Source organism: Mesorhizobium sp. WSM4813 (assembly GCF_055811555.1).
This window is the reverse complement of sequence record NZ_JBVVQU010000049.1, coordinates 1-51,429: the sequence shown is the minus strand read 5'-3', so window position 1 is coordinate 51,429 and position 51,429 is coordinate 1. Positions and strand designations below refer to the sequence as shown.

Sequence of the window (51,429 nt, the reverse complement as noted above, 5' to 3'; positions counted from 1 at the left end):
GCTTCACCCCAGCCGAATGCGCCAACTACTTCAAGGCAGCTGGATACGACCCAGATTAAACAGGACGCGCTCTAGTCGCCGTGCCATTTGCAGCCGAACGAATGGCAGGTCTTGGGAGTGCCTACCACGCCATTGAACGGCGAGAACTGGGCGCAAAGCGGACGCCAAAGCCAGCGCTTGGAATGTCGACTAAGGGGCAAACATCGAACAGCACGGTATGTCAGCAACGCATCAAGTAAAGTCCAGTCTCATCCGAGCTCGTGGATCGTTACGCCCGGCACAACAGTCTTGGCGATCTCGCATAGGTGCTGGTGATGCGTAAGGTAAATGACCTGGCCGGCACTTGCCATTTCGCCAAACAATCGGAAAACCTCCTCTGACCGGACATGGTCGAAGGTTTCCATGATGTCGTCAGCGATGAATGGCACCGAGGGTCGAAACTGTGCGAACTCGTAGTACCCAGCAAGCCTGAGCGCCAGGTAGAGCTGAAAACGCGCGCCCTTTGACAGCGCGTCGGCGACCTTGGATTGCCCGTCGCGCTGCAACGCGATGAGCACTTCCCCACCCTTGACCGGTTGAGTTGTCAGGCCAGAGTACTGGCCGCGCGTCATGAGGGCGAATGCGTCTGATGCACGCTCCATCATCCCGGATCGATGACGCTCGCGGTAGACGCGCAGAGCATTCGCCGCCGACATTATTCCCAGTTTCAGCTCGATATAGCGGACGGCCTTTTCCTCGATTTCCAAAAGGACGGTGCGCCGTTCGGCATCTATGCGAGCAACAGCGCTGTCGCCGCCAATGGCGTCAAGCTTGTCGGTCGCGCGCGTCTGCCGGATGAGCTGGTGCTGTATCGCCTCGTCGAGGTCGCGAAGCCGTTGCTCGGCTTCAGCCTTCTCGACTGCGAGGCTCTCGAGATCGACAGCATCCACTATCGAACGCGCCTGCTCGAACCCTTCCACCGCAAGCTCGGACGACACCTGCTCCTCGAGTTCGGCCACGGCTGTGCGCAAGCGATCCCTGTCGCGCAGCAGTTCGTCGCGTTGCACGACGTCCGCTAGCGTGGCCACGCCAAAGACGCCCAGGACCTCGTTCTTGCGGCGCTCATGTGCCGAAATCTCAGCATCGAGGATCTCACGCCCATCCTGCAGGCGCTGCAGGTCATTGACGAGGCTTGCCTTGGTATCGCGCGTGCGCTCGGCTCGCTCGAGGCGCTCGGCAAGCCAGATCGCCAGCTGTTCCGGGTCGTCGTCGTCGACCCCCTCGCCCGCTTCGGCTGCAACGGCGAAAACCTCAACCAGGAAATTGTCCCTGTCGGCCTCCATCTTCTCGATACGGAGTTGCATGGCGTCGCGGTCTTGCAGACATTTGGACAGTTCGGCCAATTGATCGAGGACACCGCCGACGCTGGGCGCCGAGATGCCGCTCTCGAGCCAGGTGCCCTTGAGCGCTTCGGCAACGCCGGCTAGCCATTCATCCTCACGCCGCTCCCCGACTTCGACAGCTCGGCGCCTGGCGGACAGATCCTCTTGCCTTGTGCTAACTGTCTTGAGCGCTTCGGTGCGTTCAGCGTCCACCTTGAATTGTCTCTCAAGGAACAGCTCCGCCACAGCCATGACCGTCTCCAGGCTGTCACCAGGATTCGAACCGACGCCGACGCTCGCCAGCGCACCGCTCAACTCCAGCCGCATTCGCCCTTCCTCATCAACCGCCTGCTCGGCCTTCTTGCGCGAAAGCTCGATCTCCTCCCAGGCCGCGAGCGCATCGATGCGGGCAGCAATCCGATCCTCGATCAGTTCGATCAGCCGTTCGGGGGATGTTTCCGGGATTACTCCAAGCAGGTCGCTTGCGGCTGTGCGTATTTCCAAGAGCACCGCGTTCCGATCTGAGCCGTTGCGTTCAAGTTGGTCGCGCGCATGCGAGACGGTGGCTGCGGTTTCTGCGAGGTTGCGGTTTGTGCTGCGGATCTCGACGAGCTCTCGGGCGTTGGCCAGACGGCCTGCTCCGGCTCTGTCGTCTCGAGCCAGTGCTGCCGCGAAGTCATCCGCGGTTTCGCCTGTCAGGGCATCGCGATGCCTTGCCCAGGCCTCGTGCCGGGCGCGCCGAATGGCGTCCGCTGTATCATCGTCGGTGACATCGACCGAGGCACGAAGGGCTTCCAGCCGCGCCGAAAGCAAGTCGTGATTGCCCTGGTGCTCGGCAAGGCGTTCGGAAAGGATGCCGCTGCTCTTCGCGAGCTCTGCTACATGCGCTTTCCATAGGCCAAGCTGTCCAGCATTCGGAATGGCGACCCTGGCCAGTGCCTGACCATCTCCCGACCAGGGATGCAAGCGCGCAACCGCGGCCTCCAATCGAATTGCACCTGTATCCGCCGCCTCGTGTGCCGCCTTGGCCTCCCTCATGTACCCGCTGGCCTTTGCCGTGGACAAAGCCGAAACCAGCCTCGCCCTGGCAGGCTCGGGGACGGCCCGTTCTTCGCCGACCCGCTCGCGTGCCGCCTGAAGCGCATCAGCAGCTGCCGCGGCCTCCTCGCGCGCAACGCGGACGCTGGTAACGATCCCGGAGCGCTGCTCGACCATGGTGCGCACAGCGCCAATGGCTGCAGCAGGCAAGAGCAGTTTGGCAGGGTGTGGCTCGGAGGACTTTCCAAGAGCCGCAAGACAGGTCGCCACGGCATTGTCGAGGATCTGCAACTCCGTCCTGCGGCTTGGCAGGTCGAGGCCGGCCGAGACATGGCGCACCTTGCGGTCGGCCAAGCCGCGAACCCGCTCGGAAATCGCAAGGATCACCGCGTCCACCTCGAACGAGGCGATTTTCGTCGTCACCCGTTCGAGCTCTTCCACACTCGCGGAAAGCCGCGTTCTCAAACTGGCGTCGGCCTCGATCATGTCGGCGACGCTGCCGGTCCAGGTCCGTGACGGTGAAGCGATCTCAGGCAACTCGGCTAGTTGGGCTTCCTTACGTCGGATATCGGCAAGGATCGGGATCGCGCGAAGATACTTCGCGATTGTATCGAGCCGAGCCGACAGGACCGACCGTTCGGCGATGCTGCGGTCGTATTTTTCGGTCGCCTCCAGGCGCTCGGCTTCAAGGCTCTCATAAGTCGACGCCAAGGTGTCGACCGCGTCCTTACCAGCCTTCAGTTCCGCAAGCCGTTTCTTGAGCAGCGCAAGTTCGGTTCCGTGTGCCTGCTTGCGATAGAGCCTGTCCGCCTCGGCCTCGAGCACGCTCAATGTATCGCTTGCGTGCCCGAGGCCGGCGCTGGCCGTGAACAGCAGCTTGCCCAGGTCGCCGCGGGATTCCAGGATTGATTTTCCACCTGCTTCCAGCGTCTCGTCGTCCAACGAGAACATGGTCTCGTATGCGTCGCGAGACAGGCCGGCCAGATGTGCTGATATCGCCATTTCGCTGACCGGTTGGCCAGTCTCATTCAACAATGAGTTGGTGCGCTGCTTCGTGCGTGTGAAAATGTGCTCCGCGCCGCCGAGTTCGAGCACGCCGCCGATACGCATGGCGCTGTATTCGTGCAGGAAATTGTAGCGGCTGCGTTCCTCGATGCCGAACAGCAGGTCCAGATAGCCGGAAAGCGCGGTCGACTTGCCGGCTTCGTTCAGGCCGAAAACGATATGCAGGTCGGGACCGGATTCCGGTTTTGGCCCGAAGTCGATCGTCCTGTCGGTGAACTTGCCATAGCGAATAAGATCAAGTCGCCGGAGCCTCATTATGGTCCACCGGCCTTGAGGCGAGCGGTGACCAAGTCGGCACCGTTGGCAAGCACCGTGTCGAGGAACAACTCCAGCTCAGCCTCGTCTTTGCCGGCGAAATCACGCCCGTCAGGCGGAAGATCCGCGATTATCTTCTGGACCAACGCCCTCGCCTCGGCACGGAACGCTTCTGAGCCGGCATCGGCGCGCATGGATTGAGCGAGTTCGAAAATCGGATCAGCGACGCCCCCGGATGCCTCGGCTGCGGATGGAGAGACGTCAAGTTCGAGCTTCTCCACCCAGGTTTCGCCGACCTGTTCGGCGACCTGCTCAGCTTCTGCGAGCAGCAGGTCGCGGTCACGGATCAGCGCCCAGGATAAAGGTGACGCCCCGGTCAGGCCGAGACGGATCACAACATGACGGGACCTGACGGAGGCGCGCGCATCTTCCAGCGCGGAGCGGACTCGTGCGACGACTTCGGACCATTCCACCGTTTCGGTCACGTCAACGTTCACCCGCTTGAATTGCGCGATACTGGTCAGCCTTTCCTCGATCTCGACGGTGCGGTCGTCTCGTATCGTCACCAGGGTGACGGATTTCTCTCCGGCCTCGTTGATGTCCCTGCCCTGCGGAATGCCCGGCATCACCACGGTGCTCGCCCCAGGATGGATTTGACGGACATGGATATGCCCAAGCGCCCAGTAGTTGAAGCCATGGCGGTGCAGGTCGGCGACGTTACAGGGCGCGTAGACGTCGTGGCCGGGCGATCCGGCCAGGCTCGTATGCATGATGCCGACATTGACCGCGCCTTCACGCGGGGCTGAATACTTGGGAAGCAAACTGTCCGGCGCCTTAGGGCTGGCAAAGCTCAGGCCATGGAACATGACGTCGAGCCCGCCGGCTGTCTGCAGCACGGGCTGGGGGCGGCCGCCGAAGATCGTAACGGTGTCCGGAAACACCAGCTGTTTCGATATCCGCGACATGGCATCGTGATTGCCGCGGATTTTAAAAACCTTGATGCCGGCCTGGTGCAGGCGCGTCATCTGTAACGCCAGGAACCGGGCCGTTTTCATCGATGTCTGATCGCCATCGTAGAGATCGCCGGCAATTACCAGCGCATCGACACGTTCCGCAAGGCAGAGATCCACGATCGAGACAAACGCTTGACGGCTGGCGTCTCCGACGAGTTCGGCAAGGTCGGGGTTTCGCATCGCCAGCGTACGCAGCGGCGAGTCGAGGTGGATGTCAGCGGTGTGGACGAATCGAAATGCCATTGAGCGGTCTCCGGCCACAAACATACCGGGGTTTGACTGCGGCTCGATAGGAACAATATCATGATAGCCGATGCTGGCGCCCGAGGTGGTTGGAATTGAGCAAACTGGGTGCGATGTGTCGGGGCATTCAATATCGCGTTGAGAAACCCAACACCGACCAAAAATGGGCCGTAAAGCGGACTGTCGGCTCCCAGCGTCCGAGCAGCCGATAGCTGACGCTCAGGTCGGCGAAAACGTCCTGAAACTGCACTTGAGGTAGATGACCGCGTTTCCCGCTATCGCGGCAGAGCGCAAGCCGGTGCGGATAGTCTTCGTGCTGCATGTAATGGACGTGCCGGATATCTACGGACTTGCACATCCGCAAGGTGCGACGGCTCCCGAGATCGTCGATGTCAATGCAGCTCCACCAACGGTGCGGCACGCCTGTTTCAGGCCATTTACACCTGTTGGCATGTATGAATGTCGACACTCATGGCCGGACTCACGCAATCTGATACTTCAGGCGGCGTTTCACGAATGCAGGCTGCGAACCTTCCAGGACCATCACGATTCGATTGTTGATGGCGGGGTCCTCGATTGATCCGCTTTCATATGAGAATTTGTAATTCCTCGCTTTGTCCAGCTTAACGTAGACGATCTGTTCAGCGTCGGCACCTACGGCTAGGTTTGGGTTGTGGGTTACCAATATGACCTGCCGGCTCTTCTTAGCATGCCGGATGCAATTCGCCAGTATCGAGAAAATGCTGTCGTTGTCTAGGTTGTCTTCCGGCTGGTCGATGATAAGGGGCGTATTGTCCGTGTCCAGTTGTAGATAGAACACCAAAAGCAGTAGGCCCTTCTCCCCTGGCGACAGCTCGTCGAGGTTCTTGCTGCCCAACCTTAACTCATACGACGCTGAGAAATAGTCCAAGGAGTATAAAAAGTCGTAGAGATCTTTGGGATCGACTTGCTCTTCGAGCGAATAGGCGCCGTTGTCGTCGTTGCCCTTCATGATCTCTACGATCTTGGCGGCGAAAGCATCAATGGTCGAGAATTCATTCCAGTTCACGTCGTTCAGCAAGGTGCGCAAGACACCCTCGGGGTTCTTGCTGCCATGGAATGGACCGCGTCTTGACTTGTTGATTTTGCCGAGGAGCTTATCAGCAAATTCCCGATCGGGAACGAACGCCGCGTCTATCTGGACAGAAAAGTCCTCTGTGCGCACCTCACTTAGTTTCGTTTCAACACTCGACTTAACGTCAGTATAGAACTTCAGGATTTTCTTTTTGCTTGAAAATATCAGGTCCGCAAGCTCGGTTCGCGCCTTGCGCACTTCGTCAATCTTATCACCCACGTCTTCTTCGATGTACTTGATTTGCTGATCAAGCGCGTTAATGGTGTCTGGCGCGGGATCGCTGTCAGCTCCGGTGATCGCAAGTTTGAGTCCGTTCCAAGCGGCGAGCTTGTCCAGATACGTCTGATATCGCCGTTGTGGCGCGCTTAGGAGGGTACGCAATTCCTCAATCCAACTTGCATGCAAATCAATCGCGGCGCGAATGTCCGGCAGACTGGCAAGGGTCGTGAAGTCTGTTTCCTTGTTGATCTCGGTTGTCGTGCGGCCTTCGAGCAATGAGATATCGGCTCTTACCGAAGTAATCGCTGTGTCAACCGCTGTAATGTCAATCCGCGTGTGGATAATGGCATTGATGTCCAGCCCTAACCCTTTCGCAGTCTCGTTCAACGTCTGCGTGCTAGTCGTGATGGATGTGCTGAGGTTTGACAGGCCGTCCTTAAATGATATCAACCGTTGATGTCGGTTCTTCTTCTGAGAAATTTGTTCAACAACCTTGCCTTCGGCCGCTTTCAAGGCCTCTAGTGCGCCCGTCCTGTCCTCGATTATTTTTGCCTGTTGCTGGTGTTCGGGAGTCTGTGCGGCTGGCTTCGGCACTTCCGCCGGAGCGGCAGCTTCCAAGGCCCGGAGTTCCTCCTTCTTGGAAGCCAGCTGCGCCCGCAAGCCCTTCATAAAGTGTGGAGCGGACTTGCCCTCAAGCTCAACAATGTCATTGTTGAGCTGCCGGACACGAGCCTTCAAAGCACTCGTTTCATCCTTGCTTTGGAGGGTCTTAAGGTCCTGGAGTTCCTTGAAGGATGCCATCTCCATTTTCTCGGTCTCCTCAACATGCGAGAAGACGACATCCTCAATTTCCTTACGGAATTTGTCTATTTCGATCTCGTTAGTTAGTTGCTCGAAATAGTTCTGGGGTAGGTACCGGACCGTTTCGGGCCTCGTCGTGTCGACGCTCTCGGCAAGGTTCTTTTTCGACGACGTATTGCTGTGCCAGGTCGCCTCGGCCTCGAAATTCTCGGCATACCCTTTTTGCTTGAATTTCTTGTTACGGGGGGAGTCGCTTAGGAACCCGAAGTGCGATTCAAGCCTGCTTTCACCGAGGAGGCCCAGAATGTCGACCAGCGCACTTTTGCCGCTGCCCTTGTTTCCGATGATTGCTGTCAACTCAGGATTGAGAGGGATGTCGACGTTTTTGAACCAAATGCCCTTTTCGCCTTTGTAGCCAGGTTTTTGCCGGATGCCGAGGCGCGAAAGAATCTTTGTTGGCTGCTCAGCCTTGCGGCGCTCGACAGGAGGCTCATCACCGATGAACACTCTCGCTTCCGGCTCGTAGCAGATCTGGCTTAGACCGCGAAACGTGAGATCCGCCTTGATCCATGTCGCGGGAAAATTCGCAACATTACCTTCCAAACGCTCGATGTCTGCAAATGAATGGGCGTCACTGCCGGCCATGACCGGTTTAGGAATTGACCCGTCATAGCGGTTCGTTTTTAGGAAATACTCGCCGCTCTTGGCATCCCCGAAGAACGCGTGACATCCCTTGTCGATCTCCTCGGTAATCGCCATTTTCCGAGGAGAACCCTGGTCGGCACTTTTGACACCGTCGTTCTTGGCGGGGAAGACCAATAGATATGGCTTATGCTTTCCGAAGACAGTCTCGAGCGCTTCGACAACCGCGCGGAACCCCACTGACGCAGCTTCGAAATCGCTCAGTGTTACCAGGTCGGCACATGTAACCGGTGCCCCGGCGCTGTTGGTACGGCTGGTGACGAGTTGCGACAGGAATTTGGAGACTTTGTCGGCAGTACAGTGTTCCTCGTCATTATCGAAAATGACATGGAGATGTGGGCTTTTCCCCTCAGCGCTGATCGCTTCGGAGAGCCTTAGTTCGACGTTGACGAAAAAAACCTTCGACGACTCCGGGAATCGCTTCTTGTACCGGGCGATAAGCTCAAATGAACTGTCGCAACTGAAGTAATCCGTAATCCCAAAAGCTGCAGTTGGTGCGGCTTCTAAGAAGTCGATGTAGCGGTCCCAGACATCGTCGGTCGTTCCGCCGAATGCGTTCGACATCTTCGTACCTGGCGTATGGATGTGAAGGTCCCACCGCCTCCAGAGAGATCCAGGCTTTGCTCCCATTGTACCCCCGTCTCAGCAGCTACCATTGTCCGGCGAGCTCTCGGCCTCCAGCTCGCCCACCTTGCGCATCCGCTAATTCTAAAGCAGGGATTTCCAACATCGATCGACCTGCGATTCTCTTGCAATCCTCTACATGCCAACCGTAGAGTAAACAACGCCCTGTATTTACGCTTCCCGCTTGGGCCAGAGCCGTACCGGTTCAAACTGTCGATCGGAAAGCGCGCCGCGAGCAGGTTTTCCTGCTCCATCGCTTCGCCCTGCAGCTCCTGAGATTCCTGCAGGTCCTCGATCTGGCGCGCTGTCGCCGCGCGTTCCTTTCCTAACAGAGCCGCCACCTAGTCAGCTATCGCTACCGAAGCGGGTAGGAAATCGTCGGCTCAATCACAGGTACATTTCCACGTTCGTGAATACTCTTACTCGAATCGGATCGGCATAGGAGTGAGAACGTCAGTTGCCGAATTGTACTCACTTACCGCAATCGTACTCGGCAATATTCACCCGGTGTCTTGTAACTCGGCGTCTGCCGAGCGATTTCGGCATTCAGCCACGTGCGGACGGCAGCTTACAGGATTGGCGACGATGCCGACGAATGGCCGACTTGCTGAACATACCAGACATTCAGTAGCGGATAGGCCGCGCCTCGGTCGCCTCATTCCCTCCACATCGTAGAGCGGAGAACGGCCTGCATATGCTCTGCCAGGTCGAGCTCACCGCGCGCCTCGATCTCTAATAGATACCGAGCCTTGGCTAGGCGGTCCGCTTCCCCCACCGCAGGGTAGTCGCAGATGGCGAGCAGCGCCCTCTCCTCCTCCCGGCTGGCTCTGTCGGATTCGCTGCTACCACCGCCCATGTAATGCAGGGCTTCACCGAACGCAGCATAACCTATCTTGTGCGCCTCAATCAGCGCTCGCAAACTATCGGACGGCCCTCGGTCTCCACCTGCCGGCTCAGCACCGAGCGCCGTTGCCGCAACTGTCGAGGCGACGACTGCGCTGCCAGAGTGGAGGAGCAAGGCGCGGCGGTTGATCCTGGACGTGGCGAACTCTCCCATTTGCTTTGATGGCGATCAGGCCAGTGACCTAAAACCATCAGACCGTAACACGACACTTTGCGCATTCGTGTCAGCATGGAGCGCCCCTGGCGGCGGCAGCTAGCACGGCAGGCGGTGCGCAGCGCGGGCGGATGCCGGGCCCGACCAGCCCTCCGGTGGACGCTTGGATTTGGTGGCGGACGTATCGCTACCGGCGCGCTTTCCATCGGGACCGTGAAGCCTATGCATCAGCAGTGCGGCTGGGAGTGGCCAGCCGACAGGCCTGCGTTCGGCCGCCATCCTACGGCCGACGCAGGCGACGTCGGCACTCGGCGCAGCGGCGAAGATCGCTGCGGCAGCCGTGCCGACCGCCCATCGCGCGTCACCGCAAGGCAGGTCGACGAGGTGCTGACGTCGACCATCCACCAGTTCGTTATCTGCCGACGAGAGGCTATCTCAGCGGGTCGTCTCTGACCACGGCCCCTTCCCGGCCCCACCCTCCTCAAGCGCTGGCCGAGCCCTCGCACATTGCACTAAGCCACGGAAACAGCTTAGAATTCGCGATACTTGCAATGTGCAGTAAACGTGCACACATTGCGAAATCACCGTCTAACCCATTGAAAAACAACAACCCAACCGACGCGCAATGTGCCCCATTTTATCCTGCCATCGGTCTTCGGTCGTATTTCGTGCCCTCGCTCGACAGCACCAAACTTCGCTCTGGCTCGCGGCAATGCCCGGCTGCCCCTTGTTGCGCGAGAAACTGCGAGAGGAAGCAGATGCTTCTAAGCGTTCAGCTGATGCTCACCGAGAACGCCGCTTCAGCTGCAGCCGATCTGCAGCCGCCTTGACGATGTAAGCGCATTCCTGACGCTATCGAGGGCACGTTGGAATAGCCAGATTTGACCTCAGATGGCACTGGCCAGCCTGTCATATCGACACTGCGAAGGCGTGCCAAAAGCAGCCTCGTTGAACAAAATGGAGGTAAGGCGACGTGTGGCAGAACGACATTCTTGTGTTGCCTGACGATCTGATTGCGTTCGCATGGTCTGCACCGATGCGGGACTTGGCGGCGAAGCTCGAACTGTCCGACGTCGGGCTGAAGAAGCTGCTGACGCGATGTGGAGTTGCGTCGCCGCCGCAAGGCTATTGGAACAAAATACGTGCCGGAAAGAAGGTGCCAGCACTACCCAAGGCGCCACCGCGGCGCCCCGGTGAAATGGGCCGAGCAAGTGTCGACGCGCGCTTCAAAAAGGTCCTGTCGATTGCAGCCCCTCTCGCATCCAATGGGCCATTTGCATCCGCTCTGTTTCCAGAAGACCTCGACGAACTCCACGCACAAGAGTTGAAGGCGATTGGCAAAGTTTTTGTCCCGCAGACGTTGGACAGGCCCCACAAAGGGCTCTTTCAAATACTCAAGCAGGAGCAGCGCCGCCGCGATAAAAATGCAGAACGCGAGTGGACCTTTGACGAACCCAGGTTCGACAAACCAATAGGCAAGCGACGACTGAGAATCTTAAATGCATTGTTCTTGGCGCTCAGCAAGAGGGGCCACGACGGTGGTGCCTACGAGCGCGATGGAGAAATTCACGCGGGAGCCGCCATCGGCGACACACATGTTGGTTTGGACATTGGAATAGTCGGTAGCCACCGCACCGTGCGTCAGCACGGGTACCTGCGGCCGGCGCCGGACTTGCCAGGATCAACGCCGCTTGCCGTGCGGATCGATCCGGGGTTCGACCGCAAGAGTACAGTTTCTTGGCAGGACGGCGGTGACGCCAAGCTTGAGTCAAAGATCGCTGAGATCGCGGCTGCAATCATCGTGGCTGGCGAGAGAAAATTTCGCCTTAGCCTGCGGGAAGCCGAAGAGCGTGCAGAGCGGGAGCGGGTTGAAAAGCAGAAACAGCGCCAGGAATGGCTGGTTCAACTCAACCAAAAGCGCCTGCAAAATCTGCGGAACAGCGGCGAGCTTCTACGTCAAGCCGAAGACATTCGCGCGCTTGTTGAGCGCGTCCGTCGCTCGATCGATGAAGGTTCGGCTGATATCGATCCCTCGGTGCTGGAAGCTTGGCAACGTTGGGCACTCCCAGAGGCTGAGAGGATCGATCCAGTGCGGTCTGGCCAAATTTTGACGCACCTCAACGAGCCGTCGCTATAGTAGCTTGGCCGAAGTCTGACCGACAAGTCTGCTGCGGGTAAACATCGCCGGAAGCGAAATGGAGTGGCGAAGTGGAAAGACGCGGAACGCGATGGATGCTACTTCACGAAGTTCGTACCTTGGCATTTTCAGATCGCTCAAATGACGATCGAAGACCGCAAATATCCCGGTGAGCTTGTTCCCCCCGCAGCAGCTTCAGGAGTTGCAGGAAGAATATCGCAAGGCAGCAAACTTGCTCCTCCAACAAGGCCGACGCGGCAAACCTTTGACACGCGCGCCCATCAGACTGCCGGCAAGCCAAGCGATCGAACGCTATCTGACCGCGCTGTTGCTACACTATGGGCGGTGATTTTACGACGTGCCATTGTGCTCTCCGAGCCAAAACTTGTTGCGCCTCAGAGGTTAGCTGCGCCGCCCGCCTCGCCGCTGGCGACAGCCCGCGCGAAGTGGCTGCCGTATTCGGCGTCAGCGAGAGCATGATCGGCAGGATTAGCCGCCCAATGCCTTGAACAGAAACGCGGTGACGCCAAGCCCAAAGGTCGTCACCAACACATTCTGGAGGGATGCCAGCAAGGGGCTAGGTGTTTAGTCCCGGCATTTGATGGGTAGGATTGAATCGGAACCGTTCAGGCTCTTTTGCCCAGATTTTGCAGATGAACTCGTGGGGTGTGAGGCCCTTGAGGGTCTTAAGCCGGCGCGCGAAATTGTAAGCTAAGATGAAGTCGGCGAGATGCCGGCGCAGTTGATCGTGATCGTCATAGTGGAAGCGCTTGACGGTGGCGTCCTTGATGGTCCGATTCATCCGCTCGACCTGGCCGTTCGTCCAGGGATGGTTGATCTTTGTGAGCCGGTGCTCGATGCCATGTTCGTCGCAGATGCCGTCGAAGATGTGCTGAAGGGCATGCCGGTCGCAGGTCCGGTTGGTGAACTGAATGCCGTTGTCGGTCAGAATGGTATGGATGGCATAGGGCACGGTCGCGATCAGGTTGCGAAGGAATTGGGCCACCGCCATCTTGCCCGCCGTCGGGTGCAATTCCGCATAGGCGAATTTCGATGTCCGATCGATGGCCACGAAAAGGCGCAGCTTGCCCTCGGCGGTCTGCACCTCGGCGAGGTCGATATGGAAATAGCCGAGCGGATAGGCGTTGAACTTCTTCCTGGCCGGCTTGTCGGCGTCCCGCGGCAGCCGCGAAATGCCATGGCGCTGAAGGCAGCGATGCAACGACGAGCGCGTCAGATGCGGGATCGAGGGCTGTAGGGCATAGAGGCAATCATCCAGCGCCAGCAACGTGTGCTTGCGAAAGGCGACGATCACCGCTTCCTCTTCGAGCGACAGCACCGTCGATCTTGGTTTCTTCGGGCCGGTGGGAAGATCGGCGGTCGAGGTCCGGTTCCTCCACTTTCTAACGGTCTTCTGATCGATGCCGTAGCGCTTGGCCAGCGCTCTCAGGCTCTCTTGACTATGCTGTATCGCTCGACGGACTGCCTCTGTCGTCGTGGCGCGGCGGTGTAGAACCTGTCCCATAGCGCATCCTTTGATTCGGACGGCAATGATGCGCCATTAAAGTCCGGGATCAAACAGCTAGGGTCCGCGGTGGGGCCGAACATCGCGATCGCGATGGCAGCCACGCCGCAAACATCGTTAACGCGACACATGCGAGGATAAGTTTCGGATTTTCGTTCATCAGACTCCTCTTTCTGGTCGGAGAAGCCTGATCGAGCAGGAACTTTCCCCGACCGCTTTTTAACGGTCGTTCGAAGTTCCTGGTCGCTCCCCTGTCGGCCATAATGCCGGTCAATCAACCGGTCCAATCATAGCGCCAGAAATGGGTCTAGAGTGATAGGGTAGTCTCGCCGCATTGCCTCGACGGGGGAAGTGGGAAACACGGTGCGGGCAGAACCCGAAACTCGAATCTAGGAACGGCCATGTCGATTCGCAAGCCTGAAAAATCAACTCAACATCTTCGTCAGCAGTTCAGTCAGCTTCGGATCAACCTGGCCGTCCCGGTACACATCATTGCCCGCGATTTTCCGGTTCGGCAGGTCAATGATGAGGTGGACGCCTAGGCGATAACCGTAATGGTAATCGGGGTCCGGACTCTTCTGGAGTGTCAGTAGCGACAGCTTCTTGAGGTCTTTTTCGTAATCTTTGCTGCCACCGACCCGCTTGGCCTCAATGACGAGGATATTTTCCTCTTCTGTATGTGGCGTGTGGACGATTATGTCAGGACGAACCTGCATGATATCCCACTTACCGAAATCATCCTGAAACCTGACCTTCTTCAATTTGTCTTCGCGGCTGGTCCACTCCGCGCTAACCCACAGACCGTCGAAATGGGGCACCATTTTCATCGCTAGGTATGGCGTAATTGAAAATTCTTGCGGCGCCGCCTTCGCCAAGGCGTCATCGGCGACCATCTCTCTCACCGCTCTCGAAAAGCGGTCAAGAATAGCTCCGTCCGGCATCTTCTCGTCAGCTTTCATTTTTTCCATTTGCTGCCCCTTGCGCGCCTCTTGAAGAGCGTGTGCGGCGGGATTATTTCATATACCGGATTTGGCGAATTCAATCGCGGACTGCCGCGAGCGAACCGTTGGTGTGACGTGAACCTGAACGAAGCAAAACCTGAGCTGAAAATCGAAAACGCTCTAGTCTAATTGAACCGAAGCAAAAATCGAAACCGATCCTGAATCAAAACCGAAGCTGAATCAAAACCGACCCTAACCAGATGAGATTTCAAACCGAACAGAGATAATCGGTCGCGGACCAGCGGTGCACACGCCCCTCGACCAGACTTCGAAGTTGTCAAATCCCCCTTCAACAGAGGGTTTTGTCGGTACCTTCAGAACCCGGACAGGACAAACAATGTTCAAGATCCGGTTTTCGGTCGAAGTCCATGTTTCTGAGCGCGCCATCCAGACGGTCCTGTACCTTCTGGTCGTTCTGATCCGGTGGCACTTCGGGCACTAACAGACTGGAGCGAGATGCCTCACAACGGCATCTCGTTTCTGTTTATAGCGTTCAGTCGACGGATCGCACCAAGCCACACAGCGATAATCGCTATCACTGTTCAGACCACCACGATGCGATCACGCATTCCTTGTCATTCCTATCTCATCCGAGGGAATCAAGGTCCCGTCATCGGCTTATAGACTGAGGTCTGCGCGCTCCGAGACCGGCTTAGCAATCTCTGCCATGCGGCGCCTGTTAATCCTCTCCAGAAAGGTTTCTTCGCGAAGCTTGCCCATGTGCTTCTGGACGAATCTTAGAGCAGCGCCGTTGCTGCCATAGACGTAGTCGGTAGCGTTGTTCACGACGTATTTGTTGACGGTCATCACGAAATCCGATGGCTGTTTTTCGACCAAACGGCGCCTGAACTCTTCCGTCTTGGTGGCGACAAAAACGCGGTGCGGGCCTATGGGTAGAATTATGTGCGACTTCGGACCGTTCATCCCGACCGACGCAATCAGGGGACGATCCGAGGCGAGAAATTCTCTGGCGCCATCGATGTTGTGCACTGTCCACTGTAGCTGCCCGATCGCCCTGATCGCAGTCTCGACCTGCATCATACCACTGAGCGCTACCATGGCAGCCCTCTCGTGGAATGTTGGCCCGAGCAGCTTTTGGTAGTCCTCCGCCGTCTGGGGGTTGCCCTTTATGCCGGACCTCTTGAAGGCGGCTTGCAGGCTAGGGAGATCTGAGAACCAGTCGTATTTGACGTAGTGCTTGAGCCGCTTGATATCGGCCGGCATGCGCATCATCAACGAGAGAAGAAACTTGATCCACGCAACCATTTCTTTCTGAGTTGCGTCTGTATCAAACCTACCCTTCATCAGCCGCCGCATGGCAGCAGAAGCTTCTGTGTCGACTGGACGAGTGAACTCGGTCTCGAACAAGTTTGCAACGTTTTCAGGTAACCCCTCCACTGCATAGAGGCGGTTGATGTAGCCAACAGCACTCGGATGCCGGCGCAAGGGTTTTATCCGCTCGCCGTTCGGATTCGGTCTGCTGAACTGGACAAGCCGCCCGTCAGCGCCAGCCCATTCCTTCAGGTAGAAGACCGGAAGGAAGTGGTGCTTGTTGGGCTCGTTCTGTTTGAACTCCTTTATCATGAAGCGTATTGCACTTTGTAGAGCGCGGCGAAGTGCGCATTGGGGGCGAAACAGTAGTCAATAATCATCCCGATCACGGTCGGCCTGGTCCAGAGTGAGCCGCAGCGCCTACAAAGGGTGGCGGGAAGGGGCAAAAGCAAACTCTCACACTCCTGACACTCCTGACACCAGGCGCCATTGCAGATTCCCCATTCGTTCTCTATCTCTTGATACGCCAGGAGGGGACAGGACGATGGCTGAGCCCATAGATTTCGATAACTTGCCAGAAGACCCGCAACAGGCGTTTGTGGTGCTTGTCGGCTTGTTTGACGAGCAGCTTGCCGACGACATTCGCGGCAACGAGGAAGGAGACACCCGGCTGGCCCTAATCAGCCATATGAACAAGATTACTGGCGCAGCCAGAGCCCTCCACATAGGTGCCTTGTCAAATTGGGAACTGCCTGACCACGACGATGCTTACGACGCCCACCACAGCTTTGACCTAGCCACCAAAAACATCGTCCTCCAGTTCCAAATTCAGAAAGCGCGCATTGGAGTTATCTATTCGGTCGAGCTGGACCCCGCCACCAAAGCCCGCATCCATAACCTGGTCAACGAAATACGACAGTTGATCCAAGCCGCCGATCTCGACGAGCGAAAAAAGAATTCTCTCTTTTCCAAGCTTAATGCCTTCGACGCAGACGTTGACCGTGCCCGCACGCGCTTCGACAACGGAATGCTGATGGGTATCTCGATCGCGAACCTCATCAACAAGGGCGCAGATGCATTGAAGCCGGCCAACGAGCTGTTGAGGCGCATTAACGAGCTCCTTGGCGGCGCCAAAAGTAAAGAAGCCGACCCAGAGCGGCTACCGTCGCGGGATGATGTCAAGCACATAGAGAAACCGAAGAAACAAATCCGGGACTTCGGGCGCGGAAGCCGTGAGCTGGATGACAAAATTCCATTTTGAAGGATTTTTGAATCCCGCCAGCCGTAGACTCCGCCTCGACCATAATCGGTGGGGTCACCGAAATGATCGTAAAAGGCGACCATGGACGACCGGCAATACGCTTTCTTCGGCACCGCGAGCCCCTCACTCATGGTCCCCGTGAGCCAGTCGCAATTCGGCCGGCTAATCCGCATGGCAACCTATCCCGATCAGCCGCCGGTGGAACTCAGGGGGACAGATGAAATCGGCGTCCAATCGTAAGGCGCTTCGCAAACTTAGCGCGAAGATCCTCACCCCGCCCGAAATCGAGGCCATACTGGACGATCTCCGCAGAGAGTCGGATCTAGCCGTGGCCGTCACGGGCACGGCCCTTGCAGAAGCGGCGCTGGAACGGCTGCTGCAGAGCAAGCTGCATTTCCGGGATGCGGAGTTTCAAAACCAGCTCTTTCAGAACCGGGGTCCGCTGGCCGATTTCAACGGCAAAATCCTCGTCGCCCAGGCCTTCGGGATCATTACTTCACCCATCGCCGAGGAATTCCGCAAGAGCCATCAGGAACGTGTTTGCGCATTCGAAAATCCCACTCACGTTTGCCCATGAGGCGATCGAGAGGGAGATCATGTCGCTGCGCATGGGCACAGCCATCCGAGAGCGTCACAAAAAGGCGCCTGTGTCTATTCCAGAGCTTGGGGTCAAAAAATTCACAGACGGCATGACAAGCCGGAGCTGGTTTATCCTGACCATCCAGATTAATGCTGATCGTGCTGGACGAGTTGGCCAACAGCCCTCTTCCCGCTGATAAGGCTCTCGCCGCGGTTTTGGCTGAGTAATTAGGGTTCCCGTTATTTACCCACAACCTGTCCGGCACGCGCCACCTTTGGAGAGCCCGCGTTCCGGCCAGATGTGGACAAACGCAAAGAAACCCGGCGATGCCGACGTCCCTGAATTGGTGTGGGGGACGGAATCGAACCGTCCTGCGGCCCTTCCGGCTACACCCTGGGAATCCTTCCATCATCTTGTTGATGGCGTGGTTGCTCACTACCCAGGCCCCACAGAACCGCGAGAGCTTCCATACCAGTCTTGAACGTAGCCTTCATGAATGCCTCCATGTCCCGATTGAGGTTGAGAAACCAGTCAATGCAGAGCCAGGTAGCAAACAACCACGCACCAACATCTCCGATGGTGACACCCAAGGTGACGAGCGCCGAACCCTGAATTCGCCCTGACCATATAGACGTTTATGATGCACGATAAAAGGGTGCCCGCCACGAGCGGCCGGCGGCGTCCGCTCGCACTGAATGCCCAGAACGCCAAGAACCGCCCCGATGGTCCGGCTCGACGATCATGTTGATTATCAGCCTTTATTGAATGTCGAAAAGCCCCTAAGTCATCATGCATTCGATTCAGGTGGGGTGCCTATTTGATGACAAAACATAACTTGGCGATCTCATCACGCGACCTGCGATCATTACGAAGCGCTGCGGTTATCTTGTCATACTGTGTGGCCATCACGCTGCTCCTAGGCCCGGGCCCGCGTCTGCAGGGGTTCTTGATAAGCACTCTAAATGGCGACTCCGCCTCGATATACGAGGCAGCTTACGCAGACCAGATAGTGCCATTCTTATCATTGGGCCAATGGCTGATCGAAGCCTATCAACCTAGCCTTCTGATTATCGCATTCGCAGTATCTGTCTCATCGCTCACCGCGCAAACCCCAAAACGAATGCTCGGACGAGCAACCGCTATTGGGTTTATTGCACTGACGATCAACGACATTATCCAAAGTGGCTTTGACTTTTCGGCATTCGCCGAATCGACTTTTGCAAATTTTGTAGGAGCGCTTTTTTTAGCATGCGCGATTGTCTCCTGGACGCAAATCGCAGAGTGGACGATCCATCATCTGCAAGTAGAAAAGCCCCACATTCTTGCTGCTCTTTGCATCCAGGTCTGCGCCCTCGGCTTGGCGTCCAACGCAATCATTTTCTACGCTGCAGATTTTTTCTATAGACCTCTCCCAGTCCAGATTGACGCGTATTTGGATGCGCCACTGAATGGGGGATTAGCAACTAATCAATCGAAATTCGAAGCAAGTGAAAAGCCCTTTGCTTTGTTTCCCTATAGCTTCGACGCTTCGCGCTTGAGCTGGTACAATCCTGACGGCGGTCTTAGCGCATCATGGCATGCCACCAACAAAAATGCGAAATTCGATCTCAAGATCGATATCCTATCGGGATGTGCAGAAAGCGAGTGGATCCCTGATCCCGAAGCTGAAAAGTCTAGCTTCCGCGTCGACGACGTTAGAAGGATGTCGATTTCGTTCGACGGTGGTGCTTCTGATATTTGGATACTTGAAGGTGACCGAAGCCCGTCGACATTATCACTCACGACAGATTTGGTCAGCTCATTTGGGCTGGAGGCTGGGACCAAGCCAGGATTGAAAAACGTTTGGCAGTTCATAGGAGATAGATCGAGACTGTCCTTTGGGGCGGGTAGTAGGGCGCTATCTTTCTACGCTGGTCGATCGTTTCTAGAGCCGCACGACGAATCGGAGGTCATCGAGCTTGGGCGGCGGAAACTTCACGTCGAGATCGACGGAACCCCTTACCAAATCAACATCGCTACACCTCCAGCTAAGGTCGGAGACCGGGTTACATGCAAGTTCATCGGTAGCCGCAGTGCATTCCAAACCGGTGCACTTACGCTACCAAAATCCGCCCTCAACATAGGGGTGAGAGTTACCATCACAATGCGGCCCACGGAGTTGGTTTCACGACAAGATAGCGAACTGAACCTGGCCGGCGATTCCGGATGGGTCAAAGTGGATGATATCAATGATCGTGACATTCAAGATATGCCGGACGGCGTCGCCAGCTTCATTGAAGCCGAGGGCAATTTTTCGATAGATGTCGATGGAAAGCCGCAAGACGTCCGACCTACTGACCGATACCGGGCCGTCGGATGGTTTCGCGCTGGTGGCACTGACGACGGAAAATTTCGAGTTTTGGGCACTGCGAAATCGCTTACAAAAAATGAGCGGCGGCTCAATCCGACAAAGTTCGAAAGCACGAAGCTCGTCGAGCAGTTGACAGTGCTTGCTCCGTTCTGGCTGGTGTTTCTAGGCTCGCTGCTTGTGCCCCTTCAGACAGCATTTCGCGACGACAAGGCGTTCAAATGGGTGCCAAGAATAGTCCGGCATTAAGCTTTTCAATGGCAACGGCGTGCAACAAAATCAACCACCTACTTTCAAAGTCACAATCGATTTGTTCGGCTCCCTGCCCAGTCTGTTGAAAATAGTGACGTCGTGTACGAGGCGGAGGCGCGGCACCATCCCCAGAGATTACGTAGGCTGGACAAGAACCTGCATTTTGTTCTTTGTCGCGAGGGCGGGCGCCAGTATTTTTTGCTGATGAGAATCGCATCGCTAGACCGTCGGGTCCTTGCTAGTAGCGTGTCAGAAACGAGCGAGTGCCCCCTGAGCTCGCTGCGCGACCAATCATTCGTCGTTCTGCTCGGTGAGCCTGGCCTCGGCAAGTCCACGGCGCTGCGTTATGAGGCCACCGCCGAGGGTGGCGAGGTCTTCACATGTCAAGATGCGATGAACGGCGCTCCGCTGCCCGTTGGCGAGACGATCTATCTTGATGCATTGGACGAATATCGCACGGGCGAGAACGGCAAGGACAAGCTCCTGCTACTCGCCAATACCCTGTTGGCAAACAAGAACCGTCGTTGGCGTCTCACCTGCCGGGCAGAGGACTGGCGCGAGGCTGCTGATCTCGGAGCCATGCGACGGGCGGCCAACAATGGCGCGATCACCGTCGCGCGCCTTCTGCCTTTGGACGAAGGCGAAGCCCGGGCCGTGCTGACGGCGCTTGGGGCCGGCGATCCGAGATCGTTCGTGGTTGAGGCACGCGATCGCGGCGCAGAAGCTTTTCTCGAGAGCCCTTTGAGTCTCCGCTTGCTTCATTCGGTGGTCGCTGCCGAGGGTATATGGCCAAGCAGTCGTTTTGAGCTGTTCGAAAAAGCCATCTGGGCGCTGGCCCACGAACACGATCCCGAACGGGCAACAGATCCTAGGCCGAGCGTCGAAGCAATCATCGAAGCCGCTTCAGGACTATGCTTCTACGCCCTTACTTCGGGCGCCAAGGCGTTCTGGCGCTCAAATGCGCCGCCGCCCCATTCGGGCGGGGCTAATGAGTATTTGACCACTAATGCGCTCAATCTGGAGCCTACGCTGGTGGATGCCACGCTGGACACGGCGTTGTTTCGTGGCGAAGGTCATATCTTCGAGGCTTTCCATCGCACCGTAGCGGAATTTCTCGCCGCACGCTTCCTGGCCACGATCGTGACGGGCGCGGGAAACAATCCGACGTTCCCATTGCGGCGCGCAATCGCGCTCATCACCGGCCCTGACCACCGGGCACCAAGCGAACTTCGCGGACTATATGCCTGGTTTGCAGCCCATCTTCACAGGCGGGGAGACGGACCGGGCGCGCTCCGTCTCATTGATCGCGATGCCGCCACCGTACTGGCTTATGGCGATGCCGCTGCTTTCGACACTTCGGGACGAAAAGCGATTCTTTTCAATCTTGATCGTGACGATCCCTATTTCCTTTCCTCGCAGGGGGAAGCGACAGTGCTCGGTGGTCTTGCCGGCCAGGATCTGGCCGAGGATTTTGCAGCGATCTTGGATACGGACGTGCGTAGTCACCTTCAGATCACGGTCTTGCAGGCTCTCTCGGAAGGGCCTGTGGTCCAGGACATTCAAAGCAAACTTCATGCGATCGTGCTCGACGCCAGTCGGCCATTATGGCTGCGGGAACGCGCCTCGGAAGTAATCGTCCGAGCCAGCGAGGATCAAGCCGCCGCACGTCGGACCTTGATCGTTGAACTGGAACGTCAGCCCGCCGCAGCCAGCCAGGTGGTGCTAAGGTCGAGGCTTCTAGCAGGTATGCCGGCAGACGCGATAGATTCCTCCGAGGTCCGCAAACTTCTCGCCGACTTCAGCGAACTTCCCGCACCATCGGACGATGATGAAGTTGAAGACCGCGGAGCGTTGACCGCGCTGGCTTATGCCCTGCGTCGCTCGGCTCCCGAGGACCTTTTTGATGTACCGATTTCGCAGGGGGCGACGAGCGCGCTGCGGCAGAAATCACAAATCCGCTCTTTTATCGATCTGGCGCTGGCCTCCGCGATCGAACGGTCTCCAGATGTCGGGGCCGACCGCCTGTGGACCTGGATAAACAATGCCCGAGAGCACGTGTGGGACATGCTGGAAAGCACCGTGGTCGAGGCGATGCAGAAGTGGGTGGACCATGACCCGCACCGGAGAGAACTCGACTTCGTTCTCGCCATGTCGCGAACCGCCGACCCCATTGACGGACCTTGGGTTGTTGTGAACCACTACATCTCGACCATGCGCCGCCTTCCTTCAGAGGCCCTGGTCGAGGGGCTTTTTGCGCTGGCGCGGACCGAGGCGAAAGGGTCAGGGCGCAGGCGACTGTTTGAGATTGCCGCATACGCTGCGCGCGGAGAGGCGCATTGGCCGACGTGGCGCGAGAAGGTCGTCGCCATTCTCAAAGAGGAAGGTGGCTACGCAGGGTTCATAAAGTCGCTTCTCTCCGACCGAACGCCAAGTGGAAGAAGCAGGAGGCGCAACGACAGGCCCAACTGAAAACCAAGACTGAAGCCTCACGAAAGAACAATATCGCTGCCTTGACCCCGAAGCTCGCCGCGATTGCCAGCGGCGTCGCGAGCGAGTTCAGTGCTTTGAAGTGGGCGGCCGATCACTACCGCAATGCGCGGATATCAAAGAAGTACAACCCTCTCGCCAAGGTCACGACATACACCAACGATGAGATTGCAGCCGCCATTGCAGAAGGGTTCGTCCAGTTCGCGATCCACACCGACATCAAAGTCGATGCCGAGAGCCTCGGCCGGGCCGAGGCAACGAACGGGGCCTATCCACAGGAGTGGGTCGTAGCCGCTGGTCTGCATCAAGGCCTGTTGCATGGGCGACAGGCCGAGCTTGCTGCGGCCCCTTTGATCTGCCCGCTCGTCGGACTGCGACAGAACTATTTCAGCGGCGAGGATGGGCCGTCGCTTGCCACCTGGGGGGTTCAACGTCTCGCGCAAGATCGGGAGCACGGTGTCAGCCAAATGTTGCGGTACTGGAACGCCGCCCTCGACGCTGGAGATGACGATCTGGACGGCCTTCACCACCTGATGAGCGCCAAAGAACATGAGCTGGTCGCGGGCTGCCTTCAGGAGCTGCTGAGGAGTCGACCAGTCCTGCCGATGCCCGCGTTACGGCAGGCGCTGGTCGCCGGCGCATCGGTACTCAGTTCCGAAGATTTGGTCCGCTTCGCCGCATCAGCCTTGCAACGATCCGATCTCGGCCATGAACAGCGAGAGATCTGGAGTTTTGTCGGGCTGGCTCTTGATACGACAACTGTCTCCGCTGAACTCTCTGCCGAGGAAGCCCAGGGCGTGTTGTTGAGGCCAAACGGGGGTCTGGCTGAGGCATTCTACGAACGATCGCCGCAACCCGACGTACTGGATCGCTTCCGGATTGCGGTTCTTGGAAATGCATATGAAGCCGACGACGATGATTGGCGCCACTCTAACACGGTCAGCGGTATCGTCAGGGCTGCGATCCGCCGACTGAGCGCGTCCAAGAACTCCGATGCTGGCGATGTCCTCAGATTGCTTGCGTCAGACGTTCATCCAAGTTGGAGGCCGCAGCTCGCCCACGCGGCCGCCGAACATGCGAGAATGATGCGAGATGACCTTTATGTCGAGCCACCAGTGGGCGACCTCATCGCAGCCTTAGCGGGCGGCGCTCCAGCTAGCCCGGCCGATCTTGCGGCGGTGGTTCTCGAAGAGATCGATCGATACAGGGCGACGCTGCGGACCGGCAGTGAAACACCGTGGAAGCGGTTCTGGAACACGGATAAGAACGGGGCCGCGATCACGCCACAGATTGAGAACGAGGACCGCGATCGGCTTCTTGAACTGCTGCGGGTTCGCCTCGAAAGATATGGAATCGTAACCAGCCTTTCTGAAGCGCGGCGTGGCGAGAATACCAGGGCGGACGTGCTGATCCTAAGCCATGCCGGCAAGAACCTGCCGATCGAGGCGAAACGTCACTACAATAGGGAGCTGTGGTCGGCGCCGTTGGAACAACTCGCCGGCTACGCCGCTGATTCGGGCGCCGATGCATTCGGAGTGTATCTGGTCTTTTGGTTCGGCACCGAGTTCCCGCTTCCCGGTCGCAGCGATGGGCAAGCACTTCCATCGGGCGCTGAGGCACTAGAGACGATACTTCGAAACGATATTCCGCCTCGGTTGCAGGACAAGATGGCGATCATCGTGCTGGACGTTTCTCGTCCAGCGCGAGGATCGCGGCTCAGGCCCGGCGCGATCAGAAAGCCTGATTGAGCACGCATTCTGCCTTGGCACTCACCTCTCGGCGAACGGCCCTATTCAGGACTTTCCATCGCAAAACGCAAAAACCGCCCCGGTTAGACGGGACGGTTATTGATTTATGATAAAATTGGTTGCGGGGACACGATTTAAGGCAAACCGCCGTATAACTTGCAAAGGAATCGGGTTAGCAAACGAATTCTGTGGCCGCACTGTATTGGCGGTATCCCTCTACCAACTCGAACCCTCGATGAGCATCTCGATCAAGTTTGCACCACAGCTGGTTCAGCCGCTCCAACGTCCTTCATAAGCCCGCGCAATTCGGCTGGAGGCGCAAGGCAGAAGCTTCGAAAAGCTTCCAAGAACCCCAGTCGGTGGCCAGTTTTAGAACTGTCTGATATCCGCTTTGGGGCCGGGAGTGGAATGGCGGCTTATGGAGAATAGCGTCGAGAAAGCGTACCGCGTATGTGTACCCTCATAAAGGGGTTGAACGGCTCTAGCTATTGATGAGCCAAAAATGCGGAGGTATCGGCAGTCGATAATGCCGACAAGCCGCCATAAACAACACACTCAACCCAGATTTCACGGCGCTTATTTCGTTAATGTCCGTGCAGTTCTCCATGGCCAAGTTGAGGGTTTCAGCGACGTCTTCGAAGCCTCTCTGAGGCGACAAATCGGTGACACACACGCCGTGATCGGTCTCTCCCCGCCATATTTGTGCATCTGTCTCTGCGTCAGGGAGCCACGCCTGGTGTGTACAGTTTGGTAGAAATCTCGCGAGGCGCTCTTTGAATTTCACTTTCTCATCATCGCTTGCTGCTACATGCTCAAGCCAAACGAAGAGATAGGGGTACAAGACGCTCCCACTGCACGCTTCCGCGCGATAGGAAGCGTCAGCGCTCACGGGATGATTAAGAAGGTCCACATAATCGCGGAAGCAAGTCGGGTAATGTGAGTTGATACTCAACGCCAATGTAGTTTGATGGGCGACTGATTTCAGCCAAGGCACGAATTGCAGGGTCGAGCCCGTCATTTGCGCAAGGTACATGACCAACGCAATTTCGATCATGTGGTCGTCTTTGAAGGGCGAATTAAGTGTTGGGTTGGAATTAATTAGGTGGACCATCGTGTCCAAGACAAGGCCGGTACTTTCTGTTAGCGCCCTCGCAAACTCCGCGTCTTCGTCCGTAAAGTTCTGAGCCAGTGAGGCTGTCCAGCACCCCCGAATGGCCAGGCGGCCAAGGAGCTCGAATAACGCCAGATTGACATCCACCGCCTCGCGTGACCGAACCGACGTTGAAAGGGCATGAAGCCGCTTGCTATGTTCGAATGCAGTCTTAGCCAGATACCGTTCGGAACATGCCAGGTAGAGCTTGATAAATTGATCGAGTAGGACTTCTAATGCCCGATCATGCTGGATTGGTCGGCGTCTTGGCGGCTGAGTGCGTACTACATTCCAGCACAGCATAACGCCCAACTCAGAGACCGTGTAGATACTCTCCAGATTGCCTGCTTCGATAGCCCAGGTGGTTACTGCATTTAGGCAGATATAGGCTTGCCTCAGGCGAAGAAGCTGGATGTTTGGCGCTAGCTCCTCCTCAACCAACAGATTGTGTAGAAATGCACGAGAATACTCGTAGCAAGCACTCGGCTCATTCACCATCGCGACCGCCTTTTGGAAGCTTCGCCGGGGCGCTTCATCCAACAATTCGCGCGCGAGCAAGCTACGCATCATGAGATCCGCCAAGCGGTCTCCATTCCATTCCTGATACTTGACCTTGTCCGTTTCGTTTTGAGTTGAATAACCGGCCCAGTTCATGAGAACGGTTTCATCTAGCTCACCGCCGCAACACAGAATTATTCGGACCGGAAGTCCTGCATGTTCGGCCGCCACATTTGCGCGCAGGTAAACGTCGCGAATCTCGTTCAACTCAGGGCGCACCGCCTGTACCCCGTCATCCCAATCGCGCCTTGTGATATTCCCTGCCTTTATGCAGAAGAGGTATAAGAAACGCTCTTCATCCTCGCCTTTGATTTTGCCCACTGCTGCAATGTCCACGCCGTTCTGGCGCGTGCCGATCATCGGCGTGTTCAGCACCCGTAGGCCGATCTCTGCGAGCAGGTTTGGGAGTACAGATTTGTCTAAGTCCCCCCGCTCCTTAAGCGATGCGAGGTACTCCTTGAGGATGATTTTCATGCTGACCGCCGCTTCATCGCGCGGAAAAATGTGAGCCTCGCATTGAATCCAACAGGGTCGATGACCATCAGCCGGGGTAATTCGACGCTGTGTGAAATCTCGGAGAGCGCGGAAATGTTCGGATGCTTCTTCCCTTCCGCGCCATGAATAATCGAAAAGCTCTTTCGCCCATATAGCAGCGTATGATGTGTCACCAGACTGGCAAAGATTGACCTTTCATGAGCTAGTTTCTGAATGTCTCGATTACGATCCCGATCTTTCATCGCAACTGCGCGCCGGTGCTCAATCGATGGAAGTAGTTCAACTAAGTCCCGGGCCGTCTCAAGACCCGCAATATGCGTGTCATGTTTAGAAAGCAGCCTCTTTGCGCAACTCGAAATGCGCTTGGAAGCATTTGAACACTGCTTCTCAAGGAAGTCCCGAAAATCCCCACCGTAGCTCAAGAGCAATGGATCAAACAAAAGCTTTTCAGCCGCCGATTGCGCTTGCGGCTGCCCATACTTGACGATGCTCAAGAGAATTGCAGCTGCCGCCACCTCATGGTGCCACAGGAAACCAACGCACTTTTGCGCTATGAAAATCTGGTCGTTGGCATGAGGTGGCAGATGCTGTTTCTGTATCCAAACGTCAGCCCCTTTGGGACCTCCGCTCAGCAGATCCACCAGAAACGAGCACAGACCAAACTCCCCTCCATTAAGCCATGCTGCAAAGAGATAAGAGGCATGTTGCGGGCTGCTCAAGGCCCAGCTAGCGAAGGAATGGTAATCCCGCTTATCGGCCTTCTTATCCAGACCAGGAATTAACGCAGCGAAAACGGGAGCAACCCGCTTGAAATCCCAACGGTCATCATTCTTTTTGATGGCATGGTCTAGATTGCTGAGTGTCGCGCCGCTGTTTGACGGCAACGTCTCAAGCATGCCAAGCACCTGATCGATATTATCTTTCGGCAAGGCGCGTTCGTAATAAAACAACATTGCAGAAAGGAGGCTCAGCTCATTGGCGCCCCCTTTCTTCCCGATGGTTTCGATGAATTCCCGCTGTCGATAGGGTTTCGAAGGCCCCAACTTCTCCCAGAGCCTAAAAGCGGCCTCCATGGCCGCAGCCCGTACGTCGGGATCTGTTTCGCGTTCGACGAAGCCAAACGCATCATCCACGCCCTTTTTTATGTCACTCACGGACACTATTTCTATTCGGCCAAGTGCTCGCAGCCCAATTGCGCTCACGGAGTTATTGGTGTTCCGGATAAGATCAAAGGCCAGCGCCGCACCACCAACGCCTGCAACCACGAAAACCCCGTGCGCCAAGCAAAGATCGTCCAATCCCTTGATGCCATCAATGATCTTGCCAGCCTCCTCTGGATGATTTTTGGACCAGATGCCGAGCGAAAGGTTTGGCATGCCCGCCGCACCATCCGATCCCGCCTTGTTAACCAACATATGTACAAGAGCTAAAACCTCGCGATGCGAGCAGTTGAGGTGTGGAATAGCCTCATTCAGCGAATGCACTGCGATCCAGAACTCATTGTGTGCAAGTGCGTCGATTGCTAACAAATTCTGATCAGATGTCAGCTTGACCAAGCCCGCATTGTGCAATTCGCACAAAATATCGCCCAGCGCTTTTCGCTGAGTTCGCAATTCTTCTAGCGCCAAAGCTTGTACTAAGCAGCCTCGCTGTTCGGCATTGATCAAATCCGGGCGCGGGTCGCGTGAGTTGTTCATCTGGTAGAACCGAATCGTTGAGCTAAGCTGACACTAACAACTCCTGCTGTCGTTGGTCCTCAATTCCATCCTAATGTGGCTGCTTTCGCGATGGAAAATATCGATCCAAACGTCCGGATCCAAGGCGCAAGGCTGCCGTTTATAGGGCCTCGGTCAGCCGAATATGGCTGAGCCGCCTAAACACGAACCCGCCATCAATCCGAAAAGATAGGTGACGTTTCAGCGATTGAATCTTTTCCCGTCTTCTAGGCAGATGATGTAGTCCGGCGCGTCATCTCGCGGTATACTACCGGCTCAGTCCAAACGAATACCGCGAAAAGTGGGGATTGAAGCTAGATTATCCGATGGTTGCGCCGAACTACGCGGCCCAAAGATCGACGCTCGCGAGAGCGGCGGGGCTCGGACGCAAAGCGCAATCTGCCCCGACTCGAAAGGCGCCTGCCAAACGAAAGCCTAGAGCATAGTGAATGCTGGCTGTCGGTGCCTCAAAACTGGGGCGCGCTGTCAGGGGCATTTAGCCAATCGAGACCATGCGCCAAGCGACCCTACTTCCGTCGATCTTCGGCGACGTTTACGCTCTTGCTGACCGTCGCCGATAGCAAAAGAGTGCTTCTGCGATAGTGTGTCTCGTGATGTAGCGGTCTTCCGACTCGAACCCCCGAGAGCTGGCAAACGCGACAGCCCGAGTGGACCTCTCTGTCGTGAACCGCTGAGGGGATCTAGAGAGCTAATGCGTCAATCAAGCTTGTCCCATAGCGTGTTCAGATATCCTGATCTCTTTCACAAGCGCTCGCAATTCGGCTGGCGATGCGAGACAAAAAGTTCGAAAAGCATCCAGGAACCCCAGGCAAACTGGACGCCGCGGCAGACAAGGAGGTTCAATGAATAGCCCGGCGAACATCCGCATTGGGTCGGTCAAAATCGGCGACAGAAGAGCGTCCGAAAGAGGGTTCGGCGGCTCCTTCGTGCGAACGAAAAAAGAAGAGAAGCAGAACTTTCGTGTGCGCTGTCGCGCGAGCGTCGGAAGCCGCGCATGGCCATGAAGCGCCGGCACGGCTCACTGCGAGCCGTCCCAAACGACATAGAAGGCGGCAATCTACACCCCACCTTTCCAGCGCAACAGCCGCATGGCGTTGGCTGTCACCAGCACCGTCGCGCCTGTGTCGGCGAGAATGGCGGGCCACAGGCCGGTGATGCCGACTACGGTCGTCACCAGGAACACCGCCTTCAGCCCCAACGCCATGGTGATGTTCTGCTTGATGTTGGCCATGGTCGCCTGAGACAGTTTTATCATCGCCGCGACATCGCCGACGCGGCCATGCAGCACCGCCGCATCTGCCGTCTCCAGGGCGACATCGGTGCCGCCGCCCATGGCAATGCCGATGTCGGCCGCGGCGAGCGCCGGCGCATCGTTGATGCCGTCGCCGACCTTAGCGACCGTCAGCCCCTGCCCTTTCAACTCGCCGACAATGCGCTGCTTGTCTTCGGGCAGCAGTTCCGAGCGCACCTCGATATCGAGGTGCTTGCCGATTGCTGCCGCCGTGCGCTGGTTGTCGCCAGTCAGCATGACAGTCCTGATGCCAACATCGGTCAGCGCCTTGAGGCCGGCCTGCGCGTCCGGCCGAGGCTCGTCGCGCATGGCGATGAAACCGGCCAGCACATCGTTGATCAGCAGCACCGACACCGACTTGCCCTGGTCGTTGAGTTCGGCGATGCGGGCCGCCTGCTCGGCCGGCAGCGCGACCTTCTCGCCTCCAGCGATCGGCGAGCCCAGGAAGACGTTCTTACCGCCAATGCGACCGACGACGCCCTTGCCGCCGAGTGCCTTGGCCCCCGCCGCTGGCGGCACCTGCACGCGATCGGCCTTGGCCTTTCGCAGGATAGCCAGGGCCAGCGGATGGCTCGATCCGGTTTCGAGTGCAGCGGCCAACGATAGCACCTCTTTTTCGCTGATCTCGATGGCCACGACATCCGTCACCACGGGCTTGCCTTGAGTCAGCGTCCCGGTCTTGTCCAAAGCCACGGCGGTGATCTTGCCCAAGCCTTCCAGCATCGCGCCGCCTTTCATTAAAAGACCACGCCTGGCGCCGGCCGAGAGCGAGGCGGCGATTGCCGCCGGCACCGATATGACGAGGGCGCAGGGGCAGCCGATGAGCAGCAGCGCCAGGCCTTTGTAGATCCATTCGTTCCAGTCGTCGCCGAAGGCCAGCGGCGGGACGACGGCCACCAGAGCCCCCACGGCGACGACGGCGGGCGTATACCAGCGTGAGAAATGGTCGATGAAGCGTTCCGTCGGCGCCTTACTTTCCTGGGCCTCCTCGACCAGCTTGACGATGCGGGCGATGGTGTTGTCGGACGCCGCAGCCGTGACGGTGATGCGCAACACGCCGTCGCCATTGATGGTGCCGGCAAATACGTCCGCGTCGACGCCCTTGCGCACCGGCACGCTTTCCCCCGACACCGGCGATTCATCGATGGCGCTTTCGCCCTCGATGATCTTGCCGTCGGCTGGAATGCGATCGCCCGGCCGCACCAGAATGACGGCGCCAACCCCAAGGGCTTCGGCCGGAACTTCGCGCGTGGCGCCATTCTCCTCCAGGAATGCCGTCTTGGGCACCAGCGTGGTCAGCGCCTGGATGCTGGAGCGCGCCTTGCCGGCGGCCACGCCTTCCAGCAACTCTCCGACGAGGAACAGGAAGACCACGGTGGCGGCTTCCTCGCCGGCACCGATGATGACGGCGCCGATCGCCGCGATGGTCATCAGCATTTCGATGGTGAAGGGAATGCCGGCGAGCGCGGCCATCACAGCTCGCCGTGCAATCGGCACCAGTCCGATCAGCATGGCGGCAATGAAAAGCCAGTGGCCGGTGGCCGGCCAGACATAGTGAATCGCAAAAGCTGCGGCCAATGCGGCGCCGCTGGCGATGCTCAGCCGGCCTTTGGCGCTGTTCCACCACGGCCCCGTGGCCGGCGTGTGGTCGTGGCCATGCAAGCCCTCCACGTCGTCGTGGTCATCTTTGGCTGTGCCGGCATGGTCGCGGCCAGCATGGTCGTGGCCAGCGTGGTCATGGCCGCCTTTGGTGCCGTGCCCGGCCGGTTTGGCGTTCTGTCCGGCTTCGCTCGTGAGCTGAGCCACAGAATAGCCGAGGCCCGTCACCTTCTTTTCGATCGCGGCGAGGTCGCTTTCGGCAGTGTGCCTGACGGTCATGGTGGCGGCAGTGACCGAGACGTTCACATCCCGGACTCCATGCATGCGGCGCACCGCGCTATCGATTTTCGTCGCGCAGCCGGCACAATCCATGCCTTCGACGCGATAACGGGTTTGTGGGGCGGTTGCAGCCATCGTCTCACTCCTTGAACCATTCCAGCGGCACGCTACATTCTCTAGCGACTAGAGGAGCAAGCGAAAATCATGCGCAGTGTCCCGATTGGCGAAGCGGCACGACAGAGCGGCGTGAAAGTGCCGACCATCCGCTACTATGAGCAGATCGGCCTGCTGCCCGCGCCGAACCGCAGCGAGGGAATCGACGGCACTATGAAACCAGCGATTTGCGCCGGCTGGCGTTTATTCGCCATTCACGCGAGTTGGGGTTCGGCATCGAAGCCATCCGCACCCTGCTGACGTTGCAGGATATCCCAGCCAGCCCTGCGCCACGGCCGACACCATAGCCCAGGCGCGGCTGGCCGACGTCGTTCAGCGGATACGCAGCCTCACGGCATTGAAGGCCGAACTTGAACTCATGGTAGAAGGCTGCCGGCACGGGAAGGTCGGCGAATGCCGGGTGATTGAGGTGCTGGCGGATCACAGCCAATGCGAACACGCCCGGCACTGACTGGACCCGATCTCGAACGATCTAATCATTCGTGAGCCGGCCTTTCCGCCACCCTCCAGGTCATGAGGCGCGACCGCACGGCGAGGTGATGGTTTTGACCACGGCTAAGCCACCGAGCTGAAGTGCGGCTTGCACTTCGGCAATTGGTAGCAGCCGCCCTCTATTCCTTTGCATCGGCGCGTCACAAGGACGTGATTTGCTTTGCCCATGGAACAAACCAGATGGGCCAGACGGACGGGGATTTTGAAAAAGGCGGAGCGGCACCGCCGATGCGTTGGCCGTATCGCTTCGGTCGCCCGAAATGCCATGAACATTGCCGACACTTGAAGATAAAAACACGCTGGGACCGCAACCGTTGCCCTGAAATTCTCAGCGAAATGCAGACGGACCCGTTTAAGTCGGACTTGGTGCGCTCAAGCTTTTGCCCTGCGCGATCCTGAATTCATAGACCTTTTTTGCTCAAAACTTCGCACGTGTGGCTGCGCGAGTAAGGTGGCAACAAATCTGTGCTGCGGTTTACCTGCGGTCATCCAGAATGTTCAGGGCGTAACGTGTGTGTCGCCGTTCGCCAGTTCTTCTCATCGCGCCCTTGGAAACGAGGTCTTGCAGATCTCTTGTCGCCGTCGCGCGCGATGCTTGAGTGATGGCGATATAATTCTCGGCGCTGAGCCCTCCTTTGAACCCGTCGATGCCTTCGCGGAACATTCGGGCGATGACCTTTTCCTGCCGCTCGTTGAACTGGTTTCGGTAGCGTTCGTAAAACTTGGCCTTGGCGACGGAGAATTCGACACGGGCAAGCGTTACACGCTGCGCCTCAAGGATCGTGTTGGCAAAGTAGAGCAGCCGATGTGTTACCGCGTTGCTCTTATTGCTGGCCTGCAGGTTGTCGTAGTAGGCCTTGCGGTGGCGTTCGATCGTGTATGCCAAAGCGATGAGACTTGGCTCACCTAGGCTTTGAGCAAGCGCCTTTTCGCAAAGGGCACGCCCTATGCGGCCGTTGCCATCCTCAAATGGGTGGATGCTCTCGAAATAAAGGTGCGCGATACCGGCTCGCGTCAACGCCGGGAGCGGCGTCTTACCTTTAGGCGCCGTATCGTTGAACCAAGCGGTGAAAGCATCCATTTCGGCTTTGACCCGCGCTGAGGGAGGTGCCTCGAAATGCACTTTGGGCTTATCCAGCCGATTGGAAACGATCTGCATGACGTCGGCATGCTGGCGATAGTTGCCAATGGTCTCGATACGCCGTTCCCCCGACATCACCATCTTGTGCCAAGCGTAGAGAGTGCGATGCGAGAGGGCATGGCCAAAATGTAAATACACGTCGGCCATCATTTCCGCGATGCCGCGCTCGGCAGGCGGAATGCGCCTGTTCTCGCTGCCCAGCCCAAGTTGCTGGCGCAGGGATGATTGCAGACTCTCGCGGTTGAGGTATTCCCCTTCAATCGCGGATGTCTTCAAGGCCTCTTCACTGATAAGATCGATGCGTACCTGGTCGCGATCGTCAGAACCGACGTGCCGAAAGACACCCAGGAACTCACCCGATCGGAGCAGGAATTCGCTTTCCAGCGGTTCCAATTCTTCCTTATCGTAGGTAAAATGCGGCCAGTCAGCCTGCTCCCAATTCCATACCATGAGTTATAGCGTACCTTTCTATAACTCATAGTGTCGTAAACAATGAGCTATAGCAATCCTCTCTATGCCTCAGAAACCGGGGTTTTGCCCTGGTACGCACAAGTTCGCCCTCTCTCGCGAAATGAAATCGGGGCGATTTCTTAATCGGCAGGCCGGTCGCTCCAAGTATCTAGGGCCTCCACAAGCGTGCGCGCCCCTCCACCCACACAGCAAGCACTATATCGGCATCATGCGCGGGATCGGGAAGGTGATGATGCGCCGGAGAAATTCAACTCCGAAGGCGGAGCGCGCATTCCACGTCAGGTAACTCGAGCCATGATTTCAGATTGGATTGTCCTTGCGGTGTATAGCGAAGCGTCTAAGGACAGATTCCCAAATGCAAGTTGGCAAAGTAGATAATTAGCACCGGCCTCTTCGAGCTGATCAAGAAGAGCTTGTCGCGCGGAAGATGCCGTTCCCACCACGCACAATTCGCTTTCGATTGCTGCATCCAAGCTCAGCGGCAGATTTGGGGGCGTCTGGAGCGCATTGAGGTCGTAGAGGAACCTGAAGCTCTTGAGCCATCGTTCGTAAGCGGGTGCCGCGAGCGCATATGCATCTGTTTCCGATCGCGCGATCACGACCATGCGGAGCATTCCAAGAAATGGCCCTCGCTCGTCCGCGTCGGCACTGCGCTCCCGGCAGGCTCGGAATGCATCTGTAATTCTGCGAACAGAAGAGGCAGGTCCCAGGCACGCGATATTGGCGCCACTTGAAGCGGCCCAGCTGGCCGACTCGGGTCTATTGGTGGCGATCCATGTCGGTGGATGGGGGCGCTGATAAGATCTCAGCGTCAAGGGGACGTCATTCAGCTCAAAATGGCGGCCGCGATAGGACAGCGTGTCGCCCTTCATCGCCTTGATAAGGATTTCGCTGGCTTCCGCATAGTGACCTGGCGCCGCCTCCGCAGCAATCCCGAAGTAACCCAGTTCGACTGGGAGAGAGCCGCGCCCTATACCCAGTTCGACCCTGCCACCACTCAACTGGTCCAGCATGCAGATCTCCTCGAACGCACGCAGCGGATGATAAAGGGCAAGGAGCATTACCATCGGGCCGACGCGGAGGTGCCGGGTGCGCTGGACGACGCTAGATAAGAACAGATTCGGCGATGGGCCCCTCCCGTGCGGAGTGCAGTGGTGCTCTGCCAGATGATATGCGTAGAAACCAAGGTGATCGCACGCCTCTGCTAAACTCAGGCGATCGGCGTATTGTCGGGCAATCTCGCAGCCATCCTCGTCCAGGTGGTCGAATATGCCGAAGGTCAGGCCCAGGGGGAAGGCATTCTTCACGCGATTTCTCCAACTCTTTGCAACAGTTCGTGGCTCGCAATGATGCAAGCAAATTCAAATTATCGGTGCGCTTAATGGCCGGGGAACTATCGACTGGTTAAGGCAGAAGCAGCAGCCGCTGACGGCCGGCACAGCGGGATCGTTTTCTCCGCCCTTCCAGCTATCTCTCTGGCGGCCTCAAGGAATTCATCCATCTCGGTTTTTGTACCGATGCTGATGCGGATGTAATTTTCCAGCCCTGCATCCGGAAAGAAGGCGACGAGTATCTTTTGCCTTTCCAAGGCTGCTTGCCACCATGAGCCTTCCTGCCCCGGTGGCACACGCGCTAGCAGGAAATTTGCGTGAGAAGGTATTACGGAAAATCCGAGTTTCGACAGTGCCACTGTCACTCGCTGTCTCTCATGCTTGATGTGCTTGTGGTTCTCGGCATAGGCCGCGCGGTGCCCAAGCACACTGATGCCAACCGCCTGGCCGATCACATTCATGTTGAAGACGTTCTGGAGATCCCGCAGCCTGCCAATGACTTCGGGGTGGCCAAGTCCGAAACCGACGCGAATGCCGGCGGTGGCATAGCTTTTCGAGAATGTTCTCAAGATCAGGAGGTTTGGATAGCGATCGAGGAGATGCAGACCATTGTCCGGTGCAAAATCGACATAGGCCTCATCCAAGACAATCAGACGGTCTGATTGTGATACCAGGCGTTCAACATCGGCCACAGGAACAAACGTTCCGGTCGGATTGTTTGGGTTGGCCAGCAGAATGAACTTGGCATCTTTTGCCGGTCCCAAAAGCAAGTCTTCGACGGGCAAGGAATGATCTGCGCACCAACCGATTTCGAGAAATTGAGCACCCTGCAAACGGGCAAGTTTGCGGTTGAACGAAAACCCCGGCGACATCATCGCCATTCTGTCTCCTGGAACCAGGAAAGCTCTGTAGATAAGCCCGAGCAGTTCAGACGATCCGTTTCCGGCGATCACCTGATCCTTCGAGACGCCGTAGGCTTCCGACGCTGCTTGCCTCAAGCTGACGTTGTCGTCTTCTGGATATAGATATTGCCGTTCGAGAGCCGCCATCGCACTTTGCATTATGGCTTTCGGCAACGGAAACGGGTTCTCGTTCGTGTTTAGCTTGACGCAACAAGGATCCGGCGCCGGTTTGTCGGGCAGCAGAACATCTAACCGTCCCGCTACTTGCGAAAGGGAAGAAAGCACAGTTTGCAGTTGCGCATCAGACATCAATTTTTCTCCGTTTCGGTCTCAGTGCGTCCGGTACGAGCTGGTGATCAAGACATGGCCTGGACCACCGACGATGGCGCTGCCGCCAGACCCGGGTGCACGGTGGGGCGACGACCGCGGGGGCAGCGCGGCCTGTGCGATCGGATCGGAATTGCAGGAGCCCCGCATCACTCGTCTCAAGGCGCCAAGGCACGAATGCTTGATCGTCCCAGCTACTCGGCTCGGTGATTTATTCAAAGACGCTTGATCTCGATGCCGTATTTCCTCAACACGTAGCCGATCTGGCGCGGCGTCAGTCCGAGCAGGCGTGCCGCCTTTGCCTGGACCCAGCCACATCTCTCCATCGCCTGTATGACACGTTCGGCATCGGCCATTCTCGCGGAGTGGACTACCCCGGCTGGGTCCAGCGGCGGCTGCCTTACGGTGTCCGACGGGGGTGCGACGGCGGCAGATCTACCGGCAGCAGCCGGCGGTATGGCCGGACTCAGTGGCAGCGGCCCGATCGGCAAGGGTTGCAGCGCGACTTTGCCAAGTCTGCAATTATGCAGCGCCTCGGCGAAGCATTTGTCTTGGCAGCATGCAAAGTCGTCTTTCCCGATTGATGGCCCCGCCGCCAGAACCGCTGTCCGATATACGCAGTTTTCCAGTTCGCGAATGTTGCCGGGAAAGTCACAGTTTACCAGTACTTCGATTGCGCTCGGATCGAACGTCAACATAAGGCCGTTCTCATCGTTGAAATTCCTAAGAAACTCAGCTGCAAGGAGCGGAATATCGCTGCGCCTTTCGCGTAGCGCCGGGACCAGCAAGGGAACAACACTGATGCGGTAGTAGAGGTCGGCACGGAACTCGTTTCTGGCAACGGCCTCTTCCAGGTTCTTGTTCGTAGCAGCAATGATGCGGACGTCGACTTTAATGGTCTGGTTGCCCCCGACCCGCTCAAACTCCTGCTCCTGCAGCACGCGCAAGAGCTTTGCCTGGAACGAGGCCGAAATCTCGCCGATCTCGTCTAGGAACAATGTCCCCTTGTCGGCGAGCTCAAAGCGCCCCTTGCGCGAGTTGAACGCACTTGTGAATGCACCCTTCTCATGGCCGAACAATTCGGATTCCAGCACAGTCTCGGGTAGCGCCGCGCAATTGAGTTTGATGAAGGGCCGCTTGGCGCGCGGGGACAACTCGTGGATAGCCTTGGCGACCAGCTCCTTCCCGGTACCGGATTCGCCTCGCAACAGAACCGCAATCTTGGCCTTGGCTACGAGCGCGACCTTCTCAAGCAGACCGCGCAACGCCAAACTGTCGCCAATCATCCCCTCCACGTGAGTGTTACGCTGCGGGGCCAGGCGCTTCTGCTTTGGCAGGGAGTCCTGCTTTGCCATCGGTTGCTCGCGGTCGCCCTCGAAAGAGCGATGCGACTTCACTGCCTGCCCTACCAGGTTGGCGATTAGCGGGAGCAGACAGAGGCTGTAATCGAGCCAAACTCTTGAGCCATGGCGCAGTACGTGGTCGATGGTCAGCGTGCCCACGACATTTGCATCGACGCGAATGGGAACGCCGATGAAGGACACTGGTATGTCGTCGGAAGCCCCGAGCACGTCCATGTCGGCGGCGGTGAAAGCCGGATGAACCGCGATGTTCTCGGTGGCCAGGGGCTTGTCCGTCGCCAAAACCTGGTCGATTGCATTCCGTGGCAGGTACGTCCGGCAGCGCTCACTGCAGCTCTCGGTCCGGCCGGCGCCTGCGATGATCTCCAGTTCGCCATCACCGTCGAAAAGAGAGATGATGCCGTGCCTCATCTGCAGAAACGATCGCAGCAGGTCTACAACGTTGGCCAGCCTGACCTCGAGCCCGGAGGGGGCGGTGAGCGCTTTCGAAATTTCGTAGATGCCGGCAAGCGCGCTCGCGCGCGACGGCAGAATGGCGGGTTCCGAGTCATCCCTTTTGGTGTCGTGCAATGATGTGCAGCTTGACGAAGTCTGCTCAGCACTGTCTTCAGATTGGCGACCATTGTCCTGATCTGACATGTCATCCTCGATCTTGGGCCGCGACAGCAACGCCGCGCCATCTGGATCTGCGATGTCCCCCGGCGTAAACGCATCATCAGATGGCATCAGGGCCCGAGCCACCGATGGCCGGCACCAACAAGAATGTCTTCGCACCGCGAGCCGCAGCATGATTGGCGCACTTGCTTGCGGGTGAGAGCCGCTTACCGGAACGCTTGAGACGTTGATGCGGGTAGTCGTGATGTGTCGGCGGGAGGACGCCAGAGTTCCGCACGCGACATACTGCCTTGCATAAGATCAAGTGTGGGTCACGGTTTTGCGCGTCGGTCAGGCTCTGACGAGGGGCAAGCCCGAAAGACGCCGGAGGCAAGGCTTGATGCATGGCTTGGCTATCCTTACTGAACTGAGGCGCGGTTCAGGCTTCCGGAGCGCAACCACACGTTGCCCTACAGAGCGGGAACGAGGATGGCTAGTCAACCGAGCTTTCCTCGCATTTCTGAAAGGAAAGCAGGAGGACATGATAGAATTCCATCAACTGAGATTTGCCGACAGATCGATCTCGAACGGCAGAGTTACCCCGGCGTGTTCACGGATGCCCGGCGCGGTGAGCGTACGGAGGTCGACGCCTCCGGGATGCTGTCGGCGTTAGGGCGGCTCGTCGGACACTACGGCCCGAAGTGTCGTCGAGCGGCCAAAGTGTTCGCGCTATGAAGCATCTTCTGAGTCGCACCGATGCGCGCCTGGTCCGGTGAATCATTCGGTCTTATCGACGACCCGTCGGGATGCCACGGCTGCAGCGGGAGCGCGGTAAGAGCCAGCTCGTGTAGGCAATCCTCCACTCCCGTGCCCGGCCGGGTCGCAATTGCGACAAAGAAGCGAGCGGGCACAGCGGATCCCAGAGTTACCGACTGGCGGCTGTCAGGCTAAAGCAATGGGTGCAAAGCAGGGCGTTAGTGCGGGATTTCGCCAGAGATGACGGCAACAGTGCGGAAACCCGCACAGCCCACCCCTACTGAGGCTGCCTCACCGAGCGGAGGAATACGCGTATTTGGGCGCGGGCCTCCATTTGGCACGACACTTGCTGTCGACATGCCAGCAGCGCGTGACCGGAGCGCCGCGATGGGAGAAGCGCGGGAGGGAGGAGGCCCGCCCCGATCCGGTCAGGGAGAGAAAGCTGTTGGTTTCACCAATCCGAAGCGCGGGTCCTGCGCCCCGCAAGGCCTTCTACGCCCAGCCCTACATTCAGGTGCTTACCGCCATCGCACTCGGTGTCGCAGTTGGGTATTTCTACCCGGAGGTCGGCGAGAGCCTGAAGCCGCTCGGCGATGCCTTCATCAAGCTCGTCAAGATGATCATCGCGCCGGTGATCTTCCTAACCGTGACGACCGGCATTGCCGGTATGAATGACCTCAAGAAGGTCGGCCGGGTCGCCGGCAAAGCAATGATCTATTTCCTCACCTTCTCGAGCCTCGCATTGATTGTCGGTCTCATTGTCGCAAATGTCGTTCAGCCGGGTGCCGGCCTGAACATCGATCCGGCGTCGCTCGATGCCCAGGCCGTGAAGGGCTATGCCGCCAAGGTCCACGAGCAGTCGGTGACCGGCTTCCTGATGAACATCATTCCCTCGACGATCGTTAGTGCCTTCGCGGAGGGCGACATCCTGCAGGTCCTGTTCTTCTCGGTGCTGTTCGGCATCGCTCTGGCGATGGTCGGCGACACGGGCAAGCCTGTGCTTTCTTTGCTTCAGGCGCTCCTCGCGCCGGTTTTCAAGCTGGTCGGCATTCTAATGAGGGCCGCGCCCGTCGGCGCTTTCGGCGCCATGGCCTTCACCATTGGCAAATATGGCATCGGTTCGGTGGCCAACCTCGCCATGCTGGTCGCGACGTTCTATTTCACCGCCTTCCTCTTCGTATTCGGGATTCTAGGCGCGGTCTGCCGATACAACGGCTTCTCGATCTTTTCTCTCGTGCGCTACATCAAGGAAGAGCTGCTGCTGGTCCTGGCAACGTCCTCCTCGGAGGCCGCGCTGCCCTCGCTCATCGCGAAGATGGAGAACGCCGGCGCGAAGCGTTCCGTCGTGGGTCTCGTCATCCCGACTGGATATTCCTTCAATCTGGACGGCACCAATATCTACATGACGCTCGCCGCCCTCTTCATCGCCCAGGCGACGAACACGCACTTGTCGATGCCCGATCAGATCTTCCTATTGCTTGTCGCGATGCTTTCCTCGAAAGGTGCCGCAGGTATAACAGGGGCCGGCTTTATCACCTTGGCTGCTACGCTCTCCGTAATACCAAGCGTTCCCGTTGCTGGGATGGCTCTCATCCTTGGCGTGGACCGCTTCATGTCCGAATGCCGAGCGCTGACGAACGTAATCGGCAATGCGGTGGCCTCGCTGGTTGTCGCCCGCTGGGAAGGCGAACTGGACGAAACGCGCATGAAAGCTGCCTTCTACGGGAGCTTGCCGAGAGATTAAACCGGCCACCCGCCCCAGCAAGATTGCTGCAGCGCGACCAGCCAAGTCGCCGGCTCATCAGCCACCAAACAATCGGCTCGCTGGGTCTAAACAGCGCTTCGCGGGCCACAGATCAGAAGCATCAAATGCGGTGAGGACAAGAAACATGCACGCCCTATGGAAACGGACCGCAGACCGAGACGCGCCCGGGTGCGCCTGGAGCGCTGATCAATGTATAGGCCGTCGATCGGGGAGGATGCCGAAACCACTTTGCCGCCCCAATCCGTCGCCGGCATGCACCGGATGACGGAGCGCCAGCCGATCAAAATCGGAGCGACGGCAAAGCGCCCTACAATTGCCGATCTCGCCCGCGAAGCGGGGGTGAGCGTGGCAACGGTCGATCGGGTGCTGAACGCTCGCCTTCCGGTGCGGGAGGAGACCGCGCGTCGCGTCCACCACGCGGCCCACGCGATCGGCTATCATGCTGCGGGACTTATCAAACAGCGCATGGGAAAGGACCTGCCCCGCTACCGGCTGGGCTTCATCTTGAGGAAACCGGCCCAGCATTTCTACCAGGAGTTCGCGCGCGAGGTCGAGGCGTCGGTCAGTTCGGCCCACTGCTTCCACGGCATTCCGCTCATCGAATTCGCGCCGTCACATTTGCCTGGGGATCTGACGGCACTGCTTAAGGATCTTGGTAGCCGATGCCACGCGATCGCCATGGTGGCGCCAGATCACCCGAAGATCACGGCAGCAGTCGAGGAGCTCAAGGCGAAAGGCATCCCGGTCTTTTCGCTACTTTCTGACTTCGCCGCCGGCGTGCGCGAGGGCTACATAGGTCTCAACAACCGCAGCGTCGGTCGGACGGCAGCTTGGATGTTCTCCAAGGTCGCTAAACGGTCTGGCAAGGTGGCCGTGTTTGTCGGCAGCCACCGTTTCCAGGGTCATGAGCTGCGGGAAAGCGGGTTTCGTTCCTATTTCCGTGAGAACGAGCCAGCATTCGAGGTGCTGGATACGCTCGTCAATCTTGAGAAGCGACAGATCACCTACGAGGCGCTGCTGGATCTTATGCAGCGGGAACCTGAGCTCGTCGGCTTCTACATGGCCGGCGGTGGCATGGAGGGGGCTATCTCCGCCCTCCGGGAAGAGGGCAAAGGCCAGGATCTCGTCGCGATCGTGAATGAAATCACGCCGGAGTCGCGGGGGGCCCTCGCGGACGACATCATCACGATGGCGGTGGCGACGCCACTGCGCCGACTTTGCCAGGAGCTGATGTTGCTGATGGATCGCGCCATCAAGACCGGCACCGCGAAGACGCCGGGGCAGACATTTCTCCCGTTTGACATCTATCTGCCGGAAAACATCTGAAATGATGTGATCTATCGCCATGGCCGACATTCCTTTTATAAATGCCTCGCAGTCCACTCCACTCGGGACGGTGTGCGCATTTCAAATGAAGTGTTCGCTCTGCTCATTCAGATCGAGAGCGAAGCCGTGCTGGGGGATCTCCTCAATTCAATCACGTTAGATGAAGCTAAGCGTGAAGCTCTTACAAAGGAGCTTCGCCAGTTGTGGGAGCAGCGCTGCATTCGGCTGCATCCCTCACAAGCTGCTCGCGTCCGCCGATCGTTTGCTGGACGAAGCATAACGGGCCCACCAAGATGGCTCTTTCGCTTCATGCGGTGTTCCGAATAGGAGCGGTGCGTTGCCCAGAGTCGGCCCGCTCACTAATGGTCGGGCGACGCCGAGGCCGGTCGCGGGCAGTTTTGGCGCCGTTTTGCAGCAATGCTTGCTAATGGCTCAGCGAAGCCCCCCGTGATCGCCTGGCTGCCGGAGAGGCAACCAGGCGTGCGTCCTTCAGCATTCCCAAACCTGACCGTCGACAGGCCATGATCGGTCTTGAGAACGCGCCATCGATCGAACGCGAAAAGCGGGTTGGCCGGCCTTCAGGAGGAGGCGAACACAAGTGAAGCGGCTTGAAGCTCGGCGTGAAAGGGGAACAACTTTTCCGGACATATCGTGAGCGTGGCAAACTCGCTCCCAAGAGGTATAGCGGCCCTGTAAGGCTCGGCGAATTTATGCACTCCGCGGGCTACGAAAACGTCCTGCCCAGGGCAAGCCTATATTGGCTTTCCCGATTGCGCACGACGCCGCTGCGTGGCTCCGCAAAATCCACTCGGTCAGTACCGGGACGACGTTCCGACCCGGCGGCCGCCGCGGTACTCGTGGAAGAAGGGTCGCCCCAGCAACGACTGCGGCGACGAGTAGCTTCGGTCAGGCTCCGTTCTTGTCGAAGAAGCCTGTCATGCTCTGACGCTGCCGGACGACGCTCGATGCGAGTTCGACTCGGCTCGTGCCCTCGCCTCTCCCCGCTCGCCAATTCTGCGCAGCTGTCCGTTCTTCGGCGCCAACCGATGTCGGTAATCAGCGGGCTAGCGTCGGTAGCACCGGCCTTCGGAGGTATGCCGTCCTGCACTGCCAGCGCAGACTGGATCGCAGCTCTTGAGCAGCTCCTTTCAGTTCGGATGCCAGCCGTCGCTCTACCATCGAAAACACGGGAGATAGCTTTTGCATGCTGCGGGAATCCACCACCTCCTCGGTCCCGAGATGGCATTGCATACTTGCTCTTAGGGGCTCATAGGAACTGGTCTGTTCCGGGGTGTGCGTCGCCAGCAGGGCTTGCTCGGGCGGTCCGATGCATATAGCTCGGCTACAGAAGAAGCGGCCAGACCTTCATTCGTCGTCTGCCGCGACTTCCTGCATAATTCGTGTTCAACAAGGAACGACCTATGAGGCGTCAGCCCCGAGCATTCACGGTGGAGATCAGACAAAAGCGCAGTTCTCAAAAACGGAGTCGTTCGATCTGGAGCGATGTCGATCTTACCGCAGCAATGGCCGAGACAACAAGGGAACTCGAGGAGATGGAGTTGCCAAATGGTCGCCCTGTTGACTCAAGTGTTGTAGCGCTTGATGCTGAACACATGCACAAACCGCGAGCGGAGTATCTCATGGCAAATCCCCTGGACGCAGAATCAGTAACAACTGCAACGCAACCGGCAGCCAAAGTAGAGAGGCCTCAAAAGAAGAAAGCCCAACGGTCGCCGAGAGCGAAGGCTGAGCCCAGGCCGCCTGCTCGGAAGAATGCGCCCAATGCGGCGTCTCAGGCGGAGGAGTCACCAGCAGCGACCGTGCGGACCGGACGTAGGATCTACTCTGAAAAGGAGCGCGCCCAGATGCTCGCCCTGATACAGAAGTCTATCAGTGGCGGCGCCACCCTCAAGAGCGCCGTAAAGGAGGCCGGCATTTCGGAACAGACCTACTATCAATGGAAGAAAGCTGCGTTGCCCGCATCGGTTGGTGACGATCTGAAGGACCTCGTCGCGCTTGAGGAAGAAAACAAACGACTGAAGAGCCTGCTCGCGGAACGCCTGCGCAAGGAGAACGCGGAACTGAAGAGGAAGCTGGGGGTTTAATAACGCTGAATCGCAGATCGGAGCGCCAGAATTCTTGTCCGACGCACTATCGAGAGCTCATAGCTACGGGTCTGGTATCGGCAGTTCTGGTCGGAGGAAGCGGTCGTCGGTGATCCCGGAGAGGCCGCCGAGGTGAAACAGCAGCTGCGCGACCGCGGTCCTAAAAAAAGATCACCTCAGGACCACCTGCGGTTGGCTCGCGCACTCGCCCTGCCCGCCACCAGTTACTCTTCGTCCGAAAATTCCGATAGTCCGCCGCCCTCAGCATCAGATCCAACCTTCGCCTTGCGGGCCCATCGAACTGCCGCGGCCGCCCAAGGCAGTCCAATGGCCAGTCTTGACAATGGTGATCCGGCAAGCATCCGCATGAGCGGGATACAGGAGCGATCTCGAAAAGACTTCTCCGCTCAATTTGTCTACGCGCCTTAGACCGGCACTCGCGCCAGTAGCCCGTGTCGGATGAGATCGATGCTGGCGGCAAATGCGCCTGCAGTGTCATTCAATGCGTGGACTTCCTCGACGAGCTCAAGAGAAAAGGGACCCGTATAGCCGCCATCAAGTAGCGCCCGGATCTGGCTGCAATTGTCGGAACCTCCCAAGAGGCGATCCGGGTGAACCCACAAGGCTGGATCGTTTATGCCTGAAATGTGCACGAGACCGGTCAGATCGCAGAAGAAGGACGTCTCGCCGGCGAGTGTGTGGTGGAATGTATCGTGCACAAGCCGGAAGACGGACTGGCCATCAACCCCGGCAATAGCGTTAGCCGCTTCGTTCTTCGACCGAAGCGAGGAGGTCTGGAAGCCAAGCGGTTCGATGAGCCCAATCAGACCCCGCGACTGAAGTATCGGCTTGAGCGCCTTCAAGGCGACGCGGAGATTGCCATTGCGCTCGCCATTGGCGGACCACGAACCGTCGTTCACCGGCACCAGCATGAGCGCCTGGGCGCCACAGGCGGTCGCATAATCGGCGAGTTTGCTGGCCTCGGTCTTGCGGGCGGGAGTCCATTCGTTGAACCGCTGTAGAGCGTTGACTGAGATGATCGTGACGCCCGCTTCGGCAGCGGCAGACCGAACATCCGCCGACGGCTTGCCGCGCACAACAGCCTTACTGCAGGGATTATTCCGGATTTGCACGTCGGTCAGACCGAGATCGCGGGCGAGCGCGAAGAACGTCCTGACGTCAAGCCCGGGCGTCGCCATGTAGTCGAGTGCAAACCGAAGTGGCGCCTGGCGCACGGAGTGGCTTTCCTTCTTGAAGGCGGCCGCCATTCTCGGCTGACTGGCTTCTGCCGTTTGTTGATTTACGAGGCCGAAATGATCGGCATAGGGAGGCGAGTCGATCAAACTGACCCGCTCTTCATTCACACGATTGTGCTTCATTGTGAGCCTACTTTCACGCAACGCATACTACCGCGCCTCTTGAGAACATTGATCTGCTAGGCGAAATGACCGAAGATCGATCGAGGCTATCCAGTTGCTTCCGCAGAGTAGGCGCCAACCCGGAAAGATGCTGAACCGATCCGGAGCCAAACTGATGTGGCTAGCTGCGAAATCGATGTCATCATCTCGGAAGGCTGGAGGGGTGTACATCGGGGGAACTCTTGTGTGCGTTGCAGGTCAGATACTTGCAATCTGGCCCTCTGGAAACAGCCAGTTCGTTGCAATTGAAGCCGTCCAGTTGGTGAAGTGGCATGGCGGGGATCATCGGGCTAACAATTTGGTGGTCCAACAATGAGGCCTCCGGCTTCTGCGCCCCCGACATCCCTTGGCTTCGCCCAACCGTCCGTGGCTCCGCCGTCGCCAGCGTACCGCTACCGATCGAGTTGCCGGGCGATAAAGATAGAATCAGGGGCAGCCTTTCTGGCGGCCGTGCGGCTCGTTCAAGGGAGGAGGAGCGGCCAGTGCATTATGGCCCACGGTCACAACGAGCGCATGCTGCTCCCGATCGAGCGTGGCACGGCGCACGGTGCCGTGATGCCATGCTGTCGGCCGGCCGGCTTAGCCGACTGCGCTACGCATGTAGGTCGGGCGGCAGCAGGGCGTCGCTGCGGTGGCTGGCTGTTCCGCACGCGATTACCCGACGCTGCAGATCCATCGGATCGTCGCCGAGACTGCAAAAGCGCCAACCCCGTAAAGGGGCCCGGCCGGCACACGCTGCGTCACAGCTTCGCCACGCCTGGAGGCCGGCGCCGAAGTCGGAGTTACCCGGGTCCTGCTGGGGGTCGACCCGCAGATATGCTGCAGGCCAGTCAGCTCGAGAACTTAGCCTTTTCGAGGAGGCGGAGAGCTCGCCCGACGGGTGAGCGTGCGGCGACTCGAGCGAGATGGCCGATATGCTCCGTGCTGCCCGGCCTGCCTATCAGGTCGCGCATGCAGGCCAGCTCAGCCTCGGCAGCTCAAGGTCATTTCGGCGTTCGAGCACTGCCGCACGGCAGGCGTACGCGGCCAACGGCGGATCGGGCACAACTGCCTTGGTCGTCACACACGTCGATGAGGTAGGCGGAAATGAATCGTCATCCGCATCCCCCTCGGCGGAGAGCGAGTCTCCCCAAGCATGGCAGATGTCTCGCAACCGCTTCGATCCGAAGCAATCCGGCTTTCGCGACGAGATGTTATGCTGGCTCGGAGTGCCAGGATTGAAGCTCGCCCGGGAGCGTCTGACGTCGAGATTGATCAAAGCAGCAACCCGAAGAGGTGCGCAATCTTTGGAACGTGGCTACGCTGGGCACGCCCTGGTGTCAGCTCTCTCAGACCGCTCACAAGCATCTTAGCCGCCTACTCGAGCGCCTCTACCGGCATCGCTGCCAAGCTTTCCAAATAAACCACGTGGCGGCCGCCCACCGCCTCCAACCGGGTGCGCGTGCCCCGCCGCCAATTCCAGCGGCGACATGTAGCTCCCAAATCGTCGCGCCAGATGACCTCCCCCTTGGAAGCGCTTTCGACGACCGCTTCCCCATTCAAAACAGTGTGGAAGGACTCCGTTCCTACGGCAATCGTCAGCCGCGGTTTGCCGACATATGCATCGAAATTTTCGCCGCCGATGGGTATTGAGGAACGCAGGCTCACTGCATTGTAGAGGTCAACGACAGGATTTATTGGTGGGATGCGGCCATCCTTCTCCACCCGTTTTTCAATGCCTGCGCCGAGCACGCCGTCCGGTATGGTTTCGCGCCGAACCGGACGTATGCCTCCGCCCAATTGGCCAAGTGCGCTTCTCCCCAGGCGGGTCCCCCCGCTCGGGCGAAATCGCAAGCCTTTCCCAACACGTCCCGAGCCATGACGCCTCGCGCACTGTCCTCTGCATCAAAAAGAATGCTGATTGCGCGAAAGTCAGGTGCGATCTCTGCTATTTCTTCGTCAATCAGCGGAAAATCCAACACCGCTTCCTCCTTTAAGCCGGCCGCGACGGCCCCTTGCTTCCACCGGGTTTGACAGTATCCTCAAGAATTCCTTTCCCGAGGTCAGAGTCCTGCCCGGGACCCGAACTGGCCGACAGAGCCAGTCCTGGCAAGTCTTGCTGATTCAGTCTACGATCAATGCCGGCGCGACTCTGGGGTCACGAGCGAGGCCCGCTCGCTGTCAGGGCGGGTGTTGAGCATCTTGCCGAATCTTCGGCAAAGCTTCTTACCCGTTGGATAGCTCCAGTAAGGAGCCGAACGCCATTCTCGATCTGCCGAATGGTCAGGGCGGAATAGCCCATCACCAGTCCAATCCGGTCAGCGCGGCCTTCATCTCGGATGTACAGCGATGAAATCGGATGGATGCCAACCCCGACCCGCCGCGCCTCTTCAACCAGGACGTCCTCCAGCGACCGAGAAAGATCCTTGAACCAGACGACGACATGCAGCCCTGCATCGGCCCCCTCGATGGCAATGCTGTCTGCGAACGCGCGCCGAAGGACAGCAAGCAGTGCCTCTCGCCGCTCGCCGTTAAGACGGCGGACGCGGCGCACATGGCTTTCATAACCACCGCTCTCGATGAGTGAGGCCAGGGCCTCCTGTTCCGCGACCGGAGAATGCCTGTCGAGAAGCTGCTTGGCCATCGCAAAGACGTCTTGCAACTCGGCCGGAACCACCAGGTAGCCGATGCGCAGCATCGGCGACAGTGTCTTGGAGATCGTGCCAACATAGATTACGGAACTGCGGTCTTCCAGCTTATGCAGCGGGGGCACCGGTCGAATGTCGTACCGGTACTCGCCATCGTAATCGTCCTCGATAATATAGGCGTCATTGCGCCGAGCCCATTCGAGGAGCTGATACCGCCGCGAAATCGACAAGACGGCGCCGAGCGGGAACTGGTGCGACGGGGTGACATAGGCCAGCCGCGCTGGGATCTCCTGCAGCAGCTCGGTCTTCATGCCCTCGCTATCGACGGCGACAGCGACGGGCGTGGCTCCTGTGCTGGCAAAGACTTGGCGCGCCATTCTATAGCAGGGATCCTCGATCACGAAGCTGTCAGAAGGATCGAGCAGCAGGCGCGCGCACATATCGAGGCACTGCTGTGATCCGCTGACGACGAGGATCTGCTCGACCTGGCAGCTAAGCGCTCGGGCACGCCACAAATATCCCTGCAGCGCCTGGCGCAAGCGATGCGAGCCGCGTGGATCGTGATAGGCCAGCCTTCCGGGGCTTTGTGACATCGCCGCGTTCATCGCACGCTTCCACGTCAGCGCCGGGAAATCAGATGGGGCGAGGTCGCCATAACGGAAATCGACCTTGAGGCGGTTGGGGAGGTAATCGCGCCGTGGCGGACTGGCGCGCAGTCGCTCGCCGTAACAGGAAAGGTGGATCGGGCCAGTCCGTTTCGGCACCGCGCTGGTCTCTTTACTTCGGACTAGCGAAGATGCTACGCGAGGTCTTGCGCCTGGAATGACCTCGATGAAACCTTCGGCGACCAGCTGATCATACGCCACGGTGACCGTGGTTCGCGACACACCGAGTTCATTTGCGAGGCCGCGTGACGACGGCAGCTGGCTGCCCGTTTCATAGATCCCACCTAGGATCTGCTCGCGAAGAGCTTCGCAGATCTGGCGCGCGCCGAGACCTTGCGAGCGAGCTGTCGACGCTTCAGGAGAAGGCTGGACCATTTCTTTCATCGCCAACTGGACGTTCCATCTGAGTTAGTGTGACGGCATTGTCCCCGAAATCAAGAGGGTTAAAGCCGATGACCAGCGCCGAAGATCAGCTTGAAGCCGAGGCAACATCAACGCCGTCCCGGAACGACGTCGGTCTCGCATTCGCCACCCGGGCAATCCATCATGGCTACGATCCGGCCGGCTTTTCCAATTCCGTTCAGACGCCGGTGTTTCTTACATCGACCTATGGATTTGAAAGCGTTGCAGCAAACGAAGCCGTCGCAGCGCTTGGCGGAAGGCTCTACGCACGCGAATACAACCCGACCACCGAGATCCTCGAAAAGCGGCTCGCCAATCTCGAAGGAGCCGAAGCTGGGCTGGTACTCGCCTCGGGGATCGCCGCCTTCGGCACGCTGATCCTTTCGCTGCTTTCGCAAGGTGACGAACTCATTGTCCACAAGACACTCTATTCGAATACGCTCGCCATGGTCGAACAGGGGCTGCCGCAGTTTGGCATCAAGGTCGTTGCCGTCGACCTGTCGAATCCGAGCAATCTCAATGGCGCCATCACTGACAGGACCCGGCTCGTGTTCTTCGAGACGCCAATCAACCCGCTGAGCCGTATCCTCGACATCGCTGCCATTGCCGAACACGCCCATTCTCGCGGTGTGAAGGTCGCCGTCGACAGCACCTTCGCCTCGCCCGCCCTCCAGCGTCCGCTGGAACTCGGAGCCGACATCGTGATCCATTCGCTGACCAAGTACATCAATGGCCATGGCGATGCTCTGGGCGGTGTGATACTGGGCGATGCGAAAACACTGCACCTGCTGCGCGAAACTGGCCTGCGCTATCTCACCGGGGCAGCGCTCTCGCCCATGTCGGCGTTCCTGATTTTGCGCGGGTTGAAGACACTCACGTTGCGTATGGAGCGTCACAGTGTCTCTGGGCTTGCGGTCGCTCAGGCGCTCGAGGCGCACCCGGCTGTGGCTTGGGTTAGCTATCCATTTCTCGGCTCTCATCCCGACCATGAGATCGCGCGCAGACAGATGTCGCAAGGCTCGGGCATGTTGGCTCTCGGCCTCCAAACGGGGTTCGAGGGCGCGCGCCGTATGATGGACCGGCTCAAGCTGATCATCAGGGCGGTCAGCCTCGGCGACGCTGACAGTCTCATCTATCATCCGGCAAGCCTGACCCGCTCGCGCAAGTCAATCCGCAAGGACGCGCATTTGCCTGACGGAGTCGGCGACGACCTCATGCGTCTGTCGGTAGGGCTCGAAGACGCCGCCGATTTGATCGCGGATCTAGAGCAGGCGCGGGACGGGGTCTGACGCCCAACGCTTCACCCAATGTAACAACGGGAGCTTCAGCATGGCTTTCCTGAGCGGCCTTTCGGCCTTCCCAATAACGCCAAGCGACAGTGACGGCGGCGTCGATGTCCTGGCGCTTCGAAAGCTGACAGCGCGGCTTTGCGCAGCAAAGGTGGATTCCATCGGCCTGCTCGGTAGCACCGGCACCTACATGTATCTGTCGCGCGCGGAACGCCGCCGGGCGATTTGCGAGGCGCTAGACGAGACGCGTGGACGAGTCCCGCTCGTGGTGGGCGTGGGCGCTTTGCGCACCGATGAAGCGGTACACTATGCAAGTGATGCGAAGGCCCTTGGCGCAGCCGCGGGGTTGCTCGCGGCTGTTTCCTACACCCCGCTTACTGACGACGAAGTTTTCGAGCATTTTTCTACAGTGGCGCGCGAAAGCGGCCTGCCGATCGTGATCTACGACAATCCTGCAAACACGCATTTTCGCTTCACGCCAGCGCTCATCGAGCGTCTGGGACAGCTGCCTGAGATCCTCGCTATTAAAAACTCAGCCGACCGGGGCGATGCTATCAAAGGCCAACTTGCGCACCAGAAAAAAATTGTGCCGAAAGGATTCTCGATCGGCTACAGCGGCGACTGGAACGCCACCGAGGCCCTGATCGCCGGCGCCGATACATGGTACAGCGTCCTCGGTGGCATCTTGCCCGACCCCTGCCTGAGGATGGTCAGAGCCGCTCAGCAGGGCGACCACGCAGAAGCACACCGGATCGACACCACCCTGGCCCCGGTGTGGGAGCTTTTTAAGACGTTCTCGAGCCTTCGCGTCGTCTACGCAATCGCCGAGCTCCTCGAAATCTGTTCCGCCGAGCCCCCACGGCCAATCAAGCCGCTTTCCGCTGCCGCGAAGGGCCAGCTCGCCGGCGTCTTGGACCGTCTAGGATGAGGTGTCGGATCGTAAGCCGCGCGACTTCATATTGCCGAGGGAAAAATTTACGCACCGACCCTTTCGATGACTAGAGCGCGTCCTGTTTAATCTGGGTCGTATCCAGCTGCCTTGAAGTAGTTGGCGCATTCGGCTGGGGTGAAGC

General features: G+C 58.3%; 27 protein-coding genes and 3 pseudogenes. 13 read left to right on the top strand and 17 right to left on the bottom strand.

From position 1 onward, the window contains the following. Positions 1 to 248: 248 nt before the first annotated feature. The 4 genes from AC0L25_RS24475 to AC0L25_RS24460 form a co-directional block, all read right to left on the bottom strand. Positions 249 to 3,719, bottom strand: coding sequence for an ATP-binding protein (locus AC0L25_RS24475; protein ID WP_473597872.1), 3,471 nt, complete (start codon positions 3,717 to 3,719; stop codon positions 249 to 251). Continuing rightward, complete coding sequence (locus tag AC0L25_RS24470) at positions 3,719 to 4,975, bottom strand: metallophosphoesterase family protein (RefSeq protein WP_473597871.1); 1,257 nt, start codon at positions 4,973 to 4,975, stop codon at positions 3,719 to 3,721. The genes AC0L25_RS24475 and AC0L25_RS24470 overlap by 1 nt, the downstream gene beginning before the upstream one ends. 481 nt (positions 4,976 to 5,456) lie before the next feature. Next, positions 5,457 to 8,441 (bottom strand): TrlF family AAA-like ATPase, encoded by a 2,985-nt coding sequence (locus tag AC0L25_RS24465; protein ID WP_473597870.1) that lies wholly within the window; start codon positions 8,439 to 8,441, stop codon positions 5,457 to 5,459. Positions 8,442 to 9,090: 649 nt separating this feature from the next. Next, complete coding sequence (locus AC0L25_RS24460; protein ID WP_473597869.1) at positions 9,091 to 9,492, bottom strand: hypothetical protein; 402 nt, start codon at positions 9,490 to 9,492, stop codon at positions 9,091 to 9,093. A gap of 973 nt (positions 9,493 to 10,465) precedes the next feature. Between AC0L25_RS24460 and AC0L25_RS24455 the strand changes: the two genes are divergently transcribed. Further along, the gene (locus tag AC0L25_RS24455) at positions 10,466 to 11,629 is read left to right on the top strand and encodes a hypothetical protein (RefSeq protein WP_473597868.1); all 1,164 of its coding nucleotides are present in this window, start codon (positions 10,466 to 10,468) and stop codon (positions 11,627 to 11,629) included. Positions 11,630 to 12,206: 577 nt separating this feature from the next. Here the strand turns inward: AC0L25_RS24455 and AC0L25_RS24450 are convergent. From AC0L25_RS24450 to AC0L25_RS24440, 3 genes are all read right to left on the bottom strand, one after another. After that, complete coding sequence (locus AC0L25_RS24450) at positions 12,207 to 13,154, bottom strand: IS481 family transposase (RefSeq protein ID WP_473597867.1); 948 nt, start codon at positions 13,152 to 13,154, stop codon at positions 12,207 to 12,209. 425 nt (positions 13,155 to 13,579) lie between these two features. Then, a complete protein-coding gene (locus AC0L25_RS24445) occupies positions 13,580 to 14,122 on the bottom strand; it encodes a hypothetical protein (RefSeq protein WP_473597866.1) in 543 nt (180 codons plus the stop codon). A 651-nt stretch (positions 14,123 to 14,773) separates the two neighbouring features. After that, positions 14,774 to 15,739, bottom strand: coding sequence for a DUF4238 domain-containing protein (locus AC0L25_RS24440; RefSeq protein WP_473597865.1), 966 nt, complete (start codon positions 15,737 to 15,739; stop codon positions 14,774 to 14,776). 232 nt (positions 15,740 to 15,971) lie between these two features. On the opposite strand from AC0L25_RS24440, the gene AC0L25_RS24435 reads away from it, so the two are divergent. From AC0L25_RS24435 to AC0L25_RS24420, 4 genes are all read left to right on the top strand, one after another. Continuing rightward, positions 15,972 to 16,688: a hypothetical protein gene (locus tag AC0L25_RS24435; RefSeq protein ID WP_473597864.1), complete on the top strand. Its 717-nt coding sequence runs from the start codon at positions 15,972 to 15,974 to the stop codon at positions 16,686 to 16,688. Between the two features lie 217 nt (positions 16,689 to 16,905). Further along, positions 16,906 to 17,265: a hypothetical protein gene (locus AC0L25_RS24430; RefSeq protein ID WP_473597863.1), complete on the top strand. Its 360-nt coding sequence runs from the start codon at positions 16,906 to 16,908 to the stop codon at positions 17,263 to 17,265. A gap of 823 nt (positions 17,266 to 18,088) precedes the next feature. Next, positions 18,089 to 19,864: a hypothetical protein gene (locus AC0L25_RS24425; protein ID WP_473597862.1), complete on the top strand. Its 1,776-nt coding sequence runs from the start codon at positions 18,089 to 18,091 to the stop codon at positions 19,862 to 19,864. A 102-nt stretch (positions 19,865 to 19,966) separates the two neighbouring features. After that, positions 19,967 to 22,336 (top strand): NACHT domain-containing protein, encoded by a 2,370-nt coding sequence (locus tag AC0L25_RS24420; RefSeq protein ID WP_473597861.1) that lies wholly within the window; start codon positions 19,967 to 19,969, stop codon positions 22,334 to 22,336. 2,247 nt (positions 22,337 to 24,583) lie between these two features. On the opposite strand, the gene AC0L25_RS24415 is transcribed toward AC0L25_RS24420, so the two are convergent. Continuing rightward, positions 24,584 to 26,284, bottom strand: coding sequence for a hypothetical protein (locus AC0L25_RS24415; protein ID WP_473597860.1), 1,701 nt, complete (start codon positions 26,282 to 26,284; stop codon positions 24,584 to 24,586). Further along, a complete protein-coding gene (locus tag AC0L25_RS24410; protein ID WP_473597859.1) occupies positions 26,281 to 28,002 on the bottom strand; it encodes a hypothetical protein in 1,722 nt (573 codons plus the stop codon). Before AC0L25_RS24410 ends, AC0L25_RS24415 begins: the two co-directional genes overlap by 4 nt. 269 nt (positions 28,003 to 28,271) lie before the next feature. On the opposite strand from AC0L25_RS24410, the pseudogene AC0L25_RS24405 reads away from it, so the two are divergent. Further along, positions 28,272 to 28,466: pseudogene (locus AC0L25_RS24405) on the top strand (MucR family transcriptional regulator); the annotation flags it as partial. A gap of 632 nt (positions 28,467 to 29,098) precedes the next feature. On the opposite strand, the gene AC0L25_RS24400 reads toward AC0L25_RS24405, so the two are convergent. Next, on the bottom strand, positions 29,099 to 31,345 hold the full coding sequence (locus tag AC0L25_RS24400; protein ID WP_473597858.1) for a heavy metal translocating P-type ATPase: 2,247 nt from the start codon (positions 31,343 to 31,345) through the stop codon (positions 29,099 to 29,101). A gap of 69 nt (positions 31,346 to 31,414) precedes the next feature. Here AC0L25_RS24400 and AC0L25_RS24395 point away from each other — a divergent pair, with 69 nt between their 5' ends. Both AC0L25_RS24395 and AC0L25_RS24390 read left to right on the top strand, forming a co-directional pair. Further along, positions 31,415 to 31,624, top strand: a complete 210-nt coding sequence (locus tag AC0L25_RS24395) for a MerR family DNA-binding transcriptional regulator (RefSeq protein WP_473597857.1) — start codon at positions 31,415 to 31,417, stop codon at positions 31,622 to 31,624. Then, positions 31,552 to 31,835: pseudogene (locus AC0L25_RS24390) on the top strand (MerR family DNA-binding protein). Before AC0L25_RS24395 ends, AC0L25_RS24390 begins: the two are co-directional and overlap by 73 nt. A gap of 516 nt (positions 31,836 to 32,351) precedes the next feature. Here AC0L25_RS24390 and AC0L25_RS24385 read toward each other — a convergent pair. From AC0L25_RS24385 to nifA, 4 genes are all read right to left on the bottom strand, one after another. After that, on the bottom strand, positions 32,352 to 33,467 hold the full coding sequence (locus tag AC0L25_RS24385; protein WP_473597856.1) for a Fic family protein: 1,116 nt from the start codon (positions 33,465 to 33,467) through the stop codon (positions 32,352 to 32,354). Between the two features lie 299 nt (positions 33,468 to 33,766). Next, complete coding sequence (locus tag AC0L25_RS24380; RefSeq protein ID WP_473535595.1) at positions 33,767 to 34,795, bottom strand: LLM class flavin-dependent oxidoreductase; 1,029 nt, start codon at positions 34,793 to 34,795, stop codon at positions 33,767 to 33,769. Positions 34,796 to 34,881: 86 nt separating this feature from the next. Then, a complete protein-coding gene (hisC, locus tag AC0L25_RS24375; RefSeq protein WP_473597855.1) occupies positions 34,882 to 36,030 on the bottom strand; it encodes a histidinol-phosphate transaminase in 1,149 nt (382 codons plus the stop codon). Positions 36,031 to 36,263: 233 nt separating this feature from the next. Then, complete coding sequence (gene nifA, locus AC0L25_RS24370; RefSeq protein ID WP_473597876.1) at positions 36,264 to 38,048, bottom strand: nif-specific transcriptional activator NifA; 1,785 nt, start codon at positions 38,046 to 38,048, stop codon at positions 36,264 to 36,266. Positions 38,049 to 39,204: 1,156 nt separating this feature from the next. Between nifA and AC0L25_RS24365 the strand changes: the two genes are divergently transcribed. The 3 genes from AC0L25_RS24365 to AC0L25_RS24355 all read left to right on the top strand — a co-directional run bounded on the left by AC0L25_RS24365 (position 39,205) and on the right by AC0L25_RS24355 (position 43,955). Continuing rightward, complete coding sequence (locus AC0L25_RS24365; protein WP_473597854.1) at positions 39,205 to 40,503, top strand: dicarboxylate/amino acid:cation symporter; 1,299 nt, start codon at positions 39,205 to 39,207, stop codon at positions 40,501 to 40,503. Positions 40,504 to 40,785: 282 nt separating this feature from the next. Next, positions 40,786 to 41,850: a LacI family DNA-binding transcriptional regulator gene (locus AC0L25_RS24360; RefSeq protein ID WP_473597875.1), complete on the top strand. Its 1,065-nt coding sequence runs from the start codon at positions 40,786 to 40,788 to the stop codon at positions 41,848 to 41,850. A gap of 1,421 nt (positions 41,851 to 43,271) precedes the next feature. Then, a complete protein-coding gene (locus tag AC0L25_RS24355) occupies positions 43,272 to 43,955 on the top strand; it encodes a transposase (protein ID WP_473597853.1) in 684 nt (227 codons plus the stop codon). A 425-nt stretch (positions 43,956 to 44,380) separates the two neighbouring features. On the opposite strand, the gene AC0L25_RS24350 is transcribed toward AC0L25_RS24355, so the two are convergent. From AC0L25_RS24350 to pdxR, 3 genes and pseudogenes are all read right to left on the bottom strand, one after another. Continuing rightward, positions 44,381 to 45,223: a TIM barrel protein gene (locus AC0L25_RS24350; RefSeq protein ID WP_473597874.1), complete on the bottom strand. Its 843-nt coding sequence runs from the start codon at positions 45,221 to 45,223 to the stop codon at positions 44,381 to 44,383. A 1,509-nt stretch (positions 45,224 to 46,732) separates the two neighbouring features. After that, positions 46,733 to 47,334: pseudogene (locus AC0L25_RS24345) on the bottom strand (B3/B4 domain-containing protein); the annotation flags it as partial. A 176-nt stretch (positions 47,335 to 47,510) separates the two neighbouring features. Further along, complete coding sequence (pdxR, locus tag AC0L25_RS24340) at positions 47,511 to 49,049, bottom strand: MocR-like pyridoxine biosynthesis transcription factor PdxR (RefSeq protein WP_473597873.1); 1,539 nt, start codon at positions 49,047 to 49,049, stop codon at positions 47,511 to 47,513. A gap of 68 nt (positions 49,050 to 49,117) precedes the next feature. Here pdxR and AC0L25_RS24335 point away from each other — a divergent pair, with 68 nt between their 5' ends. Together AC0L25_RS24335 and AC0L25_RS24330 are read left to right on the top strand one after the other, a co-directional pair. Further along, a complete protein-coding gene (locus AC0L25_RS24335) occupies positions 49,118 to 50,356 on the top strand; it encodes a trans-sulfuration enzyme family protein (RefSeq protein ID WP_473597852.1) in 1,239 nt (412 codons plus the stop codon). A 40-nt stretch (positions 50,357 to 50,396) separates the two neighbouring features. Next, positions 50,397 to 51,284 carry a dihydrodipicolinate synthase family protein gene (locus tag AC0L25_RS24330; RefSeq protein WP_473597851.1) on the top strand — a complete coding sequence of 296 codons (888 nt, stop codon included), beginning with the start codon at positions 50,397 to 50,399 and terminating at the stop codon, positions 51,282 to 51,284. Positions 51,285 to 51,429: the final 145 nt, after the last annotated feature.

Excerpts from the sequence above, each read along its gene's own strand:
- AC0L25_RS24475 (WP_473597872.1), bottom strand. The coding sequence starts at position 3,719 with ATGAGGCTCCGGCGACTTGATCTTATTCGCTATGGCAAGTTCACCGAC.
- AC0L25_RS24470 (WP_473597871.1), bottom strand. The coding sequence starts at position 4,975 with ATGGCATTTCGATTCGTCCACACCGCTGACATCCACCTCGACTCGCCG.
- AC0L25_RS24465 (WP_473597870.1), bottom strand. The coding sequence starts at position 8,441 with ATGGGAGCAAAGCCTGGATCTCTCTGGAGGCGGTGGGACCTTCACATC.
- AC0L25_RS24460 (WP_473597869.1), bottom strand. The coding sequence starts at position 9,492 with ATGGGAGAGTTCGCCACGTCCAGGATCAACCGCCGCGCCTTGCTCCTC.
- AC0L25_RS24450 (WP_473597867.1), bottom strand. The coding sequence starts at position 13,154 with ATGGGACAGGTTCTACACCGCCGCGCCACGACGACAGAGGCAGTCCGT.
- AC0L25_RS24445 (WP_473597866.1), bottom strand. The coding sequence starts at position 14,122 with ATGGAAAAAATGAAAGCTGACGAGAAGATGCCGGACGGAGCTATTCTT.
- AC0L25_RS24440 (WP_473597865.1), bottom strand. The coding sequence starts at position 15,739 with ATGATAAAGGAGTTCAAACAGAACGAGCCCAACAAGCACCACTTCCTT.
- AC0L25_RS24435 (WP_473597864.1), top strand. The coding sequence starts at position 15,972 with ATGGCTGAGCCCATAGATTTCGATAACTTGCCAGAAGACCCGCAACAG.
- AC0L25_RS24430 (WP_473597863.1), top strand. The coding sequence starts at position 16,906 with ATGAAATCGGCGTCCAATCGTAAGGCGCTTCGCAAACTTAGCGCGAAG.
- AC0L25_RS24425 (WP_473597862.1), top strand. The coding sequence starts at position 18,089 with ATGACAAAACATAACTTGGCGATCTCATCACGCGACCTGCGATCATTA.
- AC0L25_RS24415 (WP_473597860.1), bottom strand. The coding sequence starts at position 26,284 with ATGAAAATCATCCTCAAGGAGTACCTCGCATCGCTTAAGGAGCGGGGG.
- AC0L25_RS24410 (WP_473597859.1), bottom strand. The coding sequence starts at position 28,002 with ATGAACAACTCACGCGACCCGCGCCCGGATTTGATCAATGCCGAACAG.
- AC0L25_RS24400 (WP_473597858.1), bottom strand. The coding sequence starts at position 31,345 with ATGGCTGCAACCGCCCCACAAACCCGTTATCGCGTCGAAGGCATGGAT.
- AC0L25_RS24395 (WP_473597857.1), top strand. The coding sequence starts at position 31,415 with ATGCGCAGTGTCCCGATTGGCGAAGCGGCACGACAGAGCGGCGTGAAA.
- AC0L25_RS24385 (WP_473597856.1), bottom strand. The coding sequence starts at position 33,467 with ATGGTATGGAATTGGGAGCAGGCTGACTGGCCGCATTTTACCTACGAT.
- hisC (WP_473597855.1), bottom strand. The coding sequence starts at position 36,030 with ATGTCTGATGCGCAACTGCAAACTGTGCTTTCTTCCCTTTCGCAAGTA.
- nifA (WP_473597876.1), bottom strand. The coding sequence starts at position 38,048 with ATGTCAGATCAGGACAATGGTCGCCAATCTGAAGACAGTGCTGAGCAG.
- AC0L25_RS24360 (WP_473597875.1), top strand. The coding sequence starts at position 40,786 with ATGACGGAGCGCCAGCCGATCAAAATCGGAGCGACGGCAAAGCGCCCT.
- AC0L25_RS24355 (WP_473597853.1), top strand. The coding sequence starts at position 43,272 with ATGAGGCGTCAGCCCCGAGCATTCACGGTGGAGATCAGACAAAAGCGC.
- AC0L25_RS24350 (WP_473597874.1), bottom strand. The coding sequence starts at position 45,223 with ATGGCGGCCGCCTTCAAGAAGGAAAGCCACTCCGTGCGCCAGGCGCCA.
- pdxR (WP_473597873.1), bottom strand. The coding sequence starts at position 49,049 with ATGAAAGAAATGGTCCAGCCTTCTCCTGAAGCGTCGACAGCTCGCTCG.
- AC0L25_RS24335 (WP_473597852.1), top strand. The coding sequence starts at position 49,118 with ATGACCAGCGCCGAAGATCAGCTTGAAGCCGAGGCAACATCAACGCCG.
- AC0L25_RS24330 (WP_473597851.1), top strand. The coding sequence starts at position 50,397 with ATGGCTTTCCTGAGCGGCCTTTCGGCCTTCCCAATAACGCCAAGCGAC.